Annotated in this window: 48 protein-coding genes and 7 pseudogenes (1 of these 55 running past the window's edge); 24 read left to right on the top strand and 31 right to left on the bottom strand. The window is 42.8% G+C overall.

Annotated elements, in window-relative coordinates; genetic code table 11:
• From ACFTRD_RS15230 to ACFTRD_RS15215, 4 genes are all read left to right on the top strand, one after another.
• Positions 1-46, top strand: partial view of a glycoside hydrolase family 88 protein gene (locus tag ACFTRD_RS15230; protein WP_379381492.1) — the 3' end only. 1076 nt of this gene lie to the left of the window's left edge; only the last 46 of its 1122 coding nucleotides appear in the window; the start codon falls outside the window, past its left edge; its stop codon occupies positions 44-46.
• Between the two features lie 308 nt (positions 47-354).
• A complete protein-coding gene (locus ACFTRD_RS15225; protein WP_379381490.1) occupies positions 355-2655 on the top strand; it encodes a helix-turn-helix domain-containing protein in 2301 nt (766 codons plus the stop codon).
• 23 nt (positions 2656-2678) lie between these two features.
• On the top strand, positions 2679-4328 hold the full coding sequence (locus tag ACFTRD_RS15220) for an extracellular solute-binding protein (RefSeq protein ID WP_379381488.1): 1650 nt from the start codon (positions 2679-2681) through the stop codon (positions 4326-4328).
• Between the two features lie 195 nt (positions 4329-4523).
• Entirely contained in the window at positions 4524-7190 is a 2667-nt protein-coding gene (locus ACFTRD_RS15215) for a discoidin domain-containing protein (protein WP_379381486.1), read from the top strand.
• An 830-nt stretch (positions 7191-8020) separates the two neighbouring features.
• Here ACFTRD_RS15215 and ACFTRD_RS15210 read toward each other — a convergent pair.
• The 3 genes from ACFTRD_RS15210 to ACFTRD_RS15200 all read right to left on the bottom strand — a co-directional run bounded on the left by ACFTRD_RS15210 (position 8021) and on the right by ACFTRD_RS15200 (position 10222).
• Positions 8021-8497 carry an HD domain-containing protein gene (locus tag ACFTRD_RS15210; protein WP_379383055.1) on the bottom strand — a complete coding sequence of 159 codons (477 nt, stop codon included), beginning with the start codon at positions 8495-8497 and terminating at the stop codon, positions 8021-8023.
• Positions 8448-8618 carry a hypothetical protein gene (locus tag ACFTRD_RS15205; RefSeq protein WP_379381484.1) on the bottom strand — a complete coding sequence of 57 codons (171 nt, stop codon included), beginning with the start codon at positions 8616-8618 and terminating at the stop codon, positions 8448-8450. Before ACFTRD_RS15205 ends, ACFTRD_RS15210 begins: the two co-directional genes overlap by 50 nt.
• 164 nt (positions 8619-8782) lie before the next feature.
• Entirely contained in the window at positions 8783-10222 is a 1440-nt protein-coding gene (locus tag ACFTRD_RS15200; RefSeq protein ID WP_379381482.1) for a pyridoxal phosphate-dependent decarboxylase family protein, read from the bottom strand.
• A 129-nt stretch (positions 10223-10351) separates the two neighbouring features.
• Here ACFTRD_RS15200 and ACFTRD_RS15195 point away from each other — a divergent pair, with 129 nt between their 5' ends.
• Entirely contained in the window at positions 10352-11269 is a 918-nt protein-coding gene (locus ACFTRD_RS15195; RefSeq protein WP_379381480.1) for a LysR family transcriptional regulator, read from the top strand.
• A 287-nt stretch (positions 11270-11556) separates the two neighbouring features.
• Here ACFTRD_RS15195 and ACFTRD_RS15190 read toward each other — a convergent pair.
• A pseudogene (locus tag ACFTRD_RS15190) lies at positions 11557-12525 on the bottom strand (pyrimidine-nucleoside phosphorylase); the annotation flags it as partial.
• A 294-nt stretch (positions 12526-12819) separates the two neighbouring features.
• Positions 12820-13149: a nucleoside triphosphate pyrophosphohydrolase family protein gene (locus ACFTRD_RS15185; protein WP_379381478.1), complete on the bottom strand. Its 330-nt coding sequence runs from the start codon at positions 13147-13149 to the stop codon at positions 12820-12822.
• 361 nt (positions 13150-13510) lie between these two features.
• Between ACFTRD_RS15185 and ACFTRD_RS15180 the strand changes: the two genes are divergently transcribed.
• Together ACFTRD_RS15180 and thyA are read left to right on the top strand one after the other, a co-directional pair.
• On the top strand, positions 13511-14431 hold the full coding sequence (locus tag ACFTRD_RS15180; RefSeq protein WP_379381476.1) for an EamA family transporter: 921 nt from the start codon (positions 13511-13513) through the stop codon (positions 14429-14431).
• A gap of 84 nt (positions 14432-14515) precedes the next feature.
• Positions 14516-15310: a thymidylate synthase gene (thyA, locus tag ACFTRD_RS15175; protein WP_379381474.1), complete on the top strand. Its 795-nt coding sequence runs from the start codon at positions 14516-14518 to the stop codon at positions 15308-15310.
• A gap of 765 nt (positions 15311-16075) precedes the next feature.
• On the opposite strand, the gene ACFTRD_RS15170 is transcribed toward thyA, so the two are convergent.
• On the bottom strand, positions 16076-16657 hold the full coding sequence (locus tag ACFTRD_RS15170; RefSeq protein ID WP_379381472.1) for a hypothetical protein: 582 nt from the start codon (positions 16655-16657) through the stop codon (positions 16076-16078).
• A 1355-nt stretch (positions 16658-18012) separates the two neighbouring features.
• Positions 18013-18942, bottom strand: coding sequence for a zinc-binding dehydrogenase (locus tag ACFTRD_RS15165; RefSeq protein WP_379381471.1), 930 nt, complete (start codon positions 18940-18942; stop codon positions 18013-18015).
• 114 nt (positions 18943-19056) lie between these two features.
• Here ACFTRD_RS15165 and ACFTRD_RS15160 point away from each other — a divergent pair, with 114 nt between their 5' ends.
• Positions 19057-19974, top strand: coding sequence for an MmyB family transcriptional regulator (locus ACFTRD_RS15160; RefSeq protein ID WP_379381469.1), 918 nt, complete (start codon positions 19057-19059; stop codon positions 19972-19974).
• Between the two features lie 170 nt (positions 19975-20144).
• Here ACFTRD_RS15160 and ACFTRD_RS15155 read toward each other — a convergent pair.
• The 3 genes and pseudogenes from ACFTRD_RS15155 to ACFTRD_RS15145 all read right to left on the bottom strand — a co-directional run.
• Positions 20145-20375: pseudogene (locus ACFTRD_RS15155) on the bottom strand (ATP-binding cassette domain-containing protein); the annotation flags it as partial.
• Positions 20376-20991: 616 nt separating this feature from the next.
• Positions 20992-21435: an ASCH domain-containing protein gene (locus ACFTRD_RS15150; protein WP_024630087.1), complete on the bottom strand. Its 444-nt coding sequence runs from the start codon at positions 21433-21435 to the stop codon at positions 20992-20994.
• Between the two features lie 706 nt (positions 21436-22141).
• Positions 22142-22705: a TetR/AcrR family transcriptional regulator gene (locus tag ACFTRD_RS15145; RefSeq protein WP_379381466.1), complete on the bottom strand. Its 564-nt coding sequence runs from the start codon at positions 22703-22705 to the stop codon at positions 22142-22144.
• Positions 22706-22961: 256 nt separating this feature from the next.
• Between ACFTRD_RS15145 and ACFTRD_RS15140 the strand changes: the two are divergent.
• Positions 22962-23147 (top strand): annotated as a pseudogene (locus ACFTRD_RS15140) (glyceraldehyde 3-phosphate dehydrogenase NAD-binding domain-containing protein); the annotation flags it as partial.
• Positions 23134-23386: pseudogene (locus tag ACFTRD_RS15135) on the top strand (IS30 family transposase); the annotation flags it as partial. The pseudogenes ACFTRD_RS15140 and ACFTRD_RS15135, both read left to right, overlap by 14 nt.
• Positions 23387-23482: 96 nt before the next feature.
• Here the strand turns inward: ACFTRD_RS15135 and ACFTRD_RS15130 are convergent.
• Positions 23483-24442: an L-threonine 3-dehydrogenase gene (locus ACFTRD_RS15130; protein ID WP_379381464.1), complete on the bottom strand. Its 960-nt coding sequence runs from the start codon at positions 24440-24442 to the stop codon at positions 23483-23485.
• A gap of 37 nt (positions 24443-24479) precedes the next feature.
• A complete protein-coding gene (locus ACFTRD_RS15125; RefSeq protein WP_379381462.1) occupies positions 24480-25670 on the bottom strand; it encodes a glycine C-acetyltransferase in 1191 nt (396 codons plus the stop codon).
• A 549-nt stretch (positions 25671-26219) separates the two neighbouring features.
• Between ACFTRD_RS15125 and ACFTRD_RS15120 the strand changes: the two genes are divergently transcribed.
• Positions 26220-26393, top strand: coding sequence for a hypothetical protein (locus ACFTRD_RS15120; protein WP_379381460.1), 174 nt, complete (start codon positions 26220-26222; stop codon positions 26391-26393).
• Between the two features lie 420 nt (positions 26394-26813).
• On the opposite strand, the gene ACFTRD_RS15115 is transcribed toward ACFTRD_RS15120, so the two are convergent.
• The gene (locus ACFTRD_RS15115) at positions 26814-27998 is read right to left on the bottom strand and encodes a GNAT family N-acetyltransferase (RefSeq protein WP_379381458.1); all 1185 of its coding nucleotides are present in this window, start codon (positions 27996-27998) and stop codon (positions 26814-26816) included.
• A 159-nt stretch (positions 27999-28157) separates the two neighbouring features.
• Between ACFTRD_RS15115 and ACFTRD_RS15110 the strand changes: the two genes are divergently transcribed.
• From ACFTRD_RS15110 to ACFTRD_RS15100, 3 genes and pseudogenes are all read left to right on the top strand, one after another.
• The gene (locus tag ACFTRD_RS15110) at positions 28158-29207 is read left to right on the top strand and encodes an ArsR/SmtB family transcription factor (RefSeq protein ID WP_379381456.1); all 1050 of its coding nucleotides are present in this window, start codon (positions 28158-28160) and stop codon (positions 29205-29207) included.
• Positions 29208-29365: 158 nt separating this feature from the next.
• The gene (locus ACFTRD_RS15105; RefSeq protein WP_379381454.1) at positions 29366-31078 is read left to right on the top strand and encodes an ABC transporter ATP-binding protein; all 1713 of its coding nucleotides are present in this window, start codon (positions 29366-29368) and stop codon (positions 31076-31078) included.
• A gap of 131 nt (positions 31079-31209) precedes the next feature.
• A pseudogene (locus ACFTRD_RS15100) lies at positions 31210-31488 on the top strand (DDE-type integrase/transposase/recombinase); the annotation flags it as partial.
• Between the two features lie 335 nt (positions 31489-31823).
• Here the strand turns inward: ACFTRD_RS15100 and ACFTRD_RS15095 are convergent.
• From ACFTRD_RS15095 to ACFTRD_RS15080, 4 genes are all read right to left on the bottom strand, one after another.
• Positions 31824-32189: a DUF3221 domain-containing protein gene (locus ACFTRD_RS15095; RefSeq protein ID WP_379381452.1), complete on the bottom strand. Its 366-nt coding sequence runs from the start codon at positions 32187-32189 to the stop codon at positions 31824-31826.
• Positions 32190-32665: 476 nt separating this feature from the next.
• A complete protein-coding gene (locus ACFTRD_RS15090; RefSeq protein WP_379381450.1) occupies positions 32666-33028 on the bottom strand; it encodes a hypothetical protein in 363 nt (120 codons plus the stop codon).
• On the bottom strand, positions 33025-33369 hold the full coding sequence (locus ACFTRD_RS15085) for a hypothetical protein (RefSeq protein WP_379381448.1): 345 nt from the start codon (positions 33367-33369) through the stop codon (positions 33025-33027). Before ACFTRD_RS15085 ends, ACFTRD_RS15090 begins: the two co-directional genes overlap by 4 nt.
• A 199-nt stretch (positions 33370-33568) precedes the next feature.
• Positions 33569-34156, bottom strand: a complete 588-nt coding sequence (locus ACFTRD_RS15080) for a YjgB family protein (protein WP_379381446.1) — start codon at positions 34154-34156, stop codon at positions 33569-33571.
• A 254-nt stretch (positions 34157-34410) separates the two neighbouring features.
• Here ACFTRD_RS15080 and ACFTRD_RS15075 point away from each other — a divergent pair, with 254 nt between their 5' ends.
• The gene (locus tag ACFTRD_RS15075; RefSeq protein WP_379381444.1) at positions 34411-34644 is read left to right on the top strand and encodes an Ig-like domain-containing protein; all 234 of its coding nucleotides are present in this window, start codon (positions 34411-34413) and stop codon (positions 34642-34644) included.
• Positions 34614-35036, top strand: a complete 423-nt coding sequence (locus ACFTRD_RS15070; RefSeq protein ID WP_379383053.1) for a DUF5011 domain-containing protein — start codon at positions 34614-34616, stop codon at positions 35034-35036. Before ACFTRD_RS15075 ends, ACFTRD_RS15070 begins: the two co-directional genes overlap by 31 nt.
• A gap of 939 nt (positions 35037-35975) precedes the next feature.
• Here ACFTRD_RS15070 and ACFTRD_RS15065 read toward each other — a convergent pair.
• The 4 genes from ACFTRD_RS15065 to ACFTRD_RS15050 all read right to left on the bottom strand — a co-directional run bounded on the left by ACFTRD_RS15065 (position 35976) and on the right by ACFTRD_RS15050 (position 41862).
• Complete coding sequence (locus tag ACFTRD_RS15065) at positions 35976-36521, bottom strand: GNAT family N-acetyltransferase (RefSeq protein ID WP_379381442.1); 546 nt, start codon at positions 36519-36521, stop codon at positions 35976-35978.
• A gap of 60 nt (positions 36522-36581) precedes the next feature.
• Entirely contained in the window at positions 36582-37181 is a 600-nt protein-coding gene (locus ACFTRD_RS15060; RefSeq protein WP_379381441.1) for a hypothetical protein, read from the bottom strand.
• 235 nt (positions 37182-37416) lie between these two features.
• Positions 37417-40545: an MMPL family transporter gene (locus tag ACFTRD_RS15055; protein ID WP_379381439.1), complete on the bottom strand. Its 3129-nt coding sequence runs from the start codon at positions 40543-40545 to the stop codon at positions 37417-37419.
• A gap of 33 nt (positions 40546-40578) precedes the next feature.
• On the bottom strand, positions 40579-41862 hold the full coding sequence (locus tag ACFTRD_RS15050; RefSeq protein ID WP_379381437.1) for an alpha/beta hydrolase family protein: 1284 nt from the start codon (positions 41860-41862) through the stop codon (positions 40579-40581).
• Between the two features lie 99 nt (positions 41863-41961).
• Between ACFTRD_RS15050 and ACFTRD_RS15045 the strand changes: the two genes are divergently transcribed.
• Together ACFTRD_RS15045 and ACFTRD_RS15040 are read left to right on the top strand one after the other, a co-directional pair.
• Positions 41962-42777 carry a MerR family DNA-binding transcriptional regulator gene (locus ACFTRD_RS15045; protein ID WP_379381435.1) on the top strand — a complete coding sequence of 272 codons (816 nt, stop codon included), beginning with the start codon at positions 41962-41964 and terminating at the stop codon, positions 42775-42777.
• A gap of 427 nt (positions 42778-43204) precedes the next feature.
• Positions 43205-43665 (top strand): annotated as a pseudogene (locus ACFTRD_RS15040) (MFS transporter); the annotation flags it as partial.
• Positions 43666-43823: 158 nt separating this feature from the next.
• Here ACFTRD_RS15040 and ACFTRD_RS15035 read toward each other — a convergent pair.
• Positions 43824-44213 (bottom strand): MerR family transcriptional regulator, encoded by a 390-nt coding sequence (locus tag ACFTRD_RS15035; RefSeq protein ID WP_094939904.1) that lies wholly within the window; start codon positions 44211-44213, stop codon positions 43824-43826.
• Between the two features lie 34 nt (positions 44214-44247).
• The gene (locus ACFTRD_RS15030; RefSeq protein WP_379381433.1) at positions 44248-45096 is read right to left on the bottom strand and encodes an SDR family NAD(P)-dependent oxidoreductase; all 849 of its coding nucleotides are present in this window, start codon (positions 45094-45096) and stop codon (positions 44248-44250) included.
• An 804-nt stretch (positions 45097-45900) separates the two neighbouring features.
• On the opposite strand from ACFTRD_RS15030, the gene ACFTRD_RS15025 reads away from it, so the two are divergent.
• The 5 genes from ACFTRD_RS15025 to ACFTRD_RS15005 all read left to right on the top strand — a co-directional run bounded on the left by ACFTRD_RS15025 (position 45901) and on the right by ACFTRD_RS15005 (position 50066).
• Entirely contained in the window at positions 45901-46011 is a 111-nt protein-coding gene (locus ACFTRD_RS15025; RefSeq protein ID WP_379383051.1) for a YheC/YheD family protein, read from the top strand.
• Positions 46012-46144: 133 nt separating this feature from the next.
• Entirely contained in the window at positions 46145-47236 is a 1092-nt protein-coding gene (locus tag ACFTRD_RS15020; protein WP_379381431.1) for a glycosyltransferase, read from the top strand.
• On the top strand, positions 47236-48204 hold the full coding sequence (locus tag ACFTRD_RS15015; RefSeq protein WP_379381429.1) for a C40 family peptidase: 969 nt from the start codon (positions 47236-47238) through the stop codon (positions 48202-48204). The genes ACFTRD_RS15020 and ACFTRD_RS15015 overlap by 1 nt, the downstream gene beginning before the upstream one ends.
• A gap of 728 nt (positions 48205-48932) precedes the next feature.
• Positions 48933-49217 carry a glycosyltransferase gene (locus ACFTRD_RS15010; protein WP_379383049.1) on the top strand — a complete coding sequence of 95 codons (285 nt, stop codon included), beginning with the start codon at positions 48933-48935 and terminating at the stop codon, positions 49215-49217.
• 165 nt (positions 49218-49382) lie between these two features.
• Positions 49383-50066: a succinylglutamate desuccinylase/aspartoacylase family protein gene (locus ACFTRD_RS15005; RefSeq protein WP_379381427.1), complete on the top strand. Its 684-nt coding sequence runs from the start codon at positions 49383-49385 to the stop codon at positions 50064-50066.
• Between the two features lie 133 nt (positions 50067-50199).
• Here ACFTRD_RS15005 and ACFTRD_RS15000 read toward each other — a convergent pair whose 3' ends face one another.
• The 8 genes from ACFTRD_RS15000 to ACFTRD_RS14965 form a co-directional block, all read right to left on the bottom strand.
• Positions 50200-50385 (bottom strand): hypothetical protein, encoded by a 186-nt coding sequence (locus ACFTRD_RS15000; RefSeq protein WP_379381425.1) that lies wholly within the window; start codon positions 50383-50385, stop codon positions 50200-50202.
• Between the two features lie 334 nt (positions 50386-50719).
• A complete protein-coding gene (locus ACFTRD_RS14995; RefSeq protein WP_379381423.1) occupies positions 50720-51376 on the bottom strand; it encodes a TVP38/TMEM64 family protein in 657 nt (218 codons plus the stop codon).
• Positions 51373-52545, bottom strand: coding sequence for an MGDG synthase family glycosyltransferase (locus ACFTRD_RS14990; protein WP_379381421.1), 1173 nt, complete (start codon positions 52543-52545; stop codon positions 51373-51375). Before ACFTRD_RS14990 ends, ACFTRD_RS14995 begins: the two co-directional genes overlap by 4 nt.
• A gap of 89 nt (positions 52546-52634) precedes the next feature.
• Positions 52635-52805: a hypothetical protein gene (locus ACFTRD_RS14985; RefSeq protein ID WP_379381419.1), complete on the bottom strand. Its 171-nt coding sequence runs from the start codon at positions 52803-52805 to the stop codon at positions 52635-52637.
• 239 nt (positions 52806-53044) lie between these two features.
• The gene (locus tag ACFTRD_RS14980; protein ID WP_379381417.1) at positions 53045-53668 is read right to left on the bottom strand and encodes an undecaprenyl-diphosphatase; all 624 of its coding nucleotides are present in this window, start codon (positions 53666-53668) and stop codon (positions 53045-53047) included.
• A 113-nt stretch (positions 53669-53781) separates the two neighbouring features.
• Positions 53782-55188, bottom strand: coding sequence for a HAMP domain-containing sensor histidine kinase (locus ACFTRD_RS14975; RefSeq protein WP_379381415.1), 1407 nt, complete (start codon positions 55186-55188; stop codon positions 53782-53784).
• Positions 55185-55862: a response regulator transcription factor gene (locus ACFTRD_RS14970; RefSeq protein WP_379381413.1), complete on the bottom strand. Its 678-nt coding sequence runs from the start codon at positions 55860-55862 to the stop codon at positions 55185-55187. The genes ACFTRD_RS14975 and ACFTRD_RS14970 overlap by 4 nt, the downstream gene beginning before the upstream one ends.
• A gap of 310 nt (positions 55863-56172) precedes the next feature.
• Positions 56173-56931: a C40 family peptidase gene (locus ACFTRD_RS14965; RefSeq protein ID WP_379381412.1), complete on the bottom strand. Its 759-nt coding sequence runs from the start codon at positions 56929-56931 to the stop codon at positions 56173-56175.
• Positions 56932-57264: 333 nt separating this feature from the next.
• Here ACFTRD_RS14965 and ACFTRD_RS14960 point away from each other — a divergent pair.
• Positions 57265-57574: pseudogene (locus ACFTRD_RS14960) on the top strand (COG4705 family protein); the annotation flags it as partial.
• Positions 57575-57671 lie beyond the last annotated feature (97 nt).

Genomic DNA, 57671 nt, shown 5'->3' with positions numbered 1-57671 from the left:
GGAGGCGAGTGCCAAATTGAACGGTTGGCAGCATCGCATTTTCTAAAAAACAATCTATGAACATTTTTAAAATAGACTCATTTTTCAAAAATGAATGGAGATAAATATGCGTGTTGGCCCAGATAGCCCGATAGACGAAAGTTGTCTTTTCGGGCTATTTGTGCTTGATTTAACGGGGGGAATCGGTGCTTGCTGCCCTTTTTGTCAATCGAATTGAACTTTTTATCTATATCCCAATCGCGCTCTTGCCGTTATAATAAATTCCTGATCCAAACATCGATAATCTACGAAGAGTTGGGTGATGATCTGTTGCTAAACATTCGATATTTGTGGCAAAAACGAGAAAGCATCATTATGACCTGGCTTGTCTCATACAGTGCTGTTTTGATTGTGCCGATCCTGATCAGTCTGGTTATTTACATGCAAGCGAATGAGACATTGAAGAGTGAAATACATCGAGCCAACGATTCCTTATTGAAGCAGATGCGATATACGATTGATACACAAGTTGATCTTATGAAACGGTTAAACATGGAGATGACGTGGAGCCCGAATCTGCAAACCTTGATGTATTCCAATCAGCCGGCCAAAGAGGCCCCGTATACGGCTTACCAGCTGGTGAAGGAACTTCGTCTCTATAAAACATCATACGCGTCCATCGATGAATTTTACGTCGTGTGGAAAAAAGACCAATCCATTCTCCGTTCAGGCAATATCCGGGATATGCGTACGGCATTTCATACCCTACATAATACAGGTGCAATGTCTTTTGAAGCGTGGCGGGATCAAATCCTGGGTGCAGAAACGAATCAATTCGTCATTCTGCCACATCAGAATGCCGCTCCGGACGAGTCTTCCATTGCGTACATTACACGTCTGCCTGATGATTTGAATGGTCAGGAGACGGGTACGGTTGTCGTCATGGCGGATACGCGAAGATTCCAGGAAGCGATTGAGAGCATTTCAGGTTTTAGTGATGCCACGCTGCTGATTCTGAACCAGAATAACGAGATTCTGATGAGCAATCGTCCCGGATCGGAGGAATTAAAGCCATTCATGGATGGCAATCAGGTCCAGTTGGATAATGCGACGGTAGGCAAGTCAGAGATGTTTTACATGGACTCCGCGGTATCCGATCTGAAGTACGCATTGATTATTCCCAGCAGTCTGTATTGGGAAAAGGCAGTATATGTCCGCAATTTTACGTATATCAGCATCGTAGTGAGTCTCATAAGTGCGGGTGTATTGACCTGGTTCTTCATGCGCCGGAATTACTCCCCAATCCAACAGCTCGTGGAATCACTAAAAGATAAAAATAGTCAGAATGAACCTGCTGATCGGAATGAACTTCGGTTTATTCAGAAGGTCATCATGAACACACGTTCAGAAAAGAATGAGATTGCCCAGCAGTTGCAGAAACATCAGCAGGTGCTGCGCTCCAACATGATTAATCGGCTTCTGAAAGGCAAACAGGATACGCTTGTGCCTTATGAAGATGCATTCCGTTCCTTCCATATGCCGCTGTATTCAAGTGAATTTGCTGTGATCCTATTCGTAATCGAAAATGAAGAAAATCTGTATGGAAAGCTGCCGGGAATTGATATCAACGAACGAAACAAACTAATCCATCTCATTATTTCCAATGTGGTTGAAGAACTGGCTTCAGAGCGTCAGCACGTCGGATATGTGGCTGAAGTTGATGATATGATGGTCTGCCTTATAAATATGAAAGCGGATTCTTCGGATTGGAACCAGGATCTTCATCATATTGCGGCAGAAGCGCAGCGCTTCCTGGAACGTTATGATATGGAATTGACGATTTCCATCAGCGGACGCCATACGTCGTGGATTGGCATCGCCGAAGCATACCAGGAAGCAGTAGACGCGATGGAATACAAAATGGTGCTTGGCAAGAAAGGCATCATTACCTATGGGGATGTACGCAGCGATGCGATGGCGGATGACCCGTTTGGCTACTATTATCCGCTTCAGGTGGAACAGCAGCTTCTTAATTTCATCAAAGCGGGAGATACCGACCAGGCCAGTGCTTATATGAACGAGATTACAGAGCGAAATTTTGATAAACCGATTATGTCACTCACACTTGCACGTTGCCTGATTTTTAACCTGGTAGGTACAATGATAAAGGCTATCAATGATCTGGGGGACAGGGATAACCATACGCTAACCCAATACCCGCATCGGATTGAGGACATTATTGCCGGGGATACCATCCAGGAGATGCAGGAGGCATTGCAGGACTTGCTTGAGGAGGTATGTTCCTATGCCGCTGACAAGCGCGCAACGAATGTATCACAAGAACGTGAGGATTCCCTGCGTCATCTCAGTACCCAAGTCACACAGTATATTGAGAGTAACTATACAGACGTGAATTTGAACGTCAACGCGATTGGTGAGCATTTTGAGCTTAAGGGCAGTTACTTGTCCAAACTCTTCAAGAATCAGACTGGTGAGGGTCTGCTGGACTGTATTCATAAGTGTCGTATCCGACAGGCTAAAGAAATGATTGAGCATAAACAGGAATCCATTACAGAAATATCCCGATTGGTCGGGTATAACGATGCAGCAACTTTCATCCGGGTATTCAAGAAATATGAAGGCATTACCCCCGGTAAATATAAAGAAATCAGTTGATTGATTTGAAAGGAGACCGGAACATGAACGTAAAAAGGAAGTTGGCATTCATAGCAAAGTTGACAGGATTCATCCTATTGCTTGGCATGCTGACTGCTTGCGATCAGAACGGGACAGATTCGGATGCCAAGCTGGATGAACGTTCCGGCTCATCAGATTACCAGACCGTCTCAATTGCTTCACCCAATGACGATGGGAAATTAACCTACTGGGCAGAATTGAATGGCAATGCAGCAAGCATTAAGTCCAGCTTCAATGAAGTTCCTTTTTTTCAGGAGTGGCAGCGGAGAACCGGAGTCAACCTTCAATTCATCCGGCCTCCCGCCAATCAGGCCAAAGAAGCGATTAATGTGCTGCTTACGTCCGGAGAACTGCCGGATATGATTGAATACGAGTGGAGCAATTATCCCGGTGGGCCGGAGAAAGCGATTAAAGACGGATATATTCTGCGATTAAACGATGTTATTGATCAATACGCACCTCATCTGAAACAGTACCTAACCGAGCATCCGGACATTGATATGCAGATTCGTACAGCCAGCGGAAGTTATTACGCGTTTCCTTTTATTCAGGGAGATGATAAGCTGCGAACCTATCAGGGCCCAATTATCCGAAAAGACTGGCTAGATGAGCTTGGACTTGAGGTGCCAACCACGATCGATGAATGGCATACGGTGCTTCAGGCATTTAAGGATAAAAAGGGGGCTGACGCCCCACTTACTTTCCTCGGTGTTCCTAATCCGTTGTTTGGTATTGAAGGCGGCGGTTTTATTGGCGCTTTTGGCATTAAAAAGGGGTTCTTCGTGGAAGATGGCCAAATTAAGTTTGGGGCACAGGAACCTGAATATAAGGCTTTTCTGTCTTTGTTTCGTGAATGGTATGCGGAAGGGCTGATTGACAAGAATCTGGCTGCCGTCGATTCGGAGACTCAGGATACCAACATGACAACAGGACGCAGCGGAGCGAGTATCTGGAACGCAGGTGCGGGGATCGGCACATGGTTACCCATCTTGCAGGAGGAAGATTCTGATGCTGGTCTAGTTCCAGCCCCATATCCCGTCATGAATAAGGGAGATTGCCCGAAATTCGGTCAACTCGCTCCGGCTATCGGTTCCAGTGGAGTCGCCATTTCCAGTAACAGCCGTCATGTAGAGGAAGCAGCACGGATGCTGGATTACGGGTATGGGCCTGAGGGGCATTTGCTGTTTAACTTTGGCATCGAAGGTGTCAGTTTTGAGATGCAGAACGGGTATCCGACGTATACGGAAACGATTTTGAAAAACCCGGACAAGTGGTCGCCAGCGCAAGCGCTTGCGATGTACACCAGAGCGAGCTATTTCGGTCCATTTGTGCAGGATACGCGATATATGGAGCAATATTATAGCTTGCCGGAGCAGAAAGAGGCGGTGCAGTTATGGTCCGGCACGGATGCAGTTCTGCATCAGGTGCCAACACTGCCCAAAACGGAGAAGGAAAGCACCGAAATGTCAGTCATCATGCAGGAAGTGAACAAAGTGGTGGATGAAATGTCGCTTAAAATCATTTTTGGTATTGAACCGGTGGATGCTTTCGATACGTATGTCGAGCAAATTAAGTCATTACAGATTGATCGTGCAATTGAGATTCAGCAGCAGGCGTTAGAGCGATATAATCGCGCTGTATCCTCTAAATAAATCCTTATATTGTATAAAATAGGCATTGAAGTGTCGTTTTTGTTGATGTAATTTCGTTCCCTCGTGCTCTACAATCGGTTATGACATGCTGAGATGGCATGCACATGACTCTTGCTTGAGCAGGATCGGAGGTGACTATAGGGTTTCCTGAAACCGCTCACATACTCTGATATCCAAAAGGAGGAGAACGAAAGCATGCGTAGAAAGTGGCCTTTTTTATTGTTGGCATTTACGTTGGCTGTTGGATTGTCTGTACCCGGAACCCATGAGGTTCGAGCTTCAGAGGGTGAACCACAGCCATCTATTAATCGTACCGATGGGCATCTGTCTCTCGGTACGGATGGCAGAAGCAGACTTTATCCAAACGATTGGTATCCAGGATTTAAAGATGAGCAGGGAAGGTTTCTGCATGACTTTTCGTATGCCGGTTATCGGCGCGGGGAAACTGAACTACCTAAAGCCCCTAAAAACAATCGTATTGACGTTACGAAAGCACCGTATTTTGCCGATCCTTCAGGGAGCCGAGATGCAACGCAGGCTATTCAAAAGGCAATTGATGCTGCAGTGACGCGGGGTGGCGGTGTTGTGTATCTCCCAAAGGGTACATATCAGGTTAACCCTCAGGACGGCAAGGATTATTCATTGAACATTCCTGCTAGTCATGTGGTCCTGAAAGGTGACGGGATGAACAAGACTCATATCTATAATGCACAGCAAAATATGAAAAACAAGGATATTATCCGGATCGGGAGCGGAGACTGGAAGAAATCCGGAATTTCTACGAAGCTTCGCAAATCTGTTACCGATCCAACCGTCCTGCTGCCCGTTGAGGATACAAGCGGGTTTGCGGTGAACGATTACGTCGTCATTTCATTCGAAACGACGCCTGGTTTCTTGCGTGAGCTTGGCATGCAAAACAAGTGGTCGTCACGTCTCGGTAAAGTAGAACCGTTATTTTATCGCCAAATCGTGGGCGTAGATCCGGAGAATAACACGATCACGCTAGACATTCCGACGCGTTATCCAATGAAGCTGCGCGATGATATTACGATTAGTCAGACCGCAGATCCAATTGTCGAAGTAGGTTTGGAAGATTTCTCGATTGCAAACATTCAAAATGCGAAGTCGGGTCTTGGTGAAGATGACTTCAAAGTCGTTGGAACTGCTGGGTATGAAGCCGATAATGCTAAAGCGGTCAATGTGATTGCAGTGGCGAACAGCTGGATTCGAAATATTAACACCTATAAACCAGCTGGCAATACAGATTATCATCTGTTGTCTAAGGGTATTATTCTGGATCGTACGAAGAACGTCACAGTGGATCATGTAACCATGCAGTACCCGCAGTATCGTGGAGCGAACGGAAACGGTTATTTATATCAATTTATAGGCAATGATAATCTCATTAAGAATAGTAAGGCTATCGGAGCTAGACATAGCTTCACATATGCCAACTTCTCTGCGAACGGGAATGTGCTGCAAGGTTCGTATTCTGAGAAACCTTCATTATTAACTGATTTTCATATGTACTTGAGCATGGCGAACCTGATCGACAACCTGGTGGTTAACGGGGATGGGATCTCTGCCATTACACGGGATTATGGATCATCAGAAACGAATCGTCATGGGGTGGTCACCACTGAAAGTGTGTTCTGGAATACAACCGGTCAGGCGGCACACCCTAGTAAATCAGGCGTTATTGTAGAATCGGAACAATTCGGAAATGGTTATGTCATTGGAACAAAAGGAAAAGACACCGGTGTGAACGTTAACATTGTGGGTTCCATTCCGGATGCGAATACGCAGCCATTTGATATGGCGGAAGGCATTGGGGAGGGCGATCGTTTATCCCCGCAAAGTTTATATCAGGATCAGAGTAAAAAGCGTATCAAAGATGTTCATCTGGGGCTTCAATCTCTGTTGGTCAATGGTGAAGCCATAGTGGGCATGCAGTTCTTAAGAACGGATTACGTTCATATTTTGCCTTATGGCACAACCGAAACGCCGATCATCTCTGCAAAAGCTTTTGCGAAGGATGCCAAGGTTAAAATTAAGCAACCGCAAGGAACCAATGGAACTGGAGAGATCACTGTATCGTATCGGGGTCATACCCAGAACGTGCGAGTGAATTTTAAGGTAGCGGATACACCGGTACTACCAGAGAATATTTCCATAAGTCCCAATAAAGCAGTACCCGGCTGGAGAGTCGCAGGTAATGCGATCAGCGCAGGCGCGAGCGGGGAATTATCCTCATTTCTAACATTAGATAATGGTGAGATCGTAAACATTGCAGAATTGGATGTTCCTGTCACGTACACTTCAAGTGATGAGACGATCGGATATACAGAGGGAACTACATTTCATGCCGTTAAAGCGGGGATTGTGGACGTCGTCGTTAGTTGTATCTTTAATGGAGTAACTGTCGAGGCTCGTGAGAAATTTGAAGTCAAAGAGCCTATGGCCGAACCTGAAGGACCGTTCTCTAACGTAACCAAGGTTATGGCAAGTGCAGACGATGGCAATCTGCCGATTTATACGATTGACCGTGATCCAGATTCCAGATGGTCCGCTGATGGCAAGGGGCAATACCTGCAGTTGGAGCTTGAACAACAGACCGAAGTAGGGCAAGTAAGCATTCAATTCTATAATGGTCATACGAGGTCCAATTATTTCGATTTGGAAGTATCAACGGATGGTATTAATTACCAAAAAGTTTTGAGTGAAGTGGCCAGCCAAAAACAGGCTGCTTATGAAACATTTGAATTTGAACCGGTTCAGGCCAAATTCATTCGTTATGTTGGGCAAGGAAACGAATTAAATACCTGGAACAGCATTATTGAATTTTGGGTACACGGGAATTAAATTAAAATGACGTAGGATAAAATCAGAAGAAATTCGTAGGATACAATCTGAAGATGTATCAAATATAATATGCGCTCATAATAAAGCTGGGTGCATATTATATTTGGATAACAACTGAGTTGTATGATACGACAATCAGAATGTGTGTAAGATCACATATTTATCCATACGAAATTAAAAATATATCGAGGTATATAATAATAAAAAGCCACATTTATCCATGTAAGCTGAGCGAGTTGATAAATGATAAAAGAAAAATTCTGTGGATGCAAAGTTTTTAATTAACTGTTTCACAAAACTCGTATTTTGTACATATGTATTCCTTAAAAGACAAGAACAATTTCAATCGGAAATGGGAACATATTGTTCCAAATCCATAGCTTCGCTTGTTATACGAGGTCTACCGCCTCTACCAGCTCAAACATGGTTTTTTGGAGGTCGTTGGAGAACAGTTTTTTGTACGAGGTTTTCTCCCCTAAAGCCGCTGCGTTCTCCCGGCTCCCCTCATCGTAAAACGACCACAAAAAAAAAGGCCAACCAGTAATTACTGTCTAACAGCTCTAGTCATCCTTAATTTGAGGTTTGAGTTATACGTCCAATGCCTCATGAAAAGCCATCACATTGTAGTTTGCAGATAGCGTTAATACATAATCAGTCTTGAAACACAGTAATGAGTTGAACGCCCCTGTTTTCATGTTTGCTTCTTCCAAGGGTTCAACCCATCAAACTAACAATCGTTACCCAGTCCAGACTATCCTTGCGCTTTTAGCAAAAGCAAAAGCCCTTTAATCTTTAAACACCAACACACAGACTCCTTTCCAAGACTACATTTATTCCGAGAGAACTTGGGATGCTGGCTTCGCCAAAATCCCTTGATCGACAGAATCCTGAACAATCTCCTTTACGTATGCCCACAACGTCTCGGAGCCTCTCTCGATTTCACATGTTCTATTCAGTACCTGTTCGCTAGTAATGTTGTTCTTCACCCAGGTATCTCCTTTATTCTGATGATTATGAATAACTGGTTGCATACGATCCAGTGATGAAGCAAAGGCAGCTTCCGGTGTTTCTTTTGCTTCAAACTCTAACCATAGGTTCATTAATTCTTCAGCCTGAGCCTGTGGCAATAGGCCAAACAATCGGTTGGCGGCCTGAATTTCCCGCTCATATTTATCCGTATAGCCCACCGTATCATATGCAAATGTATCTCCCGCATCGATCTCTACCAGATCGTGAACTAGTAACATCTTCATTACTTTAAGCAGATCCACATTCTGATTCGCGTGACCTTGCAAGATCAAAGCCATCATAGCGAGATGCCAGGAATGCTTCACGTCGATCACCATGAATAATTCGGGTCTGCCGTTCAACCGCCTTCAATTTATCAATCTCAATTAGAAATTGCATTTGCTGCTGTAATTCGTTCATATCCATTCTCCTTCAAATAAAAAAATACAATCAATTATCACGATAGATGATACAATACATACTGTAATCAAAATTGAAAACCATTTCTACACGCTCTGCCTATCAGGCATATGATTCCAAGTTTTTTTCTAGATCTGATCCGGATTCAGCCTCCACAACACATCTTAAGAAATGAACATTCCTTCCAAAACGGCTTCCTCAAAAAAGTGATTTAGCAATTTAACTGTGCCTCGAATATCCATCTCAGTCGTGCCTGGATGAAGCGCACAAATACGCAGTACTTTTTTACCATTCAACTCTGTAGTGAAGATGCCGGCATATCCACTATCAAGAATTTTATATGAAATAATTTGATTCAACTCATCCTTTTGGTCTTCTGTCATGTTAAGAGGATTATAACGAAAATTAACTATAGACATATGCGCCGCGGATACGATTTCCACCTCAGCATTTTTTCTCAACTCATCTTCTGCCCATTTCGCAAGCTGAAATCCGTGTTCTATGGCATTACTAATCCCATCGCTCCCCATAACCTGTAAGGTAAACCACAACTTAAGGCCACGTGTAGGCCTAGTCAATTCAATACCATAATCCCAAGGATTGAAACTATCGTCTTCCGTTTTCAAATCCTTTAAATACTCTGGTTGTACATTAAAACTATTAAACAGATGTTTATTATTTTTTACTAAAACCATCCCGCATGCATAAGTTTGGAATAGCCACTTATGAGCATCCCAGCTGATACTATCTGAAAGTTCTATTCCTTTAAGTAGATGCTTATGCGTTTTATTTAATAGAACTGAAGCACCGAAAGCGCCATCCACATGCATCCACATCCCATAACGCTGGCATAATAATGAAATTACTTCAAATGGGTCAACACTTCCTGTATTGGTTGTACCTGCGCTCGCGATAACAATGAAAGGAACAAGCCCATCTCTTATATCTTTTTGAACAAGGTCTTCCAGATGCTTTGCACTCATTTTAAAATCTGAATCAACAGCTACTTTCCTAATTCTACTGTCTGGTATCCCAATAATACGTAGTCCCTTTGCTACAGAGCTATGTGTTTGATCAGACACATACGCCACTCCCAGATGTTGTGTTTTTTCATCAAGGACTTCATCTCTGGCAGCAGTCATTGCTGTGAGATTAGCCATTGAACCTCCAGATACAAACAACCCTCCGGAGTTTTCATTAAAGCCAGCTTGTTCGCAAAGCCATTTTATTAGTCCCTGTTCAATACTGTTTGCAGCAGGACTACTCATCCAACTACCAGCATGACGATTAAAAGCTGCAGTCATAACATCCCCAAGCCAAGAAATCATAGAAGCTGGTCCAGGTACAAAACCTAGATATCTGGGATGATTTACGGAGTAGCCGTATTGATAAACATCTTCAACCATTTCGTTTACAACAGTTTTAATATCTCGCCCCTGGGTTGGTATACCTATCTCCCTTAACTGTTTTAATTTATTTTTATCTATCTCACAGTTAACTTTGTTTTTAGAAAGATCGCGATGATAGGAGAAGAAATAATTGATAAACTCCTCAGTAGCCTTTTCTATTTCGTTATTTGTTGAGAATCCTTGTGCAATCATCATGTTCACCTCAAAATTTATATCAACCTATTAAGTCTTGATTTTCTCTAACAAGTATATTAACTTAAATCTAAGCATTAATAAAATTCATAAATTTAATGATTCAATTAAAAATACTAATAGGTGATTACAATGGAAATAAAGAATATCTTAACTTTTCTCAAAGTGGCAGAACTGAAGAGTTTTACAAAAGCAGCAGAGAAACTTGGTTATTCTCAATCGGCGATCACGATTCAAATTCAACAGTTAGAGAAGGAACTAGAAACTCAACTATTTGAACGAGTTGGCAGAGGTATTGCTCTTACAGAACAAGGCAGAACTTTTATCTTTCATGCGAATGAAATTATTCGTTCGACTAAAAGAGCTATCGAATCTACTAAATCTACATCAGATAAAAAAAATGAAACAATCACAGGTACATTACGCATTGGAAGTGTAGAATCTATATCCACGTCCGTTTTGCCGGACATTTTGTTGAGTTATAACAATTTGTATCCTGAAGTAGAAATTGTAGTAACCACTGCTGGAAGCGAGTATCATATCGATTTAGTCAGAAACAACACAATAGACTTGTTTTTTACCTTAGAAAAGAAAATAAATTTCCCAGGCATGAAAAGAACGGTCTTTTCAGAAGAAGAAATTATATTTGTAGCTTCACCTTCCATAACTTCTTCTCTTGATAAAATCGTCAACTTAGAAGATTTGGTAGAAATGAGTTTCCTTTTAACAGAACAGGGAGCTAGCTACCGTGACGAATTGGACAGACTATTAGCCGACAGGGACTTAGAAATCAAACCAATACTGGAGATCGGAAACACAGAAACAATTATTAATCTTGTTAAAAAAAATATGGGAGTCTCTTTTTTGCCATTATTTTCAGCAAAAGATTCAATTAATAGCGGTACGCTTGTAGAAATTAAAACAACTATTCCTGCAATTAATGTAACCACCCAAATGTTTTATCACAAAAACAAATGGATTACACCACAAATGGAGGCTTTTCTCTTTGTAGCTGAAGATTTCTTCAAAACAAAACATACTAGACACTAATCCAAATGTTAGATTGAAGATATTTACCTAAAACTTTTCATAATTGTTCAAACTTAAATCTGCTCTACTGTATTTGTATCTTGAGACTAATTAGGCGATTTCCCCTGTAAATCATTTCTCTTGAATCTCCGTATTCATCTCTAATTTCCTATGATAAAAAGCACAAAATCTAAATACAGCGATACCATGTCTAGTTCAGTGCTCTATTATGATGATTCAATTATTTAATGATAAAACAACTTTTCAGGCTTTCACTTTATTTTTCTTCAATACTTATGAAATAATGAAACGTAAGATGCATCTCCCCCTTGATTAGCAAGGAACAGTTTAAACTTCTCTAAGGCTTTACCATTTTTCATTACAATTTCAAGCTTTTCTTTTGCATCTTCCAGTGAATCAGCTTTACCAGCTAAGAACACCATTTGACTACCTAATGCCAAACAAAGTTCCTCTAAATCCTTCGGACCCTTACCTTGTAACGTAAGAATAGCCTCTTTCACTTCCAAAGAGTTCCCAATTGCTTTACCCAGTGGTTGAGACATATCAGAGATTAGCGCCATTGTTTTACGACCTAAATTATTTCCGATATCAACCATGGCGCGTGCAAGTTCCCTTGCCTCCTCCACTGTCTTCATAAAGGCACCAGCCCCGGTTTTGACATCCAAAACGATAGCATCAGCACCAGCAGCAATTTTTTTACTCATGATTGAACTGGCAATTAAAGGTACCGAGTTAACAGTCGCTGTAACATCACGAAGAGCATAAAGTTTTTTGTCTGCTGGAGTGAGATTACCACTTTGACCAATGACCGCTATTTTATTTTCATTTACGAGCTTAAAGAATTGTTCTTTTTCGAGTTCCACATGAAAGCCAGGAACAGATTCTAATTTATCGGAAGTACCACCTGTATGACCAAGGCCACGTCCTGTTATTTTGGCAACTGGAACGTCTAATGCAGCTACTAGTGGAGCCAACACTAGTGTGGTTGTATCTCCAACCCCACCAGTCGAATGTTTATCCACCTTTATACCTTCGATCTCTGATAAGTCAATTGTATCACCGGAATTAGCCATAGCCATGGTTAGATCGGCACGTTCCTTATTAGTCATATTTTTGAAGTAGATCGCCATTGCTAAAGCACTAACTTGATAGTCAGGTATTTCTGCATTTGTGTACCCCTGAATAACAAAGTTGATCTCTTCCGTTGACAATTCTTTTCCGTTACGTTTGTTCTCAATTATATCTACCATTCTCATATCATAATCTCTCCTTGAGTGTATTTTTTCGGTGTAGAGAAAACTCCCCCTGAATAAAGAATTTCAAATTTGATAATGCCTACACTAGCGTGAACATATGTAAAAATCAATTTGAACTTTTGTTCAAGGTCCAGATCGAACCATCTTTTCTTATAAGTAGATATTGAATTTTTTTTATTTTCTACACCTTAAATCGCTCTGATTTTTTCTATTAATTCCCTTTTTATTATGTAAAGCATCTATTAAACATAAAAAGCCAAGAGAATGATTTCTCACTCTCTTGGCTTTTATAACTTAAAACTGTTTTCCATGTTTATATGGCCTTGTTTTATTATATTCAATTTTCTCTAGTATGATCTCTTCTAAGTCAATCTTGTAGTATTCACAAATATCAAGAATTCGTATGACCACATCGGCTAACTCTGACGGTACTCCTTCCAGTTTGTTATTTTCACTATAGTAGCTCTCGTTTATTAACCGCCCTTTTCTAACCTCCTCAAGGGCTTCGGATAATTCACTGTGACATAATGCAATTAGTGTGCCAAATTCGCGATTTTCTTCCCACCATCCCTGTTTAATCGCATTATCGTGTATTTCCGTTTGGAGATCTTGTATCCTTTTCAATAAAAATCATTCCTTTCTGGATATGGATATTAGTATGTTAATGTGAAATTCTAATTTTTTGTTTACTAGAAGTCAACTATGAAAAACAAGCTACTTTGCAACAAATGGTAGTTGACAGGGTTCATATTAAATTTTATACTGATCTGAAATATTGTTCAAACGCAATGAAATAAAATTCAAAGATGAACGGTCACACACATTAGACCTTCACGGCTGTGGATTTTTATAGGGAGATCACCCTCTCTATTTTCGCCACACAACTGTCTTTGGCAGTTGTGTGGCTTTTTTGTTCCACAAATTCTTTTTGTATCTTAAGACTAAGCGTCTAAATAACGTTTACATAAAAAGGAGACACAACGAAATGAAATTATGGCAATATGCATTAATTGTTTTTTTAGGGGGGTGTAGTTATGGAATATTATCAACATTCGTCAAAACTGCATACTCAGTAGGTTTCACAAGTGCAGAAGTAATAGGAGCACAATTCCTGTTTGGGGTGGTTTTTAATTGGTTCTTAGTATTATTTGTAAAGAAGAAAAGAAAAATAAATAATGTGCCAATTTTAAAATTAATACTAGCCGGAATTCCCTTTGGTCTTGCAGGAATGTTGTACTATCAATCACTTCAGACTCTCAATGCTTCTTTTGCAATTATTCTATTGTTTCAGTTTGTTTGGATTGGAACAATTTTCGAATGGCTATTCCATAAGAAAAAGCCTACAACAGGAAAATTAATCTCTATCGTTGTCTTACTTATAGGGTCTCTGCTAGCAGCTAATGTTTTATCACAACAAAAAGTATCCCTTTCTTGGATTGGTATAACATGGGGACTTTTAGCAGCTATATCATTTGCCTTGTTTATTTTCTTGAGTAGTTCTATTGGGAAAAATACACCTCCTATCTTAAAAAGTTCTTTATTATCATCAGGTGGATTCATTGTAGTTTTGTTCATTTCCCCACCAACCTTCATTTTTAATGTTGATGTGCTAACTAGACTTCTGCCTTATGGATTGGTGCTAGGTATTTTCGGGGTGGTCTTACCTCCACTCCTCTTTTCAATAGGGTTACCTCACTTAGGAGCAGGACTTGGAACAATTATGACAGCTTCCGAGTTACCCATGGCAGTTGTTATGTCTTCCGTATTCTTGTCCGAAAAAGTGACATGGATGCAATGGCTTGGTGTTATTATAATTTTGGTAGGAATTGGGTCAAGTAATATCAAATTAAAAAATAATAATAAAGTCGATTCAACTAAGATAAATATCCAAAATGAGTCGACTTGAGGGTTTAGAATTACTATAGTCGTCACCAAACGTTAATTTGACGCTGTTCTTTTTTTGGAAGACGGTATATGAGGTGTAAAACACATGAAAAATTATTTAGAACTACTACAGGATGTACTTCAAAATGGAGTGTATAAAGAAGATCGAACAGGTACAGGTACTTTGTCTGTTTTTGGACGCCAATTAAGGTTTAACCTTAATGATGGTTTTCCCTTGGTTACTACTAAACGCGTTCACCTGAAATCAGTGATTCATGAGTTACTTTGGTTTCTTAAAGGTGATACTAACATCCGTTATCTCAAAGACAACGGTGTAAAAATTTGGGATGAGTGGGCTGATGAGCATGGAGATTTGGGTCCAGTATATGGATCTCAATGGCGATCATGGGAGACACCAAGCGGAGAAAAGATCGATCAAATACAGTCAGTTATCGAAACAATACAAGAAAATCCAGACTCCCGAAGACTTTTAGTTAATGCATGGAATGTTTCAGAAATTGAGAATATGAAATTACCACCTTGTCATTTTGTTTTTCAATTTTATGTTTCCGATGGTAAATTATCATGCATGTTGACTATGCGTTCTGTGGACACATTTCTCGGGCTACCATTTAACATTGCCAGCTATGCATTATTAACTCATATGGTCGCCCAGCAGTGCGACCTCGACGTTGGTGAGTTCATTTGGTCAGCTGGCGATGTACACATATATTCAAATCATTTAGAGCAAGTCAAAACGCAACTACAACGGGAGCCGTACTCATTACCTAAGCTGATAATTAAGAGGAAACCGAAATCAATCTTTGATTATACATTTGACGACTTTGAATTTGAGGACTATCAACATCATCCTGGAATTAAAGCACCTGTTGCAATTTGATTATAAATAGCTTAGATGATTTAGAATATTGTTTGGAATATAACATGGAGCTCTCTTTCTCACAACCATGCATTTTTTATCACCTACATGATACTAAATAATTAGAAATGGAACCAAGTTTTTGTCCTGTGTTCTAGTGACTTGAACTTGGTTCCTAAAACAATTCACAATAACATCACTTATGGTGATGCTACCAAGAGCAAAACAACCCCCCCGCTTAAAAACCCATAATAACTTAGGTTAAAATTATTTATAATATCCATTTGCATCCATCACCTGATAATAACTGTAGCCTGATCCAAAAGACCAAGCGGAGATGAAGAGGCTGAATTGTGACAATTGCAGACTTGGCCACTGTCATAAGCAAAACAAGTGTAATAACATGAACGTTACATACTGATTCACTTTAAACTTTTATCTCTTCAGCAACAGCTCTGTCACTGCTTTTGCATATATGCCATATTAGGAATATTGTAAAAATGCAAATTAGAGTCTCGAGATGTTTTTAACTAGCCTGCCCGTTAGTTTGTTGTATGAATTTATGGGCGAGGTGGCAATTAGCTATATGTCTAACCGGCAATAGGAACATGTTCTTGTCCATTCCGGTAATCGGTACAAGTTCTTGTCCTTGGCTTGGGACAAGAACTTGTACCGATAAAATAAAAAAGCCGCTAAAATAGCGATTTCAATGGGAACATGTTCTTGTCCCTCGACATTTTTCTATAATAGCTAAAATAACGACGAACAAAGTAATATTATGTTTTTTCATTGTTGGCTTTCTCCATAAATAATCTCATTAATTTGATCCCAATCATTCTTGGTTAGAAATGCTTCCCCAAAAGGAATGAATGCAGTCTCACCGATAGCTCCTGAAGTTAAAGCAACATCGATTTTCTTAGTTTCAGGTTCAAATCTAATACTCAAGACTGCTTCTTCTTCGTTAATCTTGTTCTTTAATTGAACTGAAACACTCCCGATGTATACTGTTCGATCATCATATTTCACTTCTCGGAATACATCTTGACCTGTAAAATTGAAAAACTGTTTTTCTTCTTTCAATTTCAACTTTCCAGAAATGTTCCCATTATAGAATGTCATCTCAGGAGAGATTTCTTCGTTTTTTTGAAGTTCAACATCTAAAACAAGTTGTGATTGTTTTTGTTTACCGAATTTCTTGTTGTTTTCAACAGTCAGACTATTTTCTTTAAACTGCTCTAATAGTTCATCATTTGACTTAATATTAAATTTGTATGTGTTGTTGTTTTTGTTTCCTGTAAACCCCGTAGAAATCAGAACAATAGCGAAAAGAGCAATCACTATTCCAAAAATGATCTGTTTCTTTTTCATTTCTAAATCCACCTCATGTTATTTTGTATAGTAAGGTCTATTATTCATGGTCCGGACAAATGATAATAGCTACACATTAGCGGATAACTCTCCAAGAAAAGAAAGTATTGAATCAAAAACTATATCTTGGAATTATCGCTAAAGTGCATTGATGAGTATATCAGAGACACTCCTTATTTATAAATCATCAATTACTAGTAACACATGATTATTTTTCCATGCGAGCGAAATAAATAATATTGATTGGGGCATTTATAAAGTGGATTAATATCATCAATCCTGATGATTTGTCAAAAATATATGTATGCTTCCCGTACTCCAAAACTATTTTGGTTTGCTTCTTCATGTTTCACCTTAGCCCTACCTTGATTGAAACTTAATACATCGCCATAATACTATATATTGGGCTAACCTGCCCGTTCTGATGTTCTTGTCCATTTCGGCAAACGGAACAAGTTCTTGTCCTCAACAGTTAGTTTCAGACCGATATTTCTCTTTTTAACACCTAGCCAACTGTCTTTAACCTCTCATCTATTCAGTTGTCACATAACATTGTGACATTTTCATGTATTATGATACTTAATAAAGCTTTAAGTGCATGTGATCAATGTTTAGATGTATATCTAATCGGTAATCGGACTATGTTCTTGTCCTGGCTCGGGACAAGAACTTGTACCGATCATTTCAGTACTTAAACAAGGCTGCTCTTAGTTTAATGAAGACGGTAGCTGATTTTCTGGTACTTACCGTAGTAGTATTATTCAACTTTCCCGCCATTCGCTTAAGTTATCAAACAATTGCTCTCGTTCGGCACCCTCAAAACTTGTTTGAACGTTTAGCAAAATAACTGGAGAATTCACTTTATGCAAGGGAATATCGACTGCAACTTTCAATAAAAGGAGCAGTTACAAAAGTTAACTGTTCCTTGATAAGTATGTTCATTGTGTATTACTACATAATTTTTCCTTATATTGGAATTAAACTCGTGAACCCTCCCATGTCTCACAAAGTCTTCGCTCCCACAATCCTTCATTCACCTGGCCATGAGGTGGAGGTCAGAATATGCTACTCCGTATGTTAAGGCTGTCCAACTCATCCGTGCTGTTGTTGTCATGGTTTCTGCTATTGAAAACTTTTACTTATGCGGCAACCGGTTCACTTGCAAATCAAGGGATACCCACCCGTATCCTGTTCTCGCGAATACAAGGCCTTTCTTCAGGATTCGAAATTCAGCCGCTTAAATAATGCCGTATGTTTTAAAATCAACTTGCTGTATTTGCACTGCTTTCTTAATGTACTTTTCAAAGATACGTACCAGTTCTTCTTGGGGTAGAGGTTTACCACAAGGTTCATATTTAGATCGTAAGTACAGCTTTGCCTGTAAAACGGCGATTGATTAATTGACGAGCCACGGAATCAATCTGCTCCCAGGATTCTTGCACCGCGATACCCGTCTGCAATTTCCCTGCTCCAACCAACCGAGAGAGCATGGCAAGATCTTGCGAAGGAGCATGGCGGTTCATTTCTTCACCGAGAAAAAAGCTATACAACGTCCTTCCGCCTAAACCGAGCATGTGCAAAGAAGAGGTATCTGAAGAAGAGTGACCCAGGGATACGCAGACGCCTTGTGGGATCAACTGTGGGAAAAGAGCCGCGAGTGTATCTCCGCCAACGGAATCGATGATAAAATCATACGGGCCATTCGTGGCGATGGCTTTCGTCACGTCTTTCCCAACAAGGACTTCATCTGCGCCAAAAGCCATAGCTTGCTTGGCCTTGGACTCGGAACGTGCAACGCCGATTGAATAAGCTCCAGATAAGGCACCCAATTGATGAGCGAATGCACCAACCCCTCCGGTTGAACCTGTAATTAACACTCGCTTGCCTAGCAAGAGTCCTCCTTTACGCAAGGCGTATAGAGCCGAGAGGCCGGCAACTGGTAAGACAGCTGCTTGTTCGAAGGTGATCTCGTCTGGAATTTCAGCGAGAGTCAGGGCAGGTACCGCGATTTGCTCCGCCCAGGCTCCCGTTAGCAATAAACCGACTACACGGCTTCCTTTCTTCGGGCCGACCCCGTTTAAGGCCTCCTGGCGTACAACACCGGAGAAATCCCAGCCGGGCCTGCTCGTTTCCTGGCGCTGGATTGCATCGACGACTTCGCCGCGATTAAGCGAGAAGGCTTTAACTTCCACGATGGTCTCCCAAGGTTGAGCTTGCGGTGTTTCGACTTCCTGAATAGTGAATGGATTATTGTTGTGCGGGTTGACAAAAATCGCACGTATCATAATAATTCCCCCTTTTTTCAACGCATGGTGAATTGGTATACTTTGTAGTATATCCGCAGCAATTTCATTTCCCAAGTGCAGAACTACACCTGTTTTTTGAAAGGGGAGAACACCGTGACGACATCGGATCAAGATAGTAGTGCTTCTGAATTAAAGCGTGTAATAGACACGATTGAACGGCTTCGGATACAACGGCAACAGAACCTGGGTAAGATTGCCTCCCGGATCCAGAACATGAAGCGATTTACCCAACAGGAATTGAATGATGAGGCTTGCGGCACATACAAAAACTTGCTGACAGGACGTTCACGGCGCTTGCCTGATCGTCAAACCCTTATGGACATCGCGAATTATTTGAATTGCACAGGCGAAGAACGGAATGATCTGCTTCTATCCGCAGGTTATGTGCCGATTCCCCTTCCCTTATCTGGCCGACAATTGGACCGGGTTCTGGACCAAGCCAGATCCGTGCTGCATCAGTTGCCTTATCCGGGGATGATCGTGACCGATGTGCTGGATATCGTCGGATTTAATGAGGCTTTCTGTAACTTGTTTGGTCTGTCCGATTTCTATTTTGCCTCCAATCCGCCTAATATGATTGATCTTCACTTCAATGAGGATATGCCTATCCGAGCTGCTTCTTCCTTTGACGAGAAGTCGCAGGCCCGCTGGGAATCCCATGGAATTGTTGGCATTCAAGCCTTTAAGAGCCACCACCCAGCTCTATTTGTTGACCCTAAATATGCGCGTTTTCATAGGATGATGGAAAAATATCCAGAGCTGCGCGAGTTTTGGAATAGAGAGGCATGGACGGTTGAGCAGGATTTAAATACGGCGAAACACTTCCTCGCAAGGCAGCCATGCTCAGCGGAACGTAAACCTATACGGTATAACCAACTACACCTTGCTGTGACCTATCAAGCTTACCCACGAATCGAATTCTTTGTACCGGCGGATGAATCCGCACGGCAAGTGTTTGCTGCTTGGGGTTGTGCTACTGATTGCTCATTTAAAAGTTTGCGCTACGTATGATATAAATGGCGATTTGAACATGTGAAACAGTTTGTAGCTTGGGAAGGACAAGTATGAAAGAGGGAAAGGGAACGTACGCATTAGCTCAAGACAAGAATAGATGCAATTCCTAATATATTGAAGGACACAAATAGCAAGCCGTGCAAGTAATGCCGCCAGCTTGGATTATCTGATACTTTATACATGTGTTTTAGCAAGTTAAATGAATCAATTACCGGGAGTTCCCGCCATAATTGAGATCTCTGACCAAAAACAACCCCAATTTGCTTAGAATGTTCTTTTCTATTCTTATGCGGAACAATTCCATTAACTAGGATTTCTCCCTCAGATGGGACTAGTATCCCTGTAAGCATTTTGATGGTGGTTGACTTTCCTGCACCATTTGGACCCAAATATCCTAACGCTTTAAGTGCATGTGATCAATATTTAGATATACATCTAATCGGTAATCGGCATATGTTCTTGTCCATTCCGGCAATCGGTACAAGTTCTTGTCCCTCGACATTTGGTGCTTACTATAAGGTAACTGATGCAAACAAAAAACTTATTTGGTCTTCATTTTAGATATCCCTACCCTAATGAGGTATATCACAAAATAACATATCAATACATTGAGCGTGTAAAGGAGCGTCTGAAACGATACATGTTTGCTTAATACATCCCCATCAAAAAAACCAAGCCCCGAAGGTAAATTAGAGCCGTAAAAATAAAAAAAATCAAGGGGCAATCCTAATTTGTATGTGTAGCCATCAGTTGACGTATAGATCGGTAAAAAAATTGATAAAAGTGGAATTAGTAAACTAATTATCAAAGGGATTATTACAGACTTGTTTATCCCCCTTTTTCCCTCGCTTTTTGTCATTGATTTTCTCCTTTCTGTATCTTTTAATACAATTATATACATTTTATTCCCTAAGTATGGTAAAAATAAAATGTATTCGGTACATGTTCTTGTCCCTCGACATTTTTTTCATGTTAATAATGTCAGAACCCCCATTAATTAATTGTTTACATAGATCATATCATCAACTCTTCGTCTATCGGATATTCCCATAGTCCCAGTTTTCCCTTCACTGGAATATAGGGCTTCAGCAGACGGAAACCCGCTATTTCCCACGCAAAATAACCTGGACTGTAATCGCCTAACAGGAAGTCCTCACCCGACACAACTTTCCCGCAATCCAGAATGGCTGACGTATGATTAGCGTCGATGACTTGATAACAATTTGAAAGCTCGCAAGTTGCAAGGATAACCCCCGTAGGGAGGTTTTGTTCCGTATAGCCATTCTTGGTGAGTAAAGAACGTATGGGTTCATATTTGCAGGCCTGCTTATCGACTTTCTGGCTTGCATGAATGGCCAACGGACCGCGATACCGGGTCTTCCAGGATCTTGTTTCATAGAGAGTCTCGCCTTGGACAAGCAGAGTCGCCCATGGTTGAATCATAGATAATACTTTCATTCCTCTAAGCTCCATTTCTGTTCATAATGAATTACTATTCCCCAAACATTCTCGAGACTTTCCATACCCGCATGATGCGACTCTAGTGTAATTCTTGCTTTGACCACCGAATTCCATCCTCACAGGCCACCCAGTTCTTCAGAGCACAACGGATCAACCAAGGGTTGTTAACCAGTTGCTCAATCAGCAGATAATAGTCAGATGCCATGAGTTGGATCGCCTCGTACCATCTCCTGGTCTCTACCGCCTTAGACCCATGTGTAAGACCTCCATCCCGAAGCTTATTACCGTACTTACCAAGATTTTAATTTTATAATTTAGATATACATCTAAAATAAAAAAGCCGCTAAAATAGCGACTTTAATGGGAACATGTTCTTGTCCCTCGACAGGAGGTTACTAATTTCTTCTCCATAGAGTACATGACCCCACCGTTCCAGGATCATTTGGATATGTATAGTATCCCAAACATTAGTTCCTATATCTATAATTTCGTCTAACTAAACTCATGCGTAATTAAGTTGGTTTGTTCTAAAATCGACACTATATCCATTGTTGAGGTTCCTGTCCGTAAAACCCTGCCAGCGTTCGGGCTATTGCATAAGACAGCTTATACTTAAAAGAAATGATCCTTCGAAAGTCAAAATTCTGAACTTGAGTTGTCATCGATGATGCTCAGTTCCATTTCGATGTGCCAGTACACCAGATTAACTGGTCTTTAAGCAGCATTGCTGCAAATAGGACGAGAAGATTTTTTTATTCATTAGCATGTGCTTGTTATCCCCATCCAACTTGCTGAGTAAAATCCCTCCCTCCAACAAGGAAAATGCAAATGATGCTAGCGCATCCACATCCAGATCCTCCCTAAACTCCCCAGCTTGAATGCCGTCACGAATAATACTTTTCATCATATCCAAGAAGCTATGCAGCCCTTGCCTTGCCTGACCACAAAGCTCCAAATGAGTATCGTCACTTTCTACAGCTGTATTCTGCATGGGACATCCGCCAATAAACGGTGGATCGTTGACGACATTCTCATAGACACGAAAAAAAGCAACCAACTTTCCTGACGCAGACTGCTCTTGATCGACCGCTTCAGAAAATTTTCTGGCGACCATACTGGCAGCATAATTGTAGGCTTCAAGCGCTATCTCGTCTTTACTGGCAAAATGTCGATAGATGCCCCCCTTCTTAATTCCTGTGTCGGCAATAATATCGTTTAGCGATGTACCGGCATATCCTCTCTGGTTAAAAATTTCAGCCGATTTCATAATGATATGTTCCCGTGTTCTGTCCCCTTTTTTCATGAGCTCCTCCGTATGAACCTTTTTTTATTTCATTTGTTTTAAATGAATTACTCAATTCGTCTTGCAATTCACTAATATCATGCTAATATGAAGATACCGATCGGTCTCTTTTTTTTATTATACAACAGGCCATTCTAGAATGAAATAGCGCTGGCCCATTTTTATTTCATCACTGGCATTCGCTTATTGGAATAAATAAAACTTATAGGGGGATTTTTCAATGACTGTAAAAGTAGGTATAAACGGTTTTGGACGAATCGGACGACTCGCTTTTCGCCGAATTCAAGATGTGGAAGGCGTCGAGGTTGTAGCGATTAACGACCTTACAAATGCTAAAATGTTAGCTCATCTGCTCAAATATGATACGACGCAAGGCACTTTTCATGGTGACATTGAAGTCCATGACGTTCGACCGGGGGAAGGAGTTTGCCTGTTATGCCAATCTGGAAGCCACACCTGTTATACAGGTGTATTTTGCAGCCCCTATTCCCCCTGGCAACAGGCTCAAATGAGAATGCCAATGGTCTTTTGCGAGAATTCTTTCCTAAAGGCACGGATTTCGCTCAAATGACAGACGAAGCATTATGCCGTGTTCTTTATCTGATAAGCCACAGACCACGGAAATGTCTGGGCTGGAGGATGTAAAAAGAAGCTGCAACAAAAGGTCCGGGTAACGCCAAACCTCTTGATGCAGCTTCTTTTGTATTTCTACTCGCTTTGCACAGCGAATTCATAATAACTTTAAGCCTTGCGAAGCATTTGTCTCTCGCTTAGCTGTGAAAGCATATCCTTCGTCATGGCCTTCAGGTCGTAGCGGGCATGAAATCCCCATTCTGTTTTCGCTGCCGTCGCATCAATGGAATGCGGCCAGCTATCGGCAATCGCCTGTCTCTTCGGATCAACGTCATAATCGAGGATAAAGCCGGGAAACTCATCCCGAATCGCTGCAGCGATCGCCTCCGGATCCACGCTCATTGCGGTGACATTAAATGAATTTCGGTGCATCAACCGGGAAGAATCCGCTTCCATCAATTCGATGATAGCGTTCAGGGCATCCGGCATATACATCATGTCCATGTTTGAGTCCTTGGCGATATAAGATGTATACCGGCCAGCCGTCACGGCTGCGTAATAAATTTCCACCGCGTAATCCGTCGTTCCTCCGCCGGGAGGCGTCATATAAGATATCAAACCCGGGAATCGCAGCCCCCTGGTATCCAGGCCGTATTTGTGAAAATAATAATCACAAAGCAGTTCGCCAGACACTTTGTTCACGCCGTACATCGTATTGGGCCTCTGGATCGTATCCTGCGGGGTATTGTCTTTCGGAGTCGAAGGACCAAAAGATCCAATGGAGCTTGGAGTGAAAAATTGGCAGCCAAGCTCCCTGGATATTTCAAGTGCATTCATCAATCCGCCCATATTCAAATTCCAGGCAAGCAGCGGTTTCTCCTCTGCGGTAGCCGACAGCAGAGCAGCCAAATGGATGACGGTATCAACTTCGTACCGCTTGGCGATTTCGAACATCACCTTATCATTCGTCACGTCCAGCAGCTCGAATGGCCCGGATCGGGTAATTTCGTGGGCTGATGACCTGAGATCCGTAGCAACGACGTGATCCGCACCATAAATTTCACGTAATTTAACAACTAACTCAGAACCGATTTGGCCCAGTGCTCCGGTCACCAAAATCTTGTCCATAAGACATTCCTCCCGAAATATACTCCCGCGAATGCAGCTAAATCAGCTTCATTTCCTTGCCAACTTTCTCATAAACGGAGATCACCTGGTCGAGCATCTCCTTGGTATGGGCAGCTGTCGGCATGTTGCGTATTCTTCCGGTTCCTTTCGGAACCGTCGGAAACAGGATTGCCTTGGCGTAAACGCCTTCTTCATAGAGCCTTTTGCTGAACTGTTGGGTGGTTACTTCATCGCCAATGATACAAGGTGTGATCGGCGTTTCGCTTTGGCCTACATCATATCCAAGCCGGCTCAAGCCATTTTTCAAATCATTGCCGTTCTCCCACAGCTTCTCGATCAGCTCTTTGTCATTCATCAAAATGTCGACAGAAGCGCAGCAAGAAGCGATTACAGCCGGAGGTAGCGATGTCGAGAACAGAAACGGACGGCTTCTCAGCTTCAACCATTCGATCAGTTGTTTTTTACCCGCCACATAACCGCCGACAACGCCGATCGCCTTGGAAAGAGTACCAATTTGAAAGTCAATGCGGTCGGACAATCCAAAATGCTTCACGGTTCCCGCACCTGCTCCGAGAACGCCCGATCCGTGGGCATCATCCACATAAGTAATCAGATCGAATTCTTCTGCTATTTTCACGATTTCGGGCAGCTTTGCTATATCACCATCCATGGAGAAAACCCCGTCGGTGATGACCATAATTTTATGGTACTGACCTGATTCCTTGGCATCTTTCGCCTGCTGTCTTAAATCATTCATATCCGAATGCTTAAAGCGAATCACCTTGGCTCTCGACAGGCGGCAGCCATCAATAATCGAAGCGTGGTTCAGCTCATCTGATAAAATCGCATCATGCTGGTCCATTACCGCGGATATAGCTGCCATATTGCAGTTAAATCCCGATTGATACACGATAACGGCTTCCGTTTTTTTGAAACGGGCCAGTTTTTCTTCAAGCTCAATATGAAGATCCATCGTACCATTAATTGTTCTCACAGCCCCTGCGCCTGCCCCGTATGTCTGCGACGCCTTAACTGAAGCATCAATCAGGCGGTAATCTGTTGCCAGTCCCAAATAGTTATTGGAAGACAAATTGATTAGGGACTTTCCGTCGATACGAATAACAGGACCATTTGCACCCTGCAGCGTATCGATGACGTTATATAGACCTTTAGTCTTTAGATCTTCGATGTTCGAACTTAAAAATTGGTCCAATGCTTGACTTGACATTCCATTCCCTCCTCGATATACGTATGTCCTCGTACAGGAGACATAGTATTCTCCAAAAAACCCTGTTATAAAAGGAATTAAACTAATTTCAATGTATCATCTTTTTTATTTTTTGTACACATGTGGCGGACAAAAAATAAAAATATCCGCAAAAAAACATAGTGATTGCTTCCCTCATTCCCGGAAGCAATCGCTACTAAATCTTTGCTTATATCTTTTGCTGCTCGGTAACTTCTTGTGCAGCCATTATTTCTTTTGCTTATTCCTTTAAATCAATCGATTTACCCCGGTTCAAACGGGATTCTTCCGCGGCAAACGCAATGAGATGACTCCGTACGGAAGCGCTTGCCGAGGTTAGGCTCTCCTGACCACTATAGTTCCATAGCTACAAACTCCTTAAGGTGCTAGCACTACCCATGCCAACAGCGCTGTTCGGATCATCATGTTCGCCTGTAGCAAAAGCTGCCTCTTCAATATAATAGACACTCGTTTCTTTGGAAAAATGTCGACGCCATCATGCGAGAAACGGGTGGCCGCGGAGTCGATGTCGTGTTCGACACCATCGGCGGCAACACATTGTTGCGCAGCCCCGACACGCAAGCACTCCATGAACGAAGCTATTTTTCAAGCTCTTGCGCAAAGGGATACTGCCTTAGCAAAAAAATCATGCAGCAGTCCCAATGGAATATCAATGAAGGTGTCGTCAGCATCGCGAAGGGCTGACAATGGCGAAGCACTTATACGTTCATTAATATTACCAATGAAGTAACAGCTCTACCTTGAAATGGTGAAAAAAAGACCTACTTTATGCAAATAAGCTTCATGAGTTCAATAGCATATACTTCATGCCCAGCCATACTGGGATGATTGAATCCGTTGGCCAAGATATTCCATGATTCTGTTGCCGAAATTCCAATTTCAGCGATTGGCATTCCGCCTATCTCGGTAGAAACGATCACCTTGCCCGCCGCCTTGATGCTTCGAAAAACTGATGGGAAGCAAACCCCACCAAGTGTCACTTGAACCCTCATGATAACATGAAGGTTTTTTTAAGTGTCTACTTAAAGGGGATAATACCACCTACGCCCGGAGACTAAGACAGCTTTTTTTTGATGAAGCAGCAACACTTAATGATCAGGAAGCTTATTGTTCCGCACCAGCAATTCTGGAGATTGGCACCGAAATTTCAAATATTTCATTTTTGAGAAAAGCAACCGGCTCCGGCTGAACATACACTATGATCTTTCCGTCTTGGACATACCAGCCTGTACCAGCCGTTTCTATCCCCGGAAATTGGGCCGGCGGGGTGCTGTTCACTTCTCCGGATGCAATTTTCAGATTCACATACTGATTAATCTTTGTAGCACAATCTGGTAAATTGCCGGAGGCCTCGAGCAGCGTGAGCGGTTGTCCGGTGTTCAGATCAAAAGTCCAGCTGTGGCGGAGCAGCCGGTCTGGTTCTGTGCCGCCCATATATTGATAGGTATCGGCATAGAGGCTGAGCAGACCTTCCTGATTGTAGGCAACCTTCCACTGCGCCTGAAAACCATAAGGATACATATGGGCGTAATCAATAATCCTGTCTTTATCAGGGTGAACCGCCCAGGCCTCAGACAGCACCTGCTCCGCTTCTGTTTTCCACTTCTCTGCTGTCTCTTTCAGAAACTGATTAATATTATCCATTGCTTCCTTGTTGGCATATCCGGACAAGACCGGATAATGGAACGAAAAAGAATACGGCTCCGTAGCAACCGACAGTTCCTCAGAGGCAGAAATGGTTACATCATTTTCGGGACGTGCCGTCAGCTTATACTCAGCCCTGCCCTGCTGGACAATCGTGTATCCGGACAGGTCAGCAAGCTGGCGCAGCGGAAGATATGTTGAATTGCCGCGGATAAAGGGGGTTTTGGCGGATGAAGTCATGCCGTTTAGGTTGTACTCGCTGTAATTAAGAGCCATCTTGATTACACGCCGCAGCTTCTTTAGCGTGAGATCACCGGTCTTCGCATTATAATCAACTGTGTATCCCATGACTTTGGCAACAGGCACCAATTGGACCATAAGGGTGTTATCAGCATGGTAAGCCAGTACATCCAGCTTCTTTCCGTCGACGCTTAAAGTCGTTGCCTCCAATCCATAAGGTACCGCTGACGAAGCCAAGGAAATGCTTGTAACTCCCACAGCTGGCGAAGAGGCTTGTCCTGCCGCATAGGCAGTCTCTGCCGCAGAAGCCGGAAGATTCGTTGACAAAGACATGATGGCAGCAGCAAGGAATATTGTCCGGCGGTTTTTCATTATAATAGTTTTTGTCATTATATTGGTATGCAAAATGTAAGCCTCCATTTCACAGGAAATATTTGTTAGGCGTTTTCTTCTAACTTTAGACGTATGAATGGCCGTTTTGTTTCGCCCAGCTTGATAATAACGTTTTACATAAATATAATATATTAGATAAACACCAAATTCATTTGATATAGCGGAGGCCTAATGAATCTTATTATTCAGGAACGCTTAGAGCCGGTCTTTGAAACGATGGGGCTCTTGTACGTCAGCAGCCATGCGGAGAAGTTCAAGACAGATATGATTGAAGAGCTGAACAAATTCGGTGTGGACGGAGAGTTCTTTTATAACAGGCATCTCAAAGTACTCGACAAGTATATCGAAGGTTTCATGAAGCACCGGGTGATCGATGACAGCGCGAATACTTTTTTCAGCGAAGAAAATGAAGGTTTGTTTTCCGTTCTGCTTGCACTGCTTAGTGAGAATACAGGCTGGCTGGCTGCTTTTGATCAAGTAAGTGAAGATGACATGCGCGATGCACTGCTCAGGGTGCTGCTGCGCCTGGAAGAGCTGGATGACCAGCCGGCACAGAGTGCCTCTGCTAACAGCATCCGTTCACTGGATGATATTGTCACCTTTCTGGTAGGCTGTCCTGTGGATGAAAAAACGAAGTGGAAGCTGATGGGCATCCTGCAAACGCCGCGCAAACAGCTGCAGCTGCTGATTGATACCGTGAACACCAATCTCCCTGCCTTTGAAAAAGCGTCTGCGGAAGTGGTAAAACCGCTTAATAAGCTAATCAAGGCTTACATACAATCTGTCCATAAACAGGAGGATGAGCAGTTTCTGAAGCTGGTGGGAATGTTTGCTGAACAGCCTGTAGTGTATCCCACCCTGATCATGCCGCTGGGACAGCAGCTTTTCACTACACAATGTTACTATGGCCTTTATGTAGATGTGCTGCCGATTTCCGGCAAGACACTTGCTGACTCCAGAGATTTTCTGCTGCTTAGGCTTAAGGCGCTCGGCGACAACAGCAAGCTGCAAATCCTGGCTTCACTGAAGGTTAGCCCCAAATATAATCTCGAGATTGCAGAGCAGCTGGGCCTGACTGCCGCCACGATGTCGCATCACATGAATGTGCTGCTGGCCTGCGGTCTGGTCGGTATTGAGAAAAAAAACGGCAAGGTGTATTACCATTTGAATCAGGATAACCTGCGCCAATTAATCTCTGATATCGGGCAGTATTTGTTATAACAAACTCGTTTTCCCATGAGGGTTCCCATGATTAATCATGGGGAGTTTTTTATTAATTTATATTAGGTGGAAGTCTAACTGAGTTGACCTACATCTAATTTAAATGCTATTATCATCTTACGAATTTAATCATTATCTAACACAAAGGAGTTGATTTTTTGAAACAATCCCTCAGCCAGAGCAAAACACTGCTGGCGCTCACCCTGCTGCTAAGCGTCATCACGTCTGCAGCCACTGTATTCATTGCCCTGATCCTGGAAAAGGTAATCGATGCCGCGATGCAGGGTGACATTGAGCTTTTCCGCAAAATTCTCATCATGTCTGTTATTTATCTGCTGCTGCTCGCCCTGCTCGGGTATGTCTATTCTCTTTGCAGCAAAGCGCTCATCCGCAATCTGACGGTTTCCCTGCGGGAGAGGGTATTCCGGGGGATTTTCCAGCGTAAAGTTGAAGAGTTCACATCCGCGAATACCGCTGACTATCTGTCTGCACTTACTAATGATATCAAGCTGGCTGAAGACAACTACATCCACCCGATGCTGCTTATGCTGCAAAACACTGTAATTTTCGCCGTATCCCTGTTCGTCCTCTTTTATGTCAGTCCCCTGGTAACTTTGACCCTCATCTTAAGTATGGTGCTGATGTTTGCCGTCCCTTCCCTGTTTGGCAAAGCGCTGCAGAACCGACAAAATACCGTCTCTACACAAATGTCGGTTTTCACCACAAGACTGAAGGATTTACTATCCGGATATGAAGTTATCAAATCCTACGCCATGGGCAGGCACGCCTACCGTAAATTCAAGCAGGAAAATGAACTCGCCGCAGATACCCGGTTCGCCGCTGACCGTCTGTTCGCAGCCAATGAAGGCATATCCCAGACCTTGGCGGTTCTCAGCCAGTTTGCAGTGGTGTTCATTGCCGCCTGGCTCATCATTTCCGGTAATTTATCAGCAGGCAGCCTAGTTGCCCTTGTTCAGCTAAGCGGCGGAATTGTCGGTCCGGTTCTGATCATTATGGAGAATTTGCCCAAAATTCAAGGTGTAAAGCTTGTTCTGGACCGCATAGATGCTTTGGCTGGCAGTGCGGAGGAGCGTCATGAGAATCATACGGCCATGCTTGAACCAGTATTCAATGACAGTCTTGAAGTCCGCCAGCTGCAGTTCGCTTATCCATCCGGAAAGCAGGTACTCAAAGGCATTGATCTTACGCTTACAAAAGGTAAAAAATATGCGCTGGTCGGCCAAAGCGGCTGCGGTAAATCGACGCTGGTGAAGCTGTTAAGCGGTTATTATGAACATTACGAGGGAACTATCGCTGTTGATGGTACGGATACCCGGAGGCTGGACAGGGATAAGCTGCTGCAAATGGCCTCTACGATTCATCAGAACGTGTATATGTTTGATAATGATATCAGGCAAAACATCACGCTGTATGAAGATTTCACGGAAGAGGAACTGGAGCATGCCATTCAGATGAGCGGGATGCACAAGTTCTTAGCCGCGGCTCCGCAGGGCCTCCTCTATCCAGTCGGCGAGAACGGCTCCCGGCTCTCCGGCGGCCAGCGCCAGCGGATTGCTGTTGCCAGAGCCTTGATCCGGAACAAGCCGCTGCTGATTCTGGATGAAGGCACTTCCGCTATTGATATGCAAACTGCCTATGAAATTGAGAGCCGGCTGCTGAAGCATGAAGGACTCACCTTGATTACAATCACCCACAATATGAATGAGGACCTGCTCGGTCTGTATGATGAGATCATTTATATGGAGAACGGGGAGATTGCCGGCACAGGACGTTTGGAAGAGCTGCTCGAAGCCAGCAGCAGATTCAGAAGCTTTTATACGCTGAATAAAGAGGAATTAGCCGGGGCTTGAACACTAACCGGAACGGATAAAAGACAGGTGCCCGCATGCTGAACTGCACCCCAATTGTTAGACATTATCAACAATTGGAGCTGCAGTTTTTCTATGGCTAAATTTACAAACGAACAAAAAATGGATGCAGTTTATTGGGTGAGAAGCTTTATTTATTGCCTGTACTAGATTTATTTAATGGGGAAATTATTACGTATACCATTGGCTCAAGGCCAACGTATTCCCTTGTTTCAGAGATGTTAGATCAAGCTTTAGAACGTTTGCCAGAGGACCATCAGCTACTGATGCATTCTGATCAAGGCTGGCACTATCAAATGAAGCACTATCGTACAAAGCTTGAATCTAGAGGAATTGTACAAAGTATGTCTCGTAAAGGTAATTGTTACGACAATTCAGTGATGGAAAATTTTAGGGATCTGGAAGTTGAAAACAGTCGAATCCAAACTACGAATCCGATGAAAATAGGAGTTATACTCACAAGGCAGCGAAAAGAAAGTCGACCGATTGAGATCCGCTTCCCAAGCTGTTGCTTCTCGCTGTACGTATTCCATGGAGTCTATTCGGCTTTTGTCCGTCATACTCACATGGACGACAAGAACTTGATAACGTTCCCCCACCCATACAATTAGACAGCTAAATTATACTCCTTTGTCACCAGCCACTCGTTAGCTTAAAAAGGCAGCTGATTGCTCCAAAGAGCTTTCTTCTCATTTTTATTAACTATCGTTCCTCGTTAGCGTAATGATTAATGCGCCAGCTTTTCGATTTTACCAGCTACAATTTGCGGGGGGTCGGACTGCATTACAATGTATTCGCCTTTGTCATTCGTTTTGGGGGCTACTTTGACTTTATCGCCTATCGCCACTCCGTTATAAAGTTGTGCATCCTCTACGATATAATAAACCATTTCAATATTTCTCTTTTTCAAATCAGAATAAGCGTGATTTTTAGCATCACTCGAAGAAATATTCTTCGCCACGAGGATTTTTTGCTCTTCCTTGGCAATAACATAATTTCCCTTTTCAGCTTCAGGAGAAGGAGCGCTGCAACCACTAAGCACATATAAGACAACCACAAAGGTTATCCCTAAAATCAACTTAATCTTTTTCAATATCATGCACACCCCATCTCGTTTATTTCACCCACCCTATATAAGACACTGTTTCAATAAAGTTTGTTGCGCTAAACTGCCCGTTAGCTTAATGAAACAGATAAATATCCTAATCAACATTGGTACCATGTACTTAATCTTTCCTCATGTAACGAGCTCTTGCCTTAGCCAGAAAAAATCTGGTTCTTGGTACAAAAACACGTTTTCAAACGGTGAATCTTTTATTAACGTACTTTATCCCGCCACAATAGTGCCACTTAGAACTTTATAGATAACTACCTAATCCGAAACGACACAATGTTTTTGTCCTGCGACAACAAGAACTTGTACCCTTTGTTGTAACTTGTGCACATTGCCCCCTTTTCGTCATTTTGATCTCCAACGTTAGGAAAAATAAAAACCCATTAAATCGAATCATCAACGGGTTTTAATAATTCAATTTTTTAACATATAGATCAACTGCTGATTCGGGCCCCTCAGTAAGCATAAGCGTTCTGTTCCGTCCGTACGCCTTGGGTAATCGAGTCTCCCAGCAGCACCATGCGTTTGGCAGCCGGTCTAAAATAACCGATAAAGCTCGGCAGAACAAGCAGCTTATCTGACCGGGTTAACCGCTCTGCTCCGGGTTCGCCGGCCAAGTGGCCAGGTCCGTCAAAGCCTGCAGCCAGCATGCCTTCCACATTGTAAGGAAACGACTTCCCCGGCTCCAACGCCGATAACGTCCAGCTGAACACCAGGTCATATCCCTCTTTCAGCTCCAGGGTCGCCTCGTCGCTGGAGAAGGTTTCACCCGGCCCGACCTCTTTGCTGTGTTGGCCTTCAAACGTAATCGGGGTCAAGGCCCGTCAGGTACCCGTCCGTCACGCCGTGTGCCTCCATCCCCGAAAAACGCGGATTCAATGCGCCATCTGCCGCCCGGTTCGCCCCCTGATGCTTCCTGTCCTTTGTCCCAGGTTGAATCTACAGCATTGCTGTGCCATATACGAAGCGTAAGTTTTCCACTTTCACAAGCACGGATATAAGTCCGGTATGTATGCGTAAAAGGCTCTAGGCTGCTCATAATAAAATTTGCCGCCGCGGATAACGGGGGTACTGAAACATAACCGTTCTCCATCGGCAGCAAATTTAATCGCTGTGCGTTAAGTTCTTGTTCTGTATTTCTGTAATCGTTGTTGTCCATCTGATATTCCTCCCGGCTGTGCAAGGGCCGATTTCAACTTTTCGGCCTGTTTAACAGCTAATAACGTTATTATACCGCCGGGAGATGATCAAAAACTTGAACGATCCGGTTACTTTCAAGCACTTTCTTGAGCCAGGCATCCCAGAAGATGCCTGGCCGTTTACCGCTATTAGAAGTTAGCGTATTCGCCTAACCTCTATTATTTTTTCAGAAGATTGATATGATCCAGTTCCGTGCTGCTGTTAAAAATAAATTCAAGTTTATAAGCGCCGCGGATGTAAGTCAGCTTGGTTTGGGTCAGTTTGCCCGTTTTGATCGTAGTGACCGAGTTTGGCGCAAACCAGTTTTTCTTCACCATAGCGATCGTGATGCCGCCGATGTTTGTTTGACGTTCTACATTGGTTCCGAAATAACGCATTTCACGGATTTTATCCAGCTTATAGTTGAAGGCGTATCCCGGTGTCCCCATGTCCGCTCCGTAAACGTCGAAGCCATCGGCGTCTTTAGCCGGCATTGGCGCTTTGCCGATAGCCTTAATCACTTCTTCTTTAGTCGTTTTGCCGACTGTGAAGCTGCTTACAACACCGGGAAAGTGGCCGTTAAGGGCAGGTTTATAAAAGCTGTTCAAAGTATTCAATGCTTTCTGGGAATCCGATTGGCTGACCGAAGCTGCGTGGGCCTTTGGAACAGGCAATACAGTGCTGTACAAGCCTGCTGAACCCGCGCCGATTACGCCGGCTGCAGTTAAAGCGATAGCTGCTTTTTTGAATGGTGTTTTTAAGTTCATGATGATCTCTCCTTTTATGATTCTCACCTATTTTATTTACCCATTATTTTTGTTATTGATTGCCGGGTTCCTTTTCCTTTTACCCGGATGTCTCAAAAGCTATCTCTACTATAACGGACGCCTCCTGTGAAGGGGTTACGATCTCATGTAAAGGTTATATCAATTTTGATACTCTCATTTGCAGGCGACGGGTGCAGCTGTGATAAAATATAATCTGAAGCTTTATCGCTGGAACAATGGAGGAACATACATCGATGAATTTGTCATTTACCACCTTTACGGAGTGGGATCAGAGCTGGTGGAAAAAGCTCAATGTTGGGGACTTCATTGGTGGAATAGCACCTCTTACTGAAGGGTATGTGAAGTTTTACCCCAAACCTGATTTCTCCGGTACTGCCAAGTTTAAGTACACCGTCACTGATGGATCTGATGTTGCTACAGCAGGGCAAGCTTTGAAATCAAGGATCCTTCTCGAAAAATTAATCTAACTGGAGAATCAACGCTGTATACTCTAAAGGGAAATTCATATCTCGAACCAGGCTATAGTGCATATGACGATTTAGATGGTGACTTAACAAGTGAGGTGTCTGTGACTGGTACAGTAGATTCCGATCGTTTAGGGACATCCCCGTTGAAATACAATGTCACTAATTCTGAGAACTATGCAGCTCAAGAAGTCACACGAACGGTACATGTTGTTTCTAATAAACTGACAGATCTTGCAGTAGGAACAAGCCTGACGCAGGAGTTCGTTTTAAGTGTATTCGTTCAATATATAGATATACATCTAATCGGCAATCGGACGATGTTCTTGTCCATTCCGGCAATCGGTACAAGTTCTTGTCCCCCGACAACAATAAAGACATTCCCATCAAAATGAATAGTTAGATCGATTGCCTGTCGTTATTAAAACTAAATATCCAATTAACCTCACTAACTTGCTATTTGTGATTATTGAACCCCGTTCATCCTCATTCCGAGAGTGACGGGGTTCTCATTTTATGCTTATCTATTAAACTTTCTTCCACAAATATTGGCCGGCAACTACCGGTCCTAGCATTGAAGTTTGCGTAGTGAACTAAAATTGTATTTGTGCTTAATAGTTCATTGATATCGTTGAAATATGGAATGCAGCCATTTCATTCGCAAATTTCCTTACTCCTCTTCCCTGTCGCCGAGACCGCGAATCAGCTTCTTTGCATAAGTGAGCTCGGGTTTAAGCGCCGAGCGCAAGTAATCCATGGCCACTTTTTGGATTGACATTCATTAGGCCATCTTGCATTTTGTGCTCCGGTATAAGTCACCTTTAAGATATTTAACAAAATAATCTTGAATAACTGATGGTAATAACTTGAAATTATTTTCCGGTACTATGACCTCTGCTTACTTCTCACCACAAGCTTTACTCCATCTTTCGGTTTTTTTCCCTACTTGACGTCAGTGAGACCTCCCCGGGTAAGAGCGATACGATTCCTCTCATCCATCTGCCACATTTACATCCGGAAATTGTGGCAGTATTGGACTTCGCTTTGGCTAGCAAGCTCGTCCGTTCCACCATGCCTTGTATGTGATTTCTGTTCATCAGACCGATGGTTTGCCTCCAGCTTCCTTCTGATTCCGCCTCGCGACGGACACCCTTGCCCTTGGCTAACAGTTCCTACTGCCAAGCCTGTAGCGGACTTTCACCGCCAAGTTATCGCCCATGCCGGGCGCATCAGCAAAAAAACAAGGGATCTAGTAAACCAGATCCCCTGTTTAGAAGTTTCTATTTATCTCTGTTATTATTCCTAGTTTTACGTTGTTTAAAAATGGGAATCTTTTAACCCTGTGTTAATTTTGGAGAGTAAAAATACGAAAGGATCGTCCCTGTGAAACTCCGAATTAGAGCGAGGTATTCTTTCGCACTTACATCATTACCATATACAAGTACTTCATATAAATCTCCATGTTCAACAATATTAAATGTTGTATTCCGAAATTGATTATTCAAATAGAATTTTTTCCGTTTTTGTCTTTGTTCGTAGTTGTCTACTTTTGGTTCTAAGGCTTCAATGTTTAGTATAATTCGGTTACCAGCATACCTTTCTTGAATCAATGTAAGGATTTTAGAACCGTATCCTTTAGATCGTAATTCAGGGGACGTAGCGAAGAATAATATAAAAGAAATATCTTTGTGAGTGATTATATAGGTAAATCCGACAAATATTTCAATATCGTAAATAGCAAAAAAATCAATAAAGTTTTTTTTAGCCTTCCAACTTAAAAACCACATTGGTATCCTCTCATTTTCAGGAAACGAGTTTACATACAACGTTTTTAATTTCCTAATATCTTTGAAGTATTTATTTACAGACTCTATTCTCATATTTACCAAAACCTCCTGATAAATCCCTCATAGTACACTCGCTATTAACGATTTACGTTATCATGTCTGTTTCTTTCGAAAGCGGATATATAATAGTACTACTAACAAAGCCACTAGGATCACAACACCAATGGTAATTGAAATATTTCGTATATTGGGTACAAACATTTCTAACTCCATGGGCTGGAGATTATCTAATGTTGAATACCAAGTTAATGTATCTCCATCCTGTGTAGCGGCATTATTTGATCCATAAAGATCAAAAGGCATGGTCAATCTAAATTCAATAGGGATATCCTGTACTAACCACCAAGCAACCGTCTCTGAAATACTGTTATTGTCTAAGCTTCCCAAAATGTCATCCATATAGTCCTTAGGTTTAAGGTCAGCAATAATTCTGTAGTTTGAGTATAGCCACTTTTCCTCATGTTTAATTTGGGTATCTATGAAACGGTCTAGTTTTTCAGTGTCATTAGAAGTTAATAGATTCTCGTATGAATCGTATACTTTGCGCAGCATGTACTTGGTTTTATCACCTTGATGGCTTTTCTGTAGAGTAAATCCTTCGAGCTGAAAGTTTTGAGACAACACATCTTCGAGCTCATTGCCCAATAGCCACTCCGTATCGTCGTTTAAGAGTAGTTGAAATGTCAGTTCCATACTACCGTTAGCCTTTACTTTGACATGAGCAGTACTTTGGACACAACCAGTAAGGAACAACATCAGTATGCTTACAATTGCGGTAATGACCGCTCGTTTAGTGCAATTTCTCAAGGCAATCCCCCATCGCTGTCAACTCATTCATTAAAATTAAAACCAAGTCCCGTTCTAATCATTGAACATGAACTTGGTTTTAAAATAAAACATTATCATTGAAATATCTTATTGATTGGGATTAACCCTGTAGTTCGTTTTCTTTGTTCTGTTTTTTCTTCTGTAAATTCGCAGATCTGTCCAGGATATTCATTAGTGCAGGGAATAGAATTGGAAGAATAAGTATACTTAGCAACACTAATCCGATTATGACGCCAATAGCTACTTCAATTAATGTCACAACCCCTGAAGGAATAAGCGCTGCAAATGTCCCACCAAGAATTACAGCAGCAGAGATCACGACTCCACCAATATTCTTAGATGCTATTTTTATTGCATCACTAGGGCTGCCTTCAATCTCACGATATCTCATCATGAGGAAGATACTATAGTCTACCCCCAACGCAACAATCATGATGAATGTGAAGAATGGCACGTTCCAACTGAGGTAGTCCACACCAAGCAAATGAGTACTCAACCATTCATTTGCACCAAGCGCGATTTTATAGGACAAATATAAAGAACCAATAATGAATATAGGTGGCCAAAAAGAACGAGTAACAATAATGAGCATAAGACCTATGCTGCTAAGCATAATGATCGATGTACGGCCAAAGTCTCCTCCTGCAATCTTTTCCATATCCAAGTTTTGCTGTGTAATCCCTCCGACAGCTAGTTGTGCATTAGCCAACTCAGTTCCAGCCAAAGCTGAATTTAACTGATTGTTTAAATTTTTGACGACTTCCATTGCTTCTTTAGAGTAAGGGTTATTTTTCAGGACAATAGAGAACTCCGTAATTTTACGATCTCCAGACATATACGTATCCAGTGATTGTTTGAAATCTGTTCCCTTTAACACCTCTTTAGGGATATAAAAGCTTTGGGCAGCAGATGACTGGCTAAGATTATTCAGATAATTTGAAGTATCATTTAAGCCATCCGATATGCTAACGAGTCCTTTAGTGCTCTTTCCTAATCCTTCTTGCAATTCTTTCATTTTGTTTTGAAGTTCTTGTAAGCCGCTATAGAGTTGTTCTTGCCCATCTCCCACTTTCTTCAAGCCTGAGACCACATCGGATGTTTTTGTAGCTATCTGTTCTGAGCCTTCTGCTCCGTTTTTCAAACCTGTTTTTAATTCCTTTGTTCCTTGTTGCAATTGACTGATACCTTTATTTACTTCTCCTAGTCCGTTGGTTACCTGTACTAATGATGTATTTGCCGTTTTAAATGATTCCAACGCTACATTATACTGTTCCATCAGTGGATCAATTTGGGAATACAGTTCGTTTAACTGTTGTTGTGCCGATGTAGAAATTCCGATGACTTTTTGAACTTCGGCATCCTGAGCTAAAGTTGGGTTGTTAGTAACAAGTTGGGACATGCTAGTCTGAATTTTGGCATATCCATTAAGTGCACCTTTTATGGATGTTTTGGCTACATTAAAGAATTCACCAAATGTACTAAGACCCTGTTCTAATTTGTTATACCCTTGTTCTAACTGTTTTGTTCCTGTCTCTAATTGTTCTACATTTTTTTGTAGTGATGTAAGTCCAGTATGAATCTTGTCTACACCGGACACCCCACCATTCAAACCTATCGTTATTTCTCCTAAAGCATTTTTGATTGCAGTAACGCCTGTCGTGAGTTGATCTGTTCCATTAATTAGTTGTTTTACATTTTCTAGATCCTCAGTAGGTTTGAGTTGTTTGGTTGCTGAGGACAAACCTTTTTCAATTGTCCCCACTCCGGAATTTGCTTTCCCTACACCTTCATTTACTTTTCCGGTCTGGTCATTAAGGTACAAATCTTGAATTTTTTCACCACTAGGACGAGTGGCGCTATATACTTTAGAAATACCTTCTGTTTTAGATATCTGTTCTGCTAGCTCATCTAGAACTTTTAATGTCCCCTGTTGATCTAATGCCGTATCTGATTTTATTACCAAAGATACTGGTGCGATTAAACCAGGTGTGAAATGCTCCGAAATGATATTAATTCCTTTTTTAGAAGTATAAGAATCACTGACTTCCGCTAGGTCATTATAAGATAACTGTTTGCTATAGCTTAGAAAGAACGGCACCGATATGACCGTTATGAGCAAAATAGCTATTAACGGACGAAGCACTGACTGTTTTGAAAGCCATCCCCACAACCGATTGTCTCCATGCCCTGAGAATTTCTTTGACGGCCAGAACATTTTTTTACCTAATAAGGCCATGAAAAATGGATTTAGTGTATTAAGCACAATGATCAGTATCGCAACACCAAAAGCGACAGCCGAAGTTGCTTGATATAACTGAAAATTAGCAAAGAGAAGGACCAAGAAACCAATAAATACAGCAAGTCCGCTGAATAAGACCGTTTTACCCGCTGACTTAAACGTTACTTTTACAGCTTCCAGAACACTATCACTCTTACTTAATTCTTCCTTAAATCGTGTATACAGAAGTATATTGTAGTCCGTCCCGATACCGAACAACACCACGACTAAGAATACTTGAGTGAAGTTAGAAAATGGATAATTAAAGACATCAACAAGGTGGCCTATAATAGATAGGGATACCAGATAAGAAATACCTACAGTTAGCAATGATATTATCGGGATAACCGGGGATTGAAAAACAACAATTAATATGGCAAGAATAAAGACTACAGCGATGACCTCTGTTTTTTTAACGCCTTCTTCAATCGAGTTTCCAAAATCACTTGAAATGAGATTAGATCCTGTCAAGTACGTCTTCACGTTTGAGATTTCAACTTCTTTTTTTAGAACAGAGGCTACTTGATCTATGGTTTTGTTCTCATCATTTGCAATTGTAATATTAGTCAGAATCGTCGTTTTATCCTCAGATACGAGACGCTTTGCTTCTTCCTCACCATCTAAATATGAAACTACCTCTTTTAAACCTAAGGCAACCTTGTTTTGCTTAATATTAGTGATCGCCTGATTGATTTCTTTTTTTTGGGTATCATTTAGTGCCTTCTCATTACCACTGTTAAACACTAGAATTATGGATTCAGTATCTTCTTCGCCTGGTTTCATCTCCGAAAGCATGGAGTTCGCTTGCTTACTTTGAGCTGATTGAGGTATAGAGATCTGGCCCTTGTCTTTAACTAATCGATTAAGGTCAGGCATCGATACTAATGCTACCACTGTAACGAGGACCCAAAATAATAAGGAAATGCTCCTACCATTTATTAATTTTTTCATGTATATTCCACCTAATAACGATTATATATAAAACTACTTTCTAGATAGAACTCCAAAGTCCTTAATGGTGCGGGTTAGATATTTCAAATCAGGTGTGTAATGATTTCCTTCATATTCATATAATGTGACGTCTGCGCCTCTCTCTTTAAATGTATTATAGGCATTCAAGGTATTATAATGAGGAACGATATCATCGTGTTTGCCTGAGTGGAACATAATCTTTGCTTTAGGAGTCCATCCTTGAATAAGATCATTTCCTTTGATAGCAGCAAGAACTTCTCCGTCTTTACCATTTATCACGTTTTCAAGGAAGGACTCTTGAATAATCTCACTTACTTTATTAGAAGGTGTCATAAGAGCATCAAGAGAGCTATTCACTTCGTATTTCCATACTTCATCATGTGGACGGTCGATGTTCCCAAATTTAATCAAGGAATAGAGAGTCCAGTTATAAATTGCGGCATTTTCCCCTATATCTCCCTCTACGTTAGCACTTTCTAAGATCATGCTCGTAGAATCATATGGACCCGCTAAAGGGGATGTGGCAATCAAATTAAATTCCTTCACATGTTTCTGCTCGATAAGTTTGTGTGTAGCTAAAGCAGCTCCCCCTCCTTCAGACCACCCCGCCAGGAAAACTTTGTTGTCTGTTTTAATCTGAAGCTTCCTGGTTAGCTCTTTTGTAGCTCGCAACATATCTACAGATGATTCAGCCAGCTCTGAGGCAACGTTGTATGGATGATCTAGATTTTTGGAAACGTTGTATCCCGCATAATCTGGAGCGCTGACAACATAACCTTTTGAAGCTAATGTCAAAATCATCATACGTGTTTCACCAAAATCTGCTGTTAGCTGGGCGGGTTGTCCGTGGAATAAGGATGGGGCATCGTTTGATCCCTCGCCACCTGTCATAGGTATAGGAAGCATTGTGCCATGATGATATTGAAGATAAGAAGGTTTTTTCTTCCCTTTAGGAATAGTTACAAGACCCGACAATACAACAGGTTCCCCATTGTAAATGGACTTATAAGTTATTGAATAGAGCGATACATCATAACTCAATAGAGATCTTATATCCTTAGCTGGATTTAATTTTAAAATTTGTTTTGTTGTTAACTGGGATACCTTCTTGTAACTGAGTAATTCACCTCTTACAGTGTTTTCTTCATTGTCGGAACTCGATTCATTTTTGATATTTTTTTGTGTTACAGCTGACGCAGACGTTCCCAAGTTAAGATCACTTTGCGCGCTCGCTGGAAGACTGCTGCCAGCAAGTACTACAGATGCAATAATGGATGTTAATATTACTTTTTTCATGGTAACTATCTCCTTTGTGCCAAGCATTGCTTGTGCGTTCGAATTGGTTATAATTAAATTATAGAGTCTATATCAGGTATAGAGTAAAGGAGGATTTTTTTGAAAAATTTTTTCTCAATTGGAGAGACAGCAAAAATTAATCGAATTTCCATACAGGCTTTACGACACTATGACAAAATAGGCTTATTAAAGCCCTCATTTATCAATGAAGATAGTGGCTATCGCTATTATAGCGTCGATCAATTTATAATCATTGACATCATTAAACTCGCGTTAAATTTTGGAGTACCACTCAAGGATTTAAAGGAAACATTACTAACAGAGAATATTCTGGAATTTTCCGAAAAGATAAAAAAGTATAACGAATTAATGGAGGAAAAGATCCACTTACTTCTGAAAGCAAAGAGGAGGTTTTCAAAGGCTTCACAGGTGGTGGAGTACAGTCTAAACGCTGTTCAGAAACAAAAGCCATATCAAAGAATGATCGAGGAAAGACTGATTGTAAAATTAAAAAATCAGGAAGATGTGCAGAACTTTGAAGTTAATAGTAGATTAGTTGAATTATCATCTCAGGAAACACATATGGAATTTGATTTCGAAAGCGGATATATCATTGATGGTGCCACTTTTCTTGGTGATATGGAAGAAAATTTCACATCTGCATATATGGTAGTTACAAATGGGGAATTATCGAAACAATCTTTCTTGAGCCAGGATTATGTGATTGATCACTTTCCAAAAGGTGAATATGTTTGCATTACATATAACAAACATAATAAACAGGAACGCTTCCAATTAATGAAGTTGTATCTGATTGATAATAATATTCGTAATATAAATACAATAATAGTTACGGAGTTATTTGACGATTTTGCAGACCAATCTAATGAACTTCAGATCTATCTACATTCTTAATTGGGTATACTTTTAGTTTTACGATTAGTCTGTTACATTGATTACATTGAACCAACCTGCCCCCGTTAGTTTAATGAATCGACGGGCAAAATAAAAAATTAGATATATGCCTAATCGGTAATCCTCTTATTTGCTAAAGTGCTTTTTGACGAGTTTACTTTATCCATTTCAAATGGGAATACAGTTCCAGTGGAAACACTCCCCAGAATAGAAGTTGCTCTCTTGATCATTATCCATCCTTTAGCCAGTTAGTCGCTCATAAGAGGCTCACTACTCATGCTTAGATATTCATCTAATCGGGAATGGGAACATGTTCTTGTCCTTGGCTTGGGACAAGAACTTGTACCGATAAAATAAAAAAGCCGCTAAAATAGCGACTTCAATAGGATTATGTTCGTGTCCCGCGACAATAAGTTCACCGGCTTGCTGCGTAATTGCAGGCAGCTTCTTCAGACCTGTCGGAGGGATTTTTGTCCGATAAAATCGGTGGAGCCCACATGCTAACCTTCCTCTACGCAGGAGCGGGAATCATGCTGGCCTGCGTGGCCCTGCCGCCACCGCTGCCGATCGTGATCGTGCTCCTGTTCGCCGGCATGATGTGCCTTGGTGCGGGCAATGGCGCGGTATTCCAGCTCATGCCGCAGCGCTTCGGCAACGAAATCGGCCTGATGACCAGAATCGTCGGCGCCGCTGGCGGAGTTGGCGGTTATGCCCTGCCGCTCATCCTCGGCAATCTGTATAAAACGACCAGCTCTTATGCCCCAGGCTTTATTACCGTAAGCCTGATCCGTAGCATCGGCACTCACCTTGATCATCGTCATGCACATGAAATGGAAAAACGCCTGGCTAAACGTCTCCACTGCCCGCACAGGCAAGGCAGTTTCCTGAGACACCAGCGCTAATGTTATAAAAAAGCGTCTATCGACGTACATTTGAATTTGAAACGGGCTCTTACCAGCGTTAAATAAAACAATCGCCCTACCCTTTACAGGGGTAAGGCGATTGTTTTTGTGGCAGGAATCGTTTAAGAATTGGCGGTCAAGCGCCTATGCTTCATCACCGCTTTTATCCCGCAGCAAGGATTGATTATGAACCACCTTATGGTCGATAAAGTTCAAAATGCGTTCCAAATCGGCTATCTGATCGGTGATTTTCTTCCGGTATTCCTGAAGCTCGGCATTCAATTCCGGAACGGATTTAATCGCTTCCTTGAAGGGAAAAGAAAGATAGACCTTCATCTCCTCCAACGACATATTCGTTTGCTTCAGGCACTGGATTAATTCCATCCTCTCCATATCCTCCGAATAATACACCCGGTGGCCGTTTGGTTTTCTGGATGGAGGGGAGATCAGTCCAATTTTTTCATAATGTCGAATGGCATCCTCCGTTAATCCAGTTCGTTCAGCGGCCTGTTTGATCGAGAGCCCTTGGTCCATGTTATATCACCAGCCTTGGCGGTTAAATTAACACTCATTGCATATTTGCACATGCAAATTCCTGCTTATAGATTCTGTCTACTTTATCCAGAACATTCGCGCTCTGGTCATTGAACTTGAAGGGCGTCGCTTTGCCTTTATTAAGAAAAATGCCCGTAGCGTCCTTATGGTGACCCAATGCAGCGTCATATAAACGGGCCGCTCCTGCACTCGGATGGGAGAAGAACAGGTTGGCAAGCGGAATCATGAAGCCTGGCATCCCTGCGCCCTTGGACATCTTTGTCTTGCTAGGGCCGGGACAAACGCTGCGAATCCGGATTTCCTCCGTCAATTGTGCAGGGGCAATTTGCTGGGTCCATAGCGAAAGGGCCAATTTGGTAGCGGCGTAAGGACCCAGAAGTTTTTTGAATCCGACAGGCTTGTCTAATGTATTGTAATCGAACTGTTTGACCATCAGCAAGGCGTTGGATGAAGTGTTGATAACGGTTTTCAGTTCCCCCTTTAACAAAAGCTCTCTGAGCTCCATGAAAATAATGTAGGGTACCACTGTATTGACCTCAAAATGCGTCTCGCGCCCTTGTATCGAGTACTGGAATTCTCCGAATGACACGCCGGCATTATTGAAGAGCAGATCAATATGGTCCTCGCCCTGCTTAATCTGATCCAAGGCTCTCCTGAGACTTGAAAAATCAGCTAGATCCCCTTTATAAATTCTCAATTGCTTCGACTTTTGAGCCGTTTGAATCACTTCGTCAGTTGGAAAATTGGAACGGTTCAGTGCGATGACCTGCCAGCCTTCGGCCAACATTTTCTTGGCCAGCTCGAATCCTACGCCAGAATTGGAACCCGTTATAAGAGCAACTTTATTATGATGATGTTTCATTATCTAATCTCTCCTGTCTGTCAGTTTGATCTGAGCACCTTCATGCTACAACCTGGTGTTTACACCAAGTCAAGCGATAAAAAAATGCAAAAAGCTCTTATGCTCCTGGTTTTATCACCGTAAGCCTCTCGTCGCAGCAGCGCTCACTCTGATTATCGTCATGCACATGAAATGGAAAAATACCTGGCTGTGTGTCTCTACTGCCAATACAGGTAAGGAAAATAAACGAGGCCCTGTTTCACTTCCTTGGAGTGGAACAGGGCTATTCTAACTGCCAAGTTCTTTCGTTCAACTTATAAGAGCAACAGCAAGCGCACCAACCATCAGTTTCTTGTTCATTGTGAATTTCCTCTTCAAATTTAACTACAGTCTATATTGTAGGCCGCGTACTTTAGACGATAAGGTGAGTAAGATTAGAATTTAATGAGGGAAATTCCTGGCAGCGCCTTATTATTTATGCCGCAACATGCTCGATTCAAAACGGGCAGCTCGCCCTGAACCGACCCGGCCGAGTAGATGTAACTCGGAAAAATTTGATACTTGCTGCCAGAATGTTTGCCCTCTCATCTTCATGAACATCTGCTGTTACCATTACCGTGTTCCCTTCTGAGCTACCTCTAATGATGTAATACGAGGTTTTAAATTTGGTGGTCTTTGCTAAACTTCGTTCTTGTATATCCAAAATTAATATCCCCTCCAGAGGTACAACAATACGACCCAGCTTAGTTTGAGAAACGGAAAGGAGTCCGGGTCAAAAATGACCCAAGGCCATATTCTGGTTATGGTTATGAACTCCGAAAGGAGATTGGCCTGGATGTCGGCATAGACCAAAATCTACATCCGTGGATTTTGGAAGGGAATCCCCAGCCCGCAATTTATGGATTCAAAACCTTGAAGGATAAGCGTATATATTAAAAAATGTGTCGTTATCAAAGAGCGTACGGCCGGCGTTAATCAGTCGATGTAGTTTTAAGCCCTTCCCTGCAATGAAGAATTCTCATACTATACACCATCTTGTATGATTCAGATGAGTCTGGGATGGTGAGACATGAAAGTTTTAATGCTGGTATCGCGGTTGAATATTGGAGGAACCGAAAAATATATTCTTTCTCTCTCGCGAAGTTTGTTAAAACATGGGGTTCAGGTTGGTGTTGCATCTCATGGAGGGCCACTCGCAAACTCATTTCAGAAATCTGGGATTAAGCTCCATAATATGCCAATTGAAAAAAACTCAAAACGAATATCCTTATTGTCTTCGATCATGGTCAAAGAAAGGTATAACCTGATCCACGCCCATGATTCCAAGTCTTTTGCTCAGGCAGTAACCTTATCTCAAAAGTATAAAATCCCTTTAATTGTTACTATACATGGCACTTATCATCGTCGGGATTCCCTGTTATCGGCAGCAAGAACTTCCAAACGTATGATTGTGGTTTCACCAAAACTGACCAAATGGTTGGTGAATCATAAAATTTCTACGGACAAGATCCAGATGATCCCTAATGGAATTGACATCGCAACGTTCCGCCCTGCGGCAAATAAAAACCATTGGAGAAAGGCGCTCCGTTTACCGCAAACCGCCCAAATTCTTGTATACGCCGGAAGATTCTCGTCTGATAAATATCCCATAGCCAGAAATGTAGTCTTGGCGGCAGAACGAATCGCTAAATACAACCGGCAGTTTTTAGCCGTTCTGGTTGGTCCCGGGCCTCGTCGTTCAGATCTGGTTCAGCTTGCGGCTAAAGTCAATCGTCGCCTTGGTCGAACAGCAATCATCATTCGTCCTCCGATGTCTAATATCCAACATGCCTATTATGTCTCGGATGTTGTTGTAGGAACGGGACGCGTGGCACTTGAAGCAATGGCATGCGCAAAACCGATTGTTGCTGCAGGCGTTGCAGGGTACTGCGGTATTGTACAACAGAAAAATATAAATAAGATGGTTCAATGTCATTTCGGCGACCATGGAGCTTTTGCACCGATCACACCCGAAACACTTTCTTCAGACATTAACAGCCTATTAAGAAATCCAAAAAAAGCCCGTACTTTAGGAAAATTAGGCGTTACAACAGTAAAACAGAGATTTTCTATAGAAACCATTGGTTCTCGAATAATTCAAATATACAAGGGGGACAACTGATGACAACTACAAATTTAATCGTAACCCTCACTTTATTTCAAAAAGATTTTTTCACACGGAAAAAAAGAGTGTTTACGAACATCAGCTTAATCACAAGAAATACATTAAACTATTTGCAGCTAAAAGATGTAATGGAAATATTGGAGTATGATATTTTAAAAAACAGCACAAACAGCATATTGATAACAGACGGTTCGGAGCTCGTGACAATTCCCAAAAATGGTGCGATCGCAAAAAGAGAAGGTGTCTCCTTTCGAATTGATCCTTTAATCATGATAAACAAGGAGCGTTTCATTAGTCTCCGTTCTGTAAACCGGCTTTTGAACGTCGATTTCTTGGTTAACAGGAAAGCTAAGCGTGTATCAATACGGCAACCTGGTCGTTTCATCATCACGATAAAAGGCGACACCTTCAAAAAACTATCCAGATTGCTGAATACTTCGGTAAAAAAGCTTCTCTCTGTCAATAAAGATTTAAAGGAACCGATTCCTCCCGGAATAAAAGTAACGATCCCAACGATTGATTTCGATGCAGTCCCCCAAAGAAAATCAACCGGAAGGGCGAAGATAAAACAAGAACCGGAAAAGGCTCCCGCAATTATTGCACTAGGTAGAAGCCTGATGGGGACTCGTTACCAGTTCGGTGCCGGGCCGTATCCCAGAAGCAAAAGATTCGACTGTTCTTCCTTTACCCAATATATATTTGGGAAATACGGAGTTAAGTTGTTAAGAACATCCAGTTCCCAAGCTCGAAATGGTCGAAAGATTACCCAAAAAGAAATTGAAGCAGGGGATTTAATCTTTTTCAGAAGAGATCGCTATTCCGATAATCGGATTGGTCATGTTGGCGTCGATATTGGGAATGGCAACATGATCAATACCTACCAATCGCCTCCCGGTGTCACCATTACGAAATGGAGAAGACCGTATTGGCTGAAACGATATGTAACCGCTCGCGAGATATTATAGAGCAAAGCAGAGCTTCTTTCGAGGCTCTGCTTTGGAATGGCATTTAGATTTGTTGGTTTTTCAGATTCCGTGAAGATGGATTCTCTCCGGTGAGTTTAAAGTTTTTTCACTGGAGTGACTTGATTTAGTTGAGGTTGATTAGCAACAGGCTGATTCGACGCAAGGGCTTGTCCCTTACCTGAAATCTCGCGGCGCGCAGTAACAAAGGTTCTCAGCCTATGTAAATACCGATTTAAGATCCTTTTCAGTGCAGTTTTTGAGAATTTACGGGTATCCGGAATATGGAGCGAACATCATCGTTGCCAAGGAGTATTTCAAACCTGCGAGGTTTCTATTGATTCTTCTAAGACGCTAGACTATGCCAATCTCAGGGTATTTGAATACATCATAGAGAAATGCATGGAACTAAAACGTCCGGCCAGATCAGAGGAATGAGATTGAAAATACTAATTGTGGCACCGGAGCAAATTCCTGTCCCTGGGACAGGTTCTGTAGAGATTTGCATTATAGCCATTGCAAAAAAGCTTGCCGAGCATCACCAAGTAACTGTGGTGAGCAGAGCATTGGGAAATTTGGCTTCTCATAGTAAAGTTGTTGATGGAGTAAACATATTCAAGGTAGCTTCAGGGAGCTCAAAAGTGTATCTGTCGTCTGTGTTTGCGTTTTCTACGAAATAAAAATTACGAGACGTTAATAGGTTTAGACCGCCAAGTGAATCTGAGCGTACAATCCTTCGGGCTAAGTATGCCATTGGTAAAACATTTACTATTCTGCTTGTAGGGCGGGTTATTCCGCGCAAAGATCCCTATATGAAAAAACTTCGCGGGCAAGCATCGAAACTTGGCATTTCCGTGTCTTGGATAGGGAAAAAGAAACATTCGGAAATCCATAGAATTTATCAAATCGCTGATTGTTTTGTGTGCCCTTCTCAGAAGCACGAGGCCTTTGGGTTAGTTAATGTGGAGGCAATGGCTACCGGTTTACCAGTTATCGCATTAGAAACCATATACTGATAATTTCTTGGGACAGATTAGTTCCGTGTTCAATCAATATTAGTATAATTTAGCGGGAACTAGGACAGTTAATCGAAATCTTAATTTGCCGCTCGGTTTAAACTCCTGCCTGTACAAATTCTATCAATTCAAACATAGTATATGGCAACGGAGGTGGTTCAAAGCATGCTAACTGAAAAACGTAAGCTTGCCAAAGGTACACCATATGAAACATGGCTTCATCTGTTTCACGGTAAACTGTCTGGCCCAAATGTTATGATTGTGGCCGGCATCCATGGTAAGGAGGTCGGTAGTATCCGTGCAGCCCAGGAGCTGGTCAAGCAGTTGAGAAATCAGGAGCTAACCATTAGACGTGGGACATTGATTGTAGTCCCCATTGCGAACCAGCCTGCCTTCAAAAAAAGAGTGCGCGGAAATCCAGATCTTAATCGTACGTTCCCGCGCGGATCGGACCGAAGGGCAACTCATGAGATGTCCCACGCATTGTACGAGATCATGCAAAACTACAATCCGGACTGGTATCTAGATCTTCATGAAGCGAATGGCTTATCATCAAAAAGCAAGAACGTGCTCGGCCAAACATTAATCACGAACCCAGGTAACGCTGCAGTCCCAACTGTCCAGAAGATCATCAAACAAATAAACGCGTCCTCCATCCGCCCCTCCCACCATTTTCACATTCGCTTACACAAACTTAAAGGTTCTTCCCGTACCGCAGCAGCCGAACATATTCATGCAAGATCTGTAACAGTCGAAACATGCTGGAGCCTTAAAATGAATACAAGGATAGAATACCAAACGCAAGTGGTTCGACACTTCCTTAGGGAAGCAGGTCTGCTGCAGAAATAGAAAGGAATGCTTTGGTTTGAAATCCTTTATTCCTCCTGATGTACTAAGTAAAGCTCGAAATAATAATGCTATGATTCGGCACTTATCAGAGTCTCCACCTTAAAATGTTGTAGTCCATTCTTGAGCTCCTTCGTCACCGTCGGTGACTCTTTTCGACCGTGACTGCAACGGAGAAGAAGGGATCGCAGAGGCTGCCGCTGCCTAAATAAAGCGGCGATGTAAAAACTTTCAACTTCAACGGTGCCGAGAGACCCTGACGGTATACAGCTTCTCGGCCTTTTTTCTGCCGTCCGGTTCCGTTTTGTCTGCGTCCCAGCATCTTACTTCCAACTCCTACAATACATACCACTTTAACTCACTTGAACGGCTTCATGGTAGCCGTTCCCTATATTTTCCCTCAAAACCAATCCACGCTTCTAAAATGTGCTGTTCAGGCGTCAAATGATAGCAGTATACAAGGATCATGATCATGCTCCCTTGTCAAACAGGATGATCAGAGCTGAAAAAACCAACCCCCGGCTGGATTGCTTGTAGGGTAGGTCTTTTTGAATTGATACGCTAATCTATTCATCATGAATCCCAATAATCTGCAATCACGGTCAATAACATGAAATAAGAGTACCGTTCTTTGGTCCCTTCACTCCTTGTGTCTATTACTCAGCCGTAACCCTGTTATCATGAAGCTTGCGGGATGTCCGCTTCTTTAGATACCAGGACAATCCGGCGAGGAGGATAAAGATTATGCAACCGATGACAGCCCAGAACAGTGACCCTTTCCGAAAGCCTGCGTACATTACGCTCATGGCCACGGTATGCGGAAGCACACCGAGCGCTGTTGTCAGCACGTAACCGAGTAATTTTACCTTTAGCAGCCCTGCGGCGTAATTGACAGCATGATACGGGATGAAGGGGACAAACCGGACAAATAGAAGACCTTTAACCTCGTTGGTTCCCAGCCAATCCTTCATTTTGACTAGATACGGTTCAACCCGCGTCCCCGCAAAATATGAAGAGAACGATCGGGTAACCCAATAACCCAAGGTGGCTCCGATAATACCGGATGTCCACAAACAGAGACCTCCCCAATAAGGCCCATAGATTTCCAGCAGCATCACAGCGGTGATTTCCCCTGGCAGCGGCAGCACGTTGAGCAGGGTTTGAAACAGCAGCACAGCGACGAAACCAAGGATATGATATTGGCGTATCAGCGCGATGATTCGCTCAGCATCCCCTGTTCGAAGCAAATGAATAATGTAGATTACCAAGCCTATCAGCAGCAAAAATCCGAACCATTTCACCGAGTATTTCATGTTTTATGGACGCCCGACAGCTCGTAATCCGAACTTGGATCTTGACGATACTGCAGCGTCGACAAGATATCCTTTACGATCAGCTCGCCAGCTGCTCCTTGGTGGAATCCGGCCATTTTCCCTTGGATCCGGTCGGACAACACCGGTGCCTCAAGAAATAACTGAAGCTGTTCCGCAAGCTGACGGACGTTGGATGAAATCTGGGCAATGCCGTTATTCTTAAAGTACAAGGCGTTTTCCCTCTCCTGGCCTCCAAAGGGGCTCAAAATAAAGATCGGCAGCTTTAGGATGACGGCCTCAGTTAAAGTGATGCCACCGGCTTTCGTCACGATGCAGGAGGACGTAGCCATCAGATCGTGAATGTTCTCTATATAGCCAATGAACTTCACCTGTGGATGTTCGGCATACAGCGAAGTCAATTTGTCGAAGGTATGCTGCTTACGCCCACATACGACCGTGATTTCGCAAGATTGCTGGCCAAGCAGCAGATATATGAGCTCGGTGAGCTGCTGGAACGACGTAAATGCGCCTGCCATAATCAAGATCTGTTTGCCTTCGGATCCTCCATAAGTAACCTTTCGAATCGGAGATTTTACTCCTATATTATAAAATTGGGGACGGACAGGAATGCCAGTGACGCTGACTTTCCCCGCCATGCAGACATAATTTTTCATCATCAAGTCTTTGATATCGTTTGTGGCTACGTAATATTTATGCGTATCCGGATGTATCCAACGTGAATGAAGAGCGTAATCGGTAATGACGGTAAATGTGCGAGCGTTGTGGTCGCATTCGCGCTGCGACACGACGCCGAATGGAAAGGTGTTGATGATCGCATCTGGCCGGAAACGGCCGATCGTCTCCAGCATCTCTCGTCTGACGAATCGGTTCAGGTATCGGTTCACCGGGCCGGATGGATTGGAATCCCTGGTCATGTAATAGCTCCAGCCATAATAATCGAAGCCCAGATGAGACGAGAACAGGCTCATTTGGTACACCTTCGAAAAAAAGGAATTTAACACAGGATGCGCTTCCTTCATGAGATCAATGATTTGCACCTGGTTGACCTGCAGCATATGAAAATAATGCAATAATGCCGAGGAAACCTGCTGATGGCCGTCTCCAAATCCGGCTGTCAAAATCAATATTCTTGGGTGACGGGTAGGCATGCTTGTTCCCTCCTATGGATACAACAATTTAGCACGGCAGTTTATTTTTAAAGTCAGATCCGGCCAGGATCTTTGCCCAAGACTCGACCTTAATTTTGCTGACATGAAATATCCTTGCCGGGAACGACCAAAATATGCCCCAAAATAAACAACTGCTCTTCCTTGGAAAGGCCGGAACGTTGAATCAGTTGACGAATTTTTGTTTCCAAATCATGCATGGACTCCAAAAACAGATCCAAATCCTGTAGCTGGTCATACATGCTTCTCACTCCCCATTGATAATTTCGCTGTTGAATTTTCATTTATGGCTGTTTCCACAGATTTCGGATCGGCTCGCTGCCTGAGGTTCGGCCAAGATGCGATAGGTCGTACAGATCTTCCAGTGTCCGAAGAACATTTAAATGGGAGATTTTTTGACTCAATGAGGCTTGACAGACATGATCCCCCACGATAATGGTCGGAATATGATTCCGACTGCTGTAATCATCTTCGTCCCAGGTTACTTCCCTGACTGAATTTGTTCTTCCTTGGTCACGTTCCGTGGCAATATCTTCGATTCGTATTTTTCATACCACCCGAGACCTGCTTTAAACGAACGGGAAATGAACGAGAAGCGCTCCGCAAGGCGGTGCACCCCTGCTGCAACTATGATACCGATCAGCCCCCCACCCAATACGTCGAACGGATAATGTACACCTGTCCATACCCTGGAGAAAGCAATAGCAGCAGACAAGAGCAGCCAGACTATTCCTTCTTTTCGGCGATATATAACGAAAGAAGCGGCAATGGCAAAAGCTCCGATGGAGTGATCGCTTGGAAACGACGCGTTGACCGGATGCGGTATCAACTGCAGCACCGTATGGGCTACAAAAGGTCGATCCCGGTAAAATAGATGGCCGATCACCCAGCTGATCCCAAGCCCGATGACAACGGAAACGACGGACTCCGCTACCATTTTTCGGTTGTTTTCCTTACGGCTAAACCAATAGACCAATAGACCGACAAAAAATAAATAGAATGCACGCTCCGCGAAAAAACGCATAACAGAATTCAGGGAGGATGCGGATCTTCCCCACTCATTAATGAAATGAAACAGCTCATAATCGATTTGACAGATACTCATTTCTCATACTCCTTCTGCTTTTTCTGATCTGTTAACGATAACGATCGGTGGAAATAAGCTTAACGCAGAATTATGAAAATTTAATGAGAATCAGCCTTTCGATTGCACCGTCATTATAATGATACCGCCGGGAAAGACAAGATTACGCGGGTTCCTTCGTCTTCGACGCTGGTGAGAGCAATTTCGCCCTGATAGTGCTGAATGAGATTTTTGGCGATCGCCAGACCCAGACCCGTTCCTCCAATTTCTCTGCTGCGGGCCAAGTCTACACGGTAAAATCGGTCGAAAACATGCTGGATCTCAGCCGTCGGTATGCCGATTCCATGATCCTGAATGGATATGCGCACCCGGTTTTTTTCTTCATAGCTGCGAATGTCGATTTCTTTATGATCCCCTGAATATTTGACCGCATTTTCAATGACGATAAACAGCATTTGTTCCAGGTGAAGCGGATTGATCTTCACCATTTTGCCGGTCCCCTCCCCTTTCATACGGAAAGTGAATTCCGGATACAGATCTTCCATCCGACGGAGAGTTTTGGTCAGAAACGGTTCAATCCGGATCTGTTCAATATGATGGGTCAAGGTCGAGGACTCAGCCCGCGACAGCGCCAGGAGCCCTTGAACGAGCCCTTTCAGTCTTCGGACTTCCTGAAGCGACGCCCCCAGCGACTCCTCCAGGATAGCCTGATCCCTTTTCCCCCACCTGTCCAGCAAGTTCAAGTGGCCTTCCAGAATGGTGATGGGCGTGCGCAGTTCATGCGAAGCATCGTCAACGAACTGCTTTTGCTGGCGGAAGGACACTTCCAGTTGGTCCATCAGTTCATTGAACAGGCTCGCCAGCTGCGATAGCTCATCCCCGTTTTCGATATTTGCGACGCGTTCCTGAAGCCCGTTTTGCTTCACATTTTGAATGGTGATGGCAAGAGCCTTAACCGGCCGTAAAAACTGCCTGGCGATCGCCCAGCCGCTGGCGGCGCTAATGCATACGGCCAAAAAGCCCCCGATCACCATGACCCACAGCAGTGTAGCGTTAAAATGGTCGAAGGTCTCGAGATTCGTTGCAATTTCAATCGTTCCAGCTTCGTTCTTGATCATAAGAGGAGCCCGGTAAACGAGAATATGGTCCTCCTCATGCCACACATCCTGCAAGGAGTTAATCGTGCTCGGAAGCGGTGTGATCCACAGCGGATTAAAATGGTCCGTAGCCAGCAGCAGCTCCGTCCCATTTTTATCAATTAGGCGAATCATTTGATTTTTTCCTAGAACATTTCGCATATAGGAGCTTGTTTCCGGTGAATGCAGCAATTCCCCGTTAGCCGGTTGATCCTCTAAATAACCCTGGACCTGTGACATCATGACATGAAGCGCGTCCTGCTCCTGGTTCAGCATCCAGTGCTTCAAGACCAGGTACTGGGAAAAGTTGTACGAGGCGAACAGCAGAAAAATGAGTAGCGTTGCGCCGATCGTCAGCTTCCATATAATAGGCAGCCGTTTGAGCCAATCGGTCATCCGTTTCATGGCCGCAACACGTATCCCATTCCGCGCACGGTCTGGATGACGCTTTCTTCTCCGGGAACATCCAGCTTATTCCGCAAATATCGGATGTACACATCGACCACATTCCTTTCCACCAACGAATCGTAGCCCCATACCAAGTCGAGCAGCATATCTCTCGTTTGGACAAGGTTTGGATGCTTCATAAACATGGCCAACAGGTCGAATTCACGCTTGGTCAGTTTGACAGGGTTACCGCCACGGGTAACAACTCTGGCATCCAGGTCCACAGTGATGTCCCTGAATGTCAGTATTACCCGATCCTGCTGATCCCGCAGCTCGATCCTGCGGAATATCGCGCGCATGCGGGCCAGAAGCTCCTCGATGTCAAATGGCTTGGCGATATAATCATCCGCACCGCTGTCGAGGCCTTGCACCCGGTCCTCCAGTCTGTCTCTGGCCGTGAGCATGATCACAGGAGTGCTTTTCACATTCCGGAGCCTGCGGCATACCTCTACCCCGTCCAAATGTGGCAGCATAATATCCAGCAGGATCAGATCCCATTCCTCCTTCAAGGCAAGTTGAAGTCCGCTGGTTCCATCATGGGCAGCCCGTACAAAGAATTGCTCATGCTCAAGTTCCAGCTGGATAAAACGCACAAGGCTTTTTTCGTCTTCTATAATAAGTATCCGTTTCATTGATATCTCCTCCAGGTTACAGCTGCGATGACAAGTATATTCAAATATCATGAGAAATCGATGAGAAGATAGGTGCTGACGCTGATAATCCCTACTAGTTTGGTCATCCCATGAAATTGTAAACAAATGATAATCCTTTATCACATTTTCTGTATAAGAAAAACGTCTATTGACGTACATTCTAAGAAGCCAGACCGCATTTAACGGTAGTATTTCTTGCAGTATAAGGAAGCCCCACCCTCCGAAGCTAATACTTTCTTATATCTTCAAAAGGCAGAGTCTCGCTTGAGACCCTGCCTTGTAAGCTCTTCTAGTGTTCCCCTTGTTGATCCTCTCCATCTGCACTTTCGGAATTTCTCCACTGATGTTTGGAGGAATGCTTCTGTATATTTGTCGGCTTTTCGATTTGGTCCGAAACCGAAGGCGCAGCTACGGAAGTGTCGGCAGAATTCTGTCCATTGGAATCTTGGCTGCTTGGATCCTTTTCGTTATTGCTCTGCTCAGCAACTTGATTTTTTGGTGTCTGCCCGCTGGAAGCCTGTCCATTGTCGGAAATGACGCGACGAGCGGTTACAAAGGTGCGATCCCAGGTACTGCCGGAAAAATTGGACACCGTCACGCCAATACCGACTCTATAAGTATGCAGGACCTGACCGTTCCCCATATATATGCCGACATGATTGATGACGCCGTCGTGATTCGTATCGGAGAAGACCAAGTCCCCCGGCTGCAATTGATCCTTGGAAACCGGCGTACCCACCTGCGATTGCTGTCTTGATGAGCGGGGCAGATCGATGCCGTTTTGCTTGAAGACATACTGCGTGAATGAGGAACAATCGAATTCGTCCGTTCGTCCGGAAGGTGCTCCAAACTGGTAGCGAACGCCTAAAAATTGTTTCCCTGTCGAGATGACCCGATCCGCCACGGAGCTGCCGGAAACGGAAGCCGCGTGAACCGGATGGGTCGGCAGCATCATACTTCCGGAAAAAGCAATGGAGAGACACAAGCCGATCCCGGTTAAAGTTTTGCCGATCCGGCTCTTTCTGATGATGTTCGTGTTGTTATCCATAAAGCCCTCCCTACAATTCGTTTTGGATGGAGTGAAATCCATGCATGATTAGCACTTCACCCTTCCCCACTAGTTATAGGTGACAGAAATTAAAAAATGATGAGAAATGCCAATATCCCATGGATGCAATTTTATCCAACGCTTACTGCGCAGCTTCGGTTGAGATGGGTCACTTTCACAGAAAGTTCTCATTTTCAGCTGTTACACTAATGGACAAAACCGAATCAACATGGACAGTATGAGCAGCTAATGCCGGTGGTTTCTATGACGGTAAAGGAGGATGGGCAAATGGAACAGTATACGCATAATTAGGAGGGCTTGATCCAGCCGCCCATGAGCCCGGGAAGACGGATGTTAAACAAAGTCCCGCAAGTCACCCTCTTTTTTTGGATCATTAAAATCTTGGCAACGACCGTTGGGGAGACGGCAGCGGACCTGCTGAACCCAAACCTCAATCTTGGCCTGACCGTAACGACGCTGCTGATGACGGTGCTTTTGATCGGGGCTCTGATTCTACAGTTCAAGGCGGATAAGTATGTGCCGTTGGATCTATTGGCTGTCGGTCATATTCATCAGCGTGGTCGGTACTTTAATCATCGACAATCTGACTTACAACCTCGGAATTTCGCTGGAAACGAGCTCCACTTTGGATGGGTATTTTATTTAGAGAGAATAAAAATATAATAAAGTTGTGGGAAACCACTTTAAAGAAAGGAAATTATATATGCAAGAAAACCAAA

Source organism: Paenibacillus sp. NPDC056933, assembly GCF_042674385.1.
Taxonomy (GTDB): Bacteria; Bacillota; Bacilli; order Paenibacillales; family Paenibacillaceae; genus Paenibacillus.
The sequence above is the reverse complement of the archived record's forward strand: the minus strand, read 5'-3'. Positions and strand labels throughout refer to the sequence as shown.

Coding starts and splice junctions, on each gene's coding strand:
- ACFTRD_RS15225 (WP_379381490.1), top strand. CDS start 355: ATGACCTGGCTTGTCTCATACAGTGCTGTTTTGATTGTGCCGATCCTG.
- ACFTRD_RS15220 (WP_379381488.1), top strand. CDS start 2,679: ATGAACGTAAAAAGGAAGTTGGCATTCATAGCAAAGTTGACAGGATTC.
- ACFTRD_RS15215 (WP_379381486.1), top strand. CDS start 4,524: ATGCGTAGAAAGTGGCCTTTTTTATTGTTGGCATTTACGTTGGCTGTT.
- ACFTRD_RS15210 (WP_379383055.1), bottom strand. CDS start 8,497: ATGGCTTTGATCTTGCAAGGTCACGCGAATCAGAATGTGGATCTGCTT.
- ACFTRD_RS15205 (WP_379381484.1), bottom strand. CDS start 8,618: ATGAACGAATTACAGCAGCAAATGCAATTTCTAATTGAGATTGATAAA.
- ACFTRD_RS15200 (WP_379381482.1), bottom strand. CDS start 10,222: ATGATGATTGCACAAGGATTCTCAACAAATAACGAAATAGAAAAGGCT.
- ACFTRD_RS15195 (WP_379381480.1), top strand. CDS start 10,352: ATGGAAATAAAGAATATCTTAACTTTTCTCAAAGTGGCAGAACTGAAG.
- ACFTRD_RS15180 (WP_379381476.1), top strand. CDS start 13,511: ATGAAATTATGGCAATATGCATTAATTGTTTTTTTAGGGGGGTGTAGT.
- thyA (WP_379381474.1), top strand. CDS start 14,516: ATGAAAAATTATTTAGAACTACTACAGGATGTACTTCAAAATGGAGTG.
- ACFTRD_RS15170 (WP_379381472.1), bottom strand. CDS start 16,657: ATGAAAAAGAAACAGATCATTTTTGGAATAGTGATTGCTCTTTTCGCT.
- ACFTRD_RS15165 (WP_379381471.1), bottom strand. CDS start 18,942: ATGATACGTGCGATTTTTGTCAACCCGCACAACAATAATCCATTCACT.
- ACFTRD_RS15150 (WP_024630087.1), bottom strand. CDS start 21,435: ATGAAAGTATTATCTATGATTCAACCATGGGCGACTCTGCTTGTCCAA.
- ACFTRD_RS15145 (WP_379381466.1), bottom strand. CDS start 22,705: ATGAAATCGGCTGAAATTTTTAACCAGAGAGGATATGCCGGTACATCG.
- ACFTRD_RS15130 (WP_379381464.1), bottom strand. CDS start 24,442: ATGGACAAGATTTTGGTGACCGGAGCACTGGGCCAAATCGGTTCTGAG.
- ACFTRD_RS15125 (WP_379381462.1), bottom strand. CDS start 25,670: ATGTCAAGTCAAGCATTGGACCAATTTTTAAGTTCGAACATCGAAGAT.
- ACFTRD_RS15110 (WP_379381456.1), top strand. CDS start 28,158: ATGAATCTTATTATTCAGGAACGCTTAGAGCCGGTCTTTGAAACGATG.
- ACFTRD_RS15085 (WP_379381448.1), bottom strand. CDS start 33,369: ATGGACAACAACGATTACAGAAATACAGAACAAGAACTTAACGCACAG.
- ACFTRD_RS15080 (WP_379381446.1), bottom strand. CDS start 34,156: ATGAACTTAAAAACACCATTCAAAAAAGCAGCTATCGCTTTAACTGCA.
- ACFTRD_RS15075 (WP_379381444.1), top strand. CDS start 34,411: ATGAATTTGTCATTTACCACCTTTACGGAGTGGGATCAGAGCTGGTGG.
- ACFTRD_RS15065 (WP_379381442.1), bottom strand. CDS start 36,521: ATGAGAATAGAGTCTGTAAATAAATACTTCAAAGATATTAGGAAATTA.
- ACFTRD_RS15060 (WP_379381441.1), bottom strand. CDS start 37,181: ATGGAACTGACATTTCAACTACTCTTAAACGACGATACGGAGTGGCTA.
- ACFTRD_RS15055 (WP_379381439.1), bottom strand. CDS start 40,545: ATGAAAAAATTAATAAATGGTAGGAGCATTTCCTTATTATTTTGGGTC.
- ACFTRD_RS15050 (WP_379381437.1), bottom strand. CDS start 41,862: ATGAAAAAAGTAATATTAACATCCATTATTGCATCTGTAGTACTTGCT.
- ACFTRD_RS15035 (WP_094939904.1), bottom strand. CDS start 44,213: ATGGACCAAGGGCTCTCGATCAAACAGGCCGCTGAACGAACTGGATTA.
- ACFTRD_RS15030 (WP_379381433.1), bottom strand. CDS start 45,096: ATGAAACATCATCATAATAAAGTTGCTCTTATAACGGGTTCCAATTCT.
- ACFTRD_RS15020 (WP_379381431.1), top strand. CDS start 46,145: ATGAAAGTTTTAATGCTGGTATCGCGGTTGAATATTGGAGGAACCGAA.
- ACFTRD_RS15015 (WP_379381429.1), top strand. CDS start 47,236: ATGACAACTACAAATTTAATCGTAACCCTCACTTTATTTCAAAAAGAT.
- ACFTRD_RS15005 (WP_379381427.1), top strand. CDS start 49,383: ATGCTAACTGAAAAACGTAAGCTTGCCAAAGGTACACCATATGAAACA.
- ACFTRD_RS15000 (WP_379381425.1), bottom strand. CDS start 50,385: ATGCTGGGACGCAGACAAAACGGAACCGGACGGCAGAAAAAAGGCCGA.
- ACFTRD_RS14995 (WP_379381423.1), bottom strand. CDS start 51,376: ATGAAATACTCGGTGAAATGGTTCGGATTTTTGCTGCTGATAGGCTTG.
- ACFTRD_RS14990 (WP_379381421.1), bottom strand. CDS start 52,545: ATGCCTACCCGTCACCCAAGAATATTGATTTTGACAGCCGGATTTGGA.
- ACFTRD_RS14985 (WP_379381419.1), bottom strand. CDS start 52,805: ATGTATGACCAGCTACAGGATTTGGATCTGTTTTTGGAGTCCATGCAT.
- ACFTRD_RS14980 (WP_379381417.1), bottom strand. CDS start 53,668: ATGAGTATCTGTCAAATCGATTATGAGCTGTTTCATTTCATTAATGAG.
- ACFTRD_RS14975 (WP_379381415.1), bottom strand. CDS start 55,188: ATGAAACGGATGACCGATTGGCTCAAACGGCTGCCTATTATATGGAAG.
- ACFTRD_RS14970 (WP_379381413.1), bottom strand. CDS start 55,862: ATGAAACGGATACTTATTATAGAAGACGAAAAAAGCCTTGTGCGTTTT.
- ACFTRD_RS14965 (WP_379381412.1), bottom strand. CDS start 56,931: ATGGATAACAACACGAACATCATCAGAAAGAGCCGGATCGGCAAAACT.